Raw genomic sequence first — 43,336 nt, forward strand, 5'->3', positions numbered from 1 at the left:
GGGGACGACATGGAGCCCCCCCCCGCGCCGCTCAACGCACTCCTGCAATGGATCTTCGCCCTGGAGCGCTTCTGGCTGCCCCATGCCGGCTTTCCCGCCGGCGTGTCGCTCCTGGCCATCGCCCGGCGTCCGGATCCGTCCAGCGCGCTCCCTGCCACGCCGCGTCGGCCCTGATTTTGCTCCGCCCCGCATGCCTCGCGGCACGGGGCGTGATGCAGGATTGGATCAGCCCCGGGGATGGTGCGCCCGGTACTGGGCCTTGAGGAACTCGCGATCCACATGGGTGTAGATCTGCGTCGTGGCGATGTCGGCGTGGCCCAGCATCTCCTGCACGGCGCGCAGACTGGCTCCGCCCTCGAGCAGATGGGTGGCGAAACTGTGGCGCAGGCTGTGGGGATGGAAGTCCCCGCTCAGGCCGGTGGCCGCCAGGCGCTTCTGCAGGATCTTCCAGAAGCCCATGCGCGTCAGGGGTCCGCCCAGGTGGTTGAGGAAGACCCGCCAGGCGCCCTGCCGCCCCCGCTCGGCGCTGCGCGAGCGGGCGGCGAGGAAGGCGCGCGCCTCCCCCAGATAGTGGCGCAGGGCCAGCCAGCCCGGGTCGCCCAGGGGCACCACCCGCTCCTTGGCCCCCTTGCCGAAAATGCGGAGCAGGCCCTCCTCGGGCAGCATGTGCTGGTAGCCCAGGCCGCACAGCTCGCTGACCCGCAGGCCGGCGCCGTAGGCCACCTCGAGCAGGGCCTGGTCGCGCGCCGCCAGCCGCTCCTGCAAGCCGCCCGCCTTGACCGCGGGCGGCGTGAGCAGGCGCTCCATCTCGGGACGGGCGAGGGTGCGGGGCAGGCTGCGCACCAGGCGGGGCGTCTCCAACAGGCGGGCGGGGTCGCTGCCGCGCAGGTCCTCGGCCGTCAGCCAGGCGTGGAAACCGCGCAGCACGCTGACGGCGCGGGACTGGCTGCGCACGGAGAGGCCCAGTTCGGCGACCAGGGCCAGATAGCGCTCAAGACCGCGGATGTCCACGTCCAGGGGGCTTCGATCCTGCAATTCGAGCGCCTCGAAGTAGCGGAGCAGATCGTGCTCGTAGGCGGAGAGGGTGTTCTCGGACAGGCCGCGCTCGAAGCGGCAATGGTCCAGATAGCGACGCAGCAGGCGGCCGGTCTCCACCATCTCAATCCCCCTCGATGAGGGGAGGCCGGGCAGGTCGCAGGGCCTCGATCACCAGCTGCAGCTCCGTGCGCCCGTTCCAGCTGTTGACCTGGGGCGCAAAGGCGAGGTCCACCTCCTGGCCGACCTGGTAGGAGGCGGCCGCCGCCCCCTGGCTCCACCACACCGCCTCCAGCCGGCGCCCCTCGGCCTGCACCCAGCACTTGAGATGCTTGCCGCCGCCGATCTCGAAGAAGCGCTCGACGCGGGCCTGGAAGATGCCCAGGCGCGGCCGCGGGTTGCCGGCCCCGCAAGGTTCCAGCGCCTGCAGGCGGACCGGCAGGGTGAGGTCCAGCTCAGCCGCCGCCACGGCGCTGTCGATGACGAGGGAGGGCGCCGGGATCCCGCTCCACGCCTCGGCCACGTCCTGGCCCAGCCCTTCAATGAAGGCGGGGAGCTGCTCCTCGCGGATGCTGAGGCCGGCCGCCTCGGCATGGCCCCCATAGCTTTCCAGCAGGTGGGCGTGGCGGGCGATCGCCTCCGTGATGTGGAGACCGGGCACGCTGCGGGCGCTGCCCTTGACCAGACCCGTGCCCAGCACGCGGCTCATGACGAGGACGGGCCGTTCCGTGCTTTGACACAGGCGGCCGGCGATGAGGCCGATCACCCCCAGGTGCCAATCCCGCCCCACGAAGATGAGGATGGCGGGCAGCTCGGCGCTTTCCCGCAGCACCTGTTCAGCCTGGCGCACCGCCTCGTCCTGGACGCGGCGGCGCTCCTGGTTGAGGGTGTCCAGCCGCTCGGCCAGGGTGCGCGCCTCTCCCGCCTCCGTCGCCTCCAACAGGCGCCAGGCGAGGTCGGCCTCGGCCAGGCGGCCGGCGCAGTTGATGCGCGGGCCCAGCTGCCAGCCCAGGGTGCGGGCGTCGACGCCCTCCCGCGTGGCGCCGGGCAGGGCGAGCAGGGCGGCCAGGCCCGGGCGCCCGCCCTGGCGGATCCGCGCCAGTCCCTCCCGCACCAGCAGGCGGTTCTCGCCCTTGAGGGTGGCCAGATCGGCCACGGTGCCCAGGGCCACCAGATCCAGGCCCTCCTCCAGGCCGGGCCAGTCCAGGGCGGCCAGCAGCTTCCAGGCCACGCCCACGGCCGCCAGGCTCTTGAAGGGATAGGGGCAGTCGGCGCGGCGCGGATTGAGCACGGCGACGGCGGGCGGCAGCTCCGCGGGACAGTGGTGGTGGTCGACCACGATGACGTCCAGGCCGGAGCGGGCGGCCAGGGCCAGGGCCTCGTGGGCCGAGGAGCCGTTGTCCGCGGTGATGAGCAGCTTGGCGCCGGCGGCGATGATCTCCTCCACCTGGGAGCCCTGCAGGCCGTAGCCCTCTCCCACCCGGTGGGGCAGGCGCACGGCGACGCGGGCGCCCAGGTCGGCCAGGCCCTGGCGCAGCAGGGTGGCCGCGGTGACGCCGTCGGCGTCATAGTCGCCGAACACGAGGATGCGCTCGCGCTGGTCGATGGCCCGGCGCAGGCGGCCCACCGCGTCGGCCATGCCGGCCATGAGGAAGGGGTCGTGTCGCTGCTCGAGGGCTGGATCAAGCCCGCGGCTGCGGGCGATCCGCCCGGCCACGTCCCCCTCCGACCAGGGTCCGCTGCGCACGACCCAGGGCCGCGTCATGGGGCCTTTGTCCGGTCCAGCCGGGCGAAGAGCCAGTACAGGGCGACCAGGGTCTTGCCGTCTTCGATCTCCCCCCGCTCCACCATGCCGCGCAGCTCGGGCAGGGCCAGCTCGCGCACCTCCAGGAACTCGCCCTGATCCAGCCGCCGCTGGCCGCTCGTCAGCTCCTCCGTGTAAAGGACATGGATGACCTCGTTGGAGTAGCCAATGCAGGGCAAGAGGGTGAGGGCAGCCTCCAGTTGGCCTGCCCGCCAGCCGGTCTCCTCCTCCAGCTCGCGGCGGCCGCAGGCCTCCACCGCTTCGCCGGGATCGAGCTTGCCCGCCGGCAGCTCCCACAGGATGCGCCCCACCGGGTGGCGGTACTGCCGCACCAGCACGACGCGGTCCTCCTCCCGCCGGTGCGCGATCACGGCCACGGCGCCCGGGTGGCGGATCCACTCCCGCAAGCCCTGGCGGCCGTCGGGCAGGAGCACCGTGTCCTCATGGACCTGGAGCAGCTTGCCGTCCAGCAGCCGTCGGCTGGCCAGGACGGTTTCGCGCAACCGGTCCTCGGCCGTCATCGGGGACCCGTTCCGCACAGGCCGCGCTCGGCCAGCCAGACGCGCAGGGCGGGCGGATCCAGGGGATAGGCCTTGTGGAAGGCGCCTTCCCATTTGAGATAGGGGATGCCGCGCTTGCCGGTGGCGGCCACCAGCTCGGCGGCGGCGGCGGGGTCGGCGTCGATGTCGACCTCCTCCCAGCCGACGGCCTCGGCGGCCAGGAAGCGTTTGAGGACCCGGCAGTCCCCGCACCAGGAGGTGCTGTACATTTGCAGGCGGGACAACATGCTCTCCTCGTCTAGTCCAGCGGGAAGGTAGCGAAGCGGACTCCGTCGGAGGCGTCCGCGAAAGCCTGGAATGACCCGCGAGCCACGGCCGTCCAAGCGCCGTGACACCCGAGGCCGGCATCATCGAGCGGAGCCGTCCGCCGTCGTGACATTCAACACGGGTTCCAGCCATGAGCCAATCCCAGCCGGCCGTCCCGCCCCGCCCCGCCGAGGAATGGCTGGCCATGGCCCGCGCCGGCGACGAAGAGGCCTTCCGCCGGCTGGTGGAAGCCCACGAGGGGAGGGTGGCGGCCGTGGTGCTGGGCATGCTGGGCGAGGACGAGGCCGAGGACGTGGCCCAGGAGGTTTTCATCCGCTGCCACCGGTCCCTGGACCAGTTCCGGGGCGAGGCCCAGCTTTCCACCTGGCTGACCCGCATCGCCATCAACTTGTGTCTGGACCGCCTGCGGGCCCGCAAACGCTGGCACCTGCGTTTTCTCCACCTGGACACCGAGGAGGGGCGGGCAAGGGAACCGGCGCTGGACGGCGAGGCGGCGCTGGATGCCCGCGAACGCGGGCGGCTGGTGCGGCGGGCCGTGCACCGCCTGAAGCCGGAGTGGCGGGCCGTGGTGGTCCTGCGCTGGTTGCAGGGCCTGTCCACGGAGGAGACGGCCCAGCAGCTGGGCATTCCCTACGGCACGGTCCTCTCCAGGCTGTCCCGCGCCATGGAGGCCCTGCGGCGGGAGCTGGGGCCCTTGCTGGACCGGGGAGAGGGACGAAGACCTGCGCAGGAGGAGCGACCATGACAAGCAAGCACGACGAGACGGGCGGACTGGAGCGCCTGGTGGCGGAGAGCGCGATCCATTCCTTTCGCCCGGGCTTCGCCGGTCGCGTCTTGGCCCGCCTGGAGGCCGAGCGGCGGACCGCCGCCGAGGTGAACCCCTTCTGGCAGTGGACCTGGCGCCTCTTTCCCGCCGCCGGCACCGCCCTCTTCCTGTTGGCGGCCGGCCTCGCCGCCTGGAACCTGGCGGCCCAGCCCGAGGGCGTCTGGCTGGACCGCCTGCTCAACCTGCCCGCCGAAACACTGGAGAACGGCCTGGTGGCTCAACTGGAGGACTGGTCATGAACCCGCGCACGCGCAGCCTGGCCGCCCTGGCCTTGACCCTGATCATCGGCCTGATCCTGGGTCTGCTCCTGGGTGGACGGCTGGCCGCCCGCCGCTTCGACCGCCTGGCGGCCATGGCCTACCCGCCCCACCTGATGACCCTGCTGCATGAATCGCTTGAGCTGGACGCGGGCCAGCAGAACTTCGTCGATTCATTGCTTGAGGCGCAGGCCGGACTGATGAGTGAGCGCATGCGGGAGCATCGCCGCTACCTGCGCGGACAGGTGGACAGCCTGCTGTCGGCCCTGCGTCCCCATTTGTCGGAGGAGCAGTGGGCGCGCTTGCAGGATCAGCTGGCCAAGCCGCCCCGGCGCGGGCGTCCCGGCTGGGGAAGGCCGGGTGGCGGCCCGCCCGACGGGCTTGGTCCGGATGGACCAGGACGACGACGCCACTGGAGACAACAGGCCGGACGCGACATCCCGCCCGACAGCCTGGACGTCCCGCCGCCCCCACCGCCCGGGGATCGGCCATGAGACAATGCGCCACAGGGGGCGCCATCCTGCGCCGGACAGGCCTGCTTCTCGCCTGCGCGTGGTGGGCGGCCGGCTGCCGCACGACACTGGAGGCATCCCGCCTCGCCGCGGCGCCGCGCGTTTTCTGCCCCTGGCCGGCGCCGCCTCCCCGCGCTTGGCGGCGGGCGGGTCCATGGATGATTGGTTCCTGGAGTTGGAGCGGCCGACCAGGCAGTGGGCCGGGCTACAGGATGAGCGCGGCCGTCGGGGCGTCAGCGAGGTGGCAGCTCCAGGGGTCGGGGACCGGCTGCCCGCCCGGGTGGTTGGGGCGACGGCCCAGGTCCAAGTGGTGAATCTGGTGGCCCGCGAGGCCGTGACGCGCGCGGCACGTCCCCGAGCGGTTCCGCCGCTTCCGGCAGCGCGGAGCTGGATGGCCTGCCCCTGCGCCTGACCGTGCGTCCGCGACCCTGACGGAATCGGTCTGCCCGGAGCGCCGTCAGACGGGCACAAAACACAAGGAGAAGGACATGCTGCACACGACGACCTCCGGCCTGCTGCGCTTGTCGCTGTTGGCCGCCCTGCTGGCCGCGACTCAGGCGCCGGCCACCACCTGGCAGGAGCTGGATTCCCATCAGAAGAGTGAGCTGCGACTCATGCAGGCGCGCCACCTGGATGAGGGAACGGACGCGGTGCAAGCCCGGGCCGAGCGCGACGAATTGCTGCGCTCCTGGGGCCTGGCCGCGCCGGCGGCGGGCCAAGGCCTGGGACGGGGCCAGGGAGCCCGCGGCTTTTGCCAGGATCTGTCGCAGGAGCAGCGTCAGCAGCTCTGGCAGTTGCGCCAGCGCCTGGAGAGCGAGGGGGCCGGACCCGCCGCCATGCGTGCCGAGCACGACAAGCTGCTGCGTTCCTGGGGCCTGGAGCCGCCGGCGGCCGGCCGGGGCCGGGGTCCGGGTGCCTGTGGTGTGGGGATGGACCTGACGAAGGAGCAGCGCCAGCAGCTCTGGCAACTGCGCCAGCGGCTGGAGAGCGAGGGGGCCGAACCCGCCGCCATTCGCACCGAGCACGACCAGCTGTTGCGCTCCTGGGGCCTTGAGCCGCCCGTCGCCGGGCCAAGTCGGGGCCGGGGTCCGGGTGCCTGTGGTGTGGGGATGGATCTGACGAAGGAGCAGCGCCAGCAGCTCTGGCAACTGCGCCAGCGGCTGGAGAGCGAAGGCGCCGAGCCGGAGGCCATCCGCGCCGAGCACGACAAGCTGCTTCGTTCCTGGGGCGTCACGCCGCCCGCCCGTGGCGGGCGCGGCCCCTGCGGCAAGGGCCTGGGCGGCGGCGGCACGCCTTCCCTGGAGACGGGCGAGGGAGCCGCCAGCCCCACGGCCGCCGGCACGGTGGGACACCTGCTGCGCGGCAACCATCCCAATCCATTCAACCCTGAGACCGTCATCCGCTTCGCCCTGTCCGAGGCCGGCCCCGTCAAGCTGCAGATCCACGACGTGGAGGGGCGCCTGGTGCGCACCCTGGTGGACGGACCGCAGGCCGCCGGCGAGCATCAGGCGGTGTGGAAAGGCGACGGGGAGGATGGCCGCCCGGTGGCGAGCGGCACCTACTTCCACCGCCTGGAGACGGGTGGCCGCTTGGAGACGGGACGCATGACCCTCCTCCGGTGATTCCGCCACCGCATGGATTCTGCCTGTCCAAGGGGCCGGCGGCAGGGGCCGCTCGGCCCCGCCTCATGAGATCCTGACCCTCCCTTCATCCGATCCCAATCATGGGCCGTCACTTTCGTCGCCGAAAGGAGGCTCCGTGAGCAACTGGCGCGACACGCTCATCATCCTGGACCTGGGCGGCTGCCGGCAGGCGGCCCGCTGGCACGGTCGCCGCCGCCTGGTGCGCATCCTCCGGCGCATCAGTTTCACGGCGGATGGCTGGCTCTATCCCATCCTGCCTCTCGCCTTGCTCTCGCAGGGTTCCCGGCCGGCCTTGCGCCTGCTGGTCGAGCTGGCCCTCGGCTTCGCCCTGCTTGTGCCCTCCTTCAAGGCGGCCAAGCACGGCGTGAAACGGCTGCGGCCGGGCGACGGGCCCTGGGGACTGCAGCAGCTGGTCGTGCCGGGAGACGCCTTCAGTTTCCCCTCCGGCCACACCTCCTCCGCCTTCCTGGCCGCCACCCTGCTCTCCGCCCTGGTGCCCGCCCTGGCCCTGCCCCTCTTCACCTGGGCCATGCTCGTGGCCCTTAGCCGCGTGGTGCTCGGTGTACACTACCCATCGGACGTGCTGGCCGGCGCCGCCCTGGGGCTGGGCTGCGCCGTGGCGGCGCGCCTGTTCGCCACCACCATCCTGCCCGCGTGAGGATCCTCTACGGCATCCAGGGCACGGGCAACGGCCATCTCAGCCGCTCCCGCGAGATCATTCGCGAGCTGGTGGCCTGCGGCCATGATCTGGCTGTGATCGTCTCCGGACGTGCGGGCGGATCGCTTCCGGATCTGGGCCTGAGGTCGCCACCCAGGATGTGCCGTGGCCTCACCTTCTCCACCAAAGCCGGCCGGATCCGCCTGCTGGCCTCCGCCGCCGGCCTGCGCCCCCTTCAGTTGGCGCGGGATCTGCGCTCCCTGGACGATGTGCTGCCGCAGCCGGACCTGGTCATCTCGGATTTCGAGCCGGTCAGCGCCTGGTGGGCCAGGCGGCGCGGCGTGCGCAGCCTGGGCATCGGCCACCAGTACGCCTTTGTCCACCCCGTGCCCCTGCCCCCCGGCCATTGGGGGGGACGCCAGGTCCTGCGACATTTCGCCCCGGTCGACGTGCCCCTGGGTCTGCACTGGGATCCCTTCGGCCACCCCCTGCTGCCCCCCGTGGTGCCGGAGATGGCTCCGGCGGGAGCGCCGGAGCCGGATCTGATCCTCGTCTACCTGCCCTTCGAGTCCCGACAGGCCATCGCCGCCTGCCTGGCCCCGCTGCGGGAGTGGCGCTTTCTCATCTACGGCCACCCGGCCGGCCTCCCGGATCAGAGCGGTCCCGACCACCTGGCCTGGCGCCCCTTCTCCCGGGAGGATTTCCTGGCCGATCTGCGCCGCTGCGCGGGGGTGATCTGCAGCGCCGGCTTCGAACTGCCCAGCGAGGTCATCCACCTGGGCCGCCGCCTCCTCGTCAAGCCCCTGGCCGGCCAGCTGGAACAGCTGGCCAACGCCATGGCCATCGAACAACTGGGTCTGGGCGAAGTCATGCGAAGCCTGGACAGTCGACAGGTCGACGAATGGATGGCGCGTCCCGCGCCGCCGGCACGACGCTGGCCCCATGTGGCGCGGCACATCGCCCGCTGGGTGACGGAGAGCGACCGGTGCCAGCCGGCCGAACTGGCCCGCGAGTGCTGGCGCGAGACCGGCTGAGCCACGCCCTTTGCCATATTGCGGCCCAATCAGGAGGCCGCCATGATCGATTCCCTCGTCTACATGCCGCTGTTCTGGAAGACCGTGGCCTTCTCCGTGCTGACGGGCGGCTTGATGGGCCTGGAGCGGCAGCTGCGCGGCAAGCCGGCCGGCATCCGCACCAGCGTGCTCATCTGCCTGGGCACGACCGTCTTCGTCTTCCTCTCCCACCAGCTGGGCGGCCCTGGCACCGATCCAACGCGCGTCCTGGGCCAGGTGGTGACAGGTATCGGCTTCCTGGGGGGCGGTGTCATGCTCATCCGCGAAGGCATCGTCTACGGCGTCACCACCGCCGCCGTCATCTGGATGCTGGCCGCGGTGGGTTCCATGATCGGCCTGGGCTACTTCGGCGCCGCCTTCGCCTTGGCCTTGGTGCAGGTGGCGGTGCTGGTGGGGGTGGAGATCTTCGAGGCCCGCGTTCCCTGGTTCCGCCGGGGCGTGCACGCCGTTTACCACAAGATCACCATCCAGGAGCACGAGGATGCCGAGCAGGTGCGCGAGCGCCTGCGCGAGGAAGCCTTGCGCCGTTCCAAGGATGAGTCCTCCGGCCGTCGACGCAACGATTGATCCATCCCCCGGCTTGCCACCCCGCCCGCCTCTCGCGATCTTCTTTGGCAAGACAAACTTTTGAGGGCCCCTTCATGCGCCTGGTTCGGGGAGTCCTGCTCGCCGCTGCCCTCCTGGCAGTGGCCTGGCCGGTCGGACCGGCGGGATCCGCCCGCGCCGCCGCCGGCCCGGTGGCTCTTGGCCTGCACGCCGCCACGACCGGCGTCGCCCCGGGCGGCACGACGACCTTGCTCGTGCACTTCCGCCTGGAGCGTGGCTGGCACCTCTATTGGATCAATCCGGGGGATTCCGGCCTGCCCCCCGACCTGCGCTGGAGCCTGCCCGCGGGTTGGCGGGCGGGGCCACCCACCTGGCCGGTGCCGCAGTTGAAGGAATCGGAGGCGGGACGCAGCCTGGCCCACGAGGAGGAGCTGCTGCTGGCCGTGCCGCTGACGGCGCCGGCCGACGCCCGGCCGGGCGAAGAGGTCGAAATCCGGCTGTCAGCCGACTGGCTGGCCTGCCGCGAGGCCTGTGTGCCTGGGGAGGGCAGAGCCACCCTACGCCTGGCCGTGGGGGAGCGGCCGAAAGCCGACCGCCGCGGCGCCCGCTTGTGGAAGCGCCTCCAGCGCAGCCTGCCCCTTCCCGCGCCGTCGGGCGAGTGGTGGGCCGTGCTGGACTCGGACTCCCTTTGTTTGACCGGACCTGCCGCCGGCCTGCCCGCCCGCGTCCGCCTGCTGCCTGAGGTGCCGGGATGGCTGGACGAGACGGGCGGCGCCTGGAGCATCGGCTCGATCAATGCCCAGTGGCGCCAAGCCCGGGCCGACTTCGGCGAAGCGCCGCCGGACACCCTGCGCGCCCTGCTGGTGGACCTGGAGCGCCCGCGCCGCGCCTGGCGCCTCGTCCTGCCGCTGGAGCAATCCCCGGCTTCCGTCGACAAGCAAGACCCATAGAAAGGAACACGATCATGCGCACCTGTCAACCACGCTCCTGGGGCCCCCGGCACCTGCTGGCCTCCCTGCTGCTGCTGGGCAGCCTCGCAACCATCTCCGCTGGAGCTGCCGAGACGGCGCCACTGGCCGCCATCCCCGCCGCGCCCGAGGCGCCGGCCTCGCCCATCGCGCCGGAGGCGCCCGCCTCCCCCACCTTGGGCGTGGCGGCCCCGAACTTCAGCCTGGTCGACCTGGACGGCAAGCGGCACAGCCTCACGGATTTCCGCGGCCGGACGCTGGTGCTGGAATGGATCAACCTGGACTGTCCCTTTGTCAAGAACCACTACGACAGCACGGGCAACCTGCCCGCCCTGCAGCGCAAGGCGCGCGAGGAGGGGACGGCCTGGTTGACCATCTGCAGCTCGGCGCCGGGCAAGCAGGGCCATTTCGACGAGAAGATCCTGCGTCAGCGCCTGGCAGCCAATGGCTGGGCGGCCGACGCCTACCTGGTCGACGCCGATGGCGCCGTGGGCAGGCGCTACGCCGCCAAGACGACGCCCCACCTCTTCGTCATCGACGCGGCGGGCCGATTGCTCTACGACGGGGCCATCGACAGCGAGCCGGGCACCCGCCCGGAGTCCATCGCCAAGGCGCGCAACCACGTGGCGCCCATCCTCCAGGCCCTGCAGGCCGAGGAGGAGGTGGAGCCGCGACGCACCAAGCCCTATGGCTGCAGCGTCAAGTACTGAGCCGCGGCCGATCGCCCGGTCAACCGACGCATCGTTCCCAGGGACGCGGAAGCCCCCCGGCCGCGGCCGGGGGGGCTTCGTGCGCAGTTCTTGCGGTGAGGCGGGCTAGGAGGCCGGACCCGCCAGTCGCTTGTAGAGCTCCCAGCGCTCCGCCACCTCGCCCTGGCCCTGCTTGAGCAGCATTTTGGCGCGCTCGGGCATGGCCTTGGCCAGCATCTTGTAGCGGGTCTCGGTGTAGGTGTAGTCCTGCAGGGGGATGCTGGGTTCCTTGCTGTCCAGCTGCAGGGGGTTCTCCCCGGCCAGGGTGCGGCGCGGGTCGAAGCGGTAGAGCAGCCAATGGCCGGACTTGACCGCCAGGTCCTGCTGCTCCAGGCCCCGCTCCATGGCGATGCCGTGGGCGATGCAGTGGCTGTAGGCGATGATGAGCGAGGGGCCGGGATAGGCCTCCGCCTCCAGGATCGCCTTGAGCGTGTGCTGGTCCTTGGAGCCCATCGCCACCTGGGCCACGTAGACGTTGCCGTAGCTCATGACCATGAGTCCCAGGTCCTTCTTCCTTGCCGGCTTGCCCGCCGCGGCGAACTTGGCCACGGATCCGGTGGGCGTGGACTTGGAGGCCTGGCCGCCCGTGTTGCTGTAGACCTCGGTGTCCAGCACCATCACGTTGACGTTGGCGCCCGAGGCCAGCACGTGGTCCAGACCGCCGTAACCGATGTCGTAGGCCCAGCCGTCGCCGCCCATGATCCACACGCTGCGCTTGACGAGGCTGCCCGCCACCTGGGCCAGATGACGGCTCTCCCAGTCCTTCCGTCCCTCCAGCTTCTTGTGCAGGGCGGCGACACGCTCGCGCTGGGCGGCGATGCCCGCCTCATCCTCCTGGACGGCCTCGAGCAGGTCCGTCACCAGCTGGGCGCCGATCACCTCGCGCAGGCGCACGAGCAGCTCGCGGGCGAATTCGGCCTGCTTGTCGACGGCCAGGCGGAAGCCGAAGCCGAACTCGGCGTTGTCCTCGAAGAGGCTGTTGGACCAGGCCGGCCCGCGCCCGGCGCGATCCACACTCCAGGGCGTGGTGGGCAGGTTGCCGCCATAGATGGAGGAGCAGCCCGTGGCGTTGGCCACCAGCATGCGGTCGCCGAAGAGCTGGCTGACCAGCTTGACATAGGGCGTCTCGCCGCAGCCCGAGCAAGCGCCGCTGAACTCGAAGAGGGGCTGCAGGAGCTGGCTGCCCTTGATCGAGTCCACCTTGACCTGGCTGCGGTCCACCTCGGGCAGGTGGAAGAAGAAGTCCCAGTTGGCCGCCTCCTGCTTGCGCACGGGCGGCTGGGCGATCATGTTGAGGGCCTTGCGGCTGGTGTCGGACTTGTTCTTGGCCGGGCAGTAGACGACGCACAGCTCGCAGCCCGTGCAGTCCTCGGGGGCCACCTGGATGGTGTAGGCCGTGCCCTCCGGCCAGTCCTTGCCCTTGACCGGCGTGTGCTTGAAAGTGGCCGGCGCGCCCTCGAGCAGGGCCGGCTCGTAGACCTTGATGCGAATGGCGGCGTGGGGGCAGGCCAGGGCGCATTTGCCGCACTGGATGCAGCAGGAGGGGTCCCACTCCGGAATCTCGAGGGCGATGTTGCGCTTCTCGTAGCGGGCGCTGGAAAGGGGCCAGGTGCCGTCCACCGGCATCTCGCTCACGCGGACCTCGTCGCCCAGGCCGGCCACGATCTTGGCGATGGTCTCCTGGACGAAGGCGGGGGCGTCCACCGTGACGGGCGGCGTCATGGTGATCGTGCTCGTCACTTCGGCGGGCACGGTCACCTCGTGGAGGTCGGCCAGGGAGCCGTCGATCGCATCATAGTTTTTCTGCACCACGGCGTCGCCCTTGGCGCCGTAGGTCTTCTTCACCGTCTCCTTGATGCGCATGATCGCCTCCTCGCGCGGCAGCACGCCGCTGATGGCGAAGAAGCAGGTCTGCATCACGGTGTTGATGCGCTGGCCCATCCCGGTGGCGGCGGCGACCTTGTAGGCGTCCGTCACGAAGAAGCGGATCTTCTTCTCCACCAAATGGTTCTGGATGTGGCGGGGCAGATGCTGCCACACCTCGTCGGGCCCGAAGGAGCTGTTGAGCAGGAAGGTGGCGCCGGGCATGGCCGACTTCAGCACGTCGTACTTCTCCAGGAAAAAGAACTGGTGGCAGCCGATGAACTGGGCGCGGTCCACCAGATAGCTGCCGCGGATGGGATTCTTGCCGAAGCGCAGGTGGCTGATCGTCATGGAGCCCGATTTCTTGGAGTCGTAGACAAAGTAGCCCTGGGCGTGGTTGTCCGTCTCCTCGCCGATGATCTTGATCGTGTTCTTGTTGGCGCCCACCGTGCCGTCGGCGCCCAGGCCGTAGAACATGGCGCGGAAGACGCCCTCGTCCTCGGCGCTCCACTCCTTGTCCCACTCCAGGCTGGTGTGGCAGACGTCGTCGTGGATGCCCACCGTGAAATGGTTCTTGGGCTTGGCCAGGGCGGCGTTGTCGAACACGGCCTTGACCATGGCCGGCGTGAACTCCTTGCTCGAAAGACCGTAACGACCACCGACGATGCGCGGCATGGCGGCGAAGGGGGCGAAGCCCTCGCTCAGGCCTTCCTGCAGGGCGGTGATGACATCCTGGTAGAGGGGCTCGCCGGCGCCGCCCGGCTCCTTGGTGCGGTCCAGCACGGCGATGCGCTGCACCGTGGTCGGCAGGGCCTTGACGAAGAGTTCCACGGCGAAGGGCCGGTACATGCGGACGTAGACGAGGCCCGTCTTGCGCCCCTCGCGGTTCAGCTTGTCCACCGCCTCCTGGACGGCGCCCACGCCGCTGCCCATGATGACCAGCACATCCTCCGCCGTGGGGTCGCCATAGTACTCGAAGGCATGGTAGCGGCGGCCGGTGAGCTGGGCGAAGTGGATGAAGACCTCCTCCATGTGGTTCGGGAAGGCGAGATAGAAGGGGTTGACCGTCTCGCGCCCTTGGAAGTAGACGTCCGGATTCTGCGCCGTGCCGCGCAGCACGGGGCTGTCCGGGTTGAGGGCGCGGGCGCGGTGGGCGAAGATCCACTCGTCCTCGATCATGGACCGCATCGTCTCGTCCTCGATCAGCTCGATCTTGGCCACCTCATGGCTGGTGCGGAAACCGTCGAAGAAGTGAAGGACCGGGATGCGGCTCTTGAGGGTGACGGCCTGGCTGCAGAGCGCCATGTCCATCACCTCCTGCACGCTGCCGGCGGCAAGCATGGCCCAGCCCGTCTGCCGCACGGCCATCACGTCGCTGTGGTCGCCGAAAATGGACAGGGCCTGCGCCGCGATGCTGCGCGCGCTGACATGGAAGACCGTGCTGGTCAGCTCCCCGGCGATCTTGTACATGTTGGGGATCATGAGGAGCAGGCCCTGGGAGGCGGTGAAGGTCGTCGTCAGGGCGCCCGTCTGCAGCGCGCCGTGGCAGGCGCCGCTGGCCCCGCCCTCGCTTTGCAGCTCCACCACCTTGGGCACCGTGCCCCAGATGTTGGGCCGGTTCTCGCTGGACCACTGGTCCGCCCACTCGCCCATGTTGGAAGAGGGGGTGATGGGGTAGATGGCACAGATCTCGTTGGTTCTGTGCGCCACGTATGCGGCGGCTTCGTTGCCGTCGATGGTGACCATGAGCTTGGCCATGGAGGCTCCTTCCGATTAACAACATCTCCCTGTCCGGCAACAAGTTTGCCAGGCACCCTTGGAAAGATGTCCATACAAAGTGAACCAATGTAGCAAGCCGGGCGGGGATTCGTCACAGGATTAACAGGAGGACTCGGTCCGAGCAGGGAGAAAACAGTCCGCGGATCGAGCCGCGCGGGCGCCAGCCAAGGGACGATGAAGGCGGACCTGGCCGGGATGCGTGATCGACGGCGACCGCGGCTCGGGACAACCCGGCCGCATCCCCGCCCGGCCCTTCAGCGACCATGGAACGGGCCTTGGCCAACCAGGGACAGGCATCGGGATGGCGGATGGAGTCCAGACCGAGATCCACGTCCAGCGCGGGCCAGCGCACGTGGTCCGGCGCGGGGCGGGTTGGCTCTGTCAGCTCTTGGATGGTGGCGGAGCGAAACCAGGGAAAGGAGTCAAAGGCGGACAGGTGTTCCTCGCCGTCCACCAGCAGCCAGAGTCCCCAGGCGCACACAGGGGTGACTTCAACCGCCGAAATGGCGGATCCCGGCATCCTTGATCTCCCCTGCATGGGCCTCCACAACCACCCGGGCGGCTTGCAGGACGTGGGTGGACAATCCGGCGTGCGCCGCCAATTCAAGCGAAGGACACCCCGTGCACTCCTTGGCATGGCCTCATCAGGCCGACGCCAGCCGCCGGACGACCAAGCCCCGCCTGTACTGCCGAACCCACCATAGATCGTACTGGGCCTGCTGCTGCAGCCAGCTCTCCGCCGTGGTGCCAAAGGCCAGGGAGAGGCGGATCGCCATTTCAGGACTGATCCCGGCGCGGCCGTTGAGGATGGCCGAAAGGGTCTTGCGGCTCACGCCCAGGGCCTCGGCCGTCGTCGTGACGGAAAGGTCCAGTGGCTCCAGGCACAACTCCCTCAGAATCTCCCCCGGGTGGGGCGGTTGGTGCATGCCCTTGACAGCCATCAGTGATAGTCCTCCAGATCGACATCCGTGGGCACACCATCCTCGAAGCGGAAGGTCAAGCGCCAGTTTCCGCTGACGCGAACAGCCCAGGTGGTGTGGCGATCCCCCTTGAGGGTATGCAAGCCCAGCCCCGGCAAGGCCATGTCCCGCACCTCCTGCGCCACGTTCAATCGGCCCATGATCAAGCGCAACCGACCCGCGTGCCGCACCTGGATGCCCCGCGTCGAGCCTGTGTGGAAGAAGATTTCCAGTCCTTTGTGCTTGAACCGCGCAATGGCCACGTGAAGTGTAACGTTCCTGGTTACAACGAACAAGTGGAGAGCATCCGGCGGGAAGCAGGCACAGGACCCCGATCCGGGCAAGGGCAGGACGGCGGCGGCGCGCGATTTCCGCCTTGGCTGCCGGCGGATTGGACAAGCTCGGGGGCCCCCACCCGGTAAAAGCCGCGGGTGTCTGGGATCCAGTTGCGCCGGCCGATGGCCGCGCCTCAACCCGCCAGGGAACCCACCTTCTCTTCCACCTCGCGCAGCAGTTCGCCGGAGGCCACCAGCGCGGCCATGGCGTTGTGGTCCACGTGGAGGGGGCGGTCGATGTCCAGGTGCGTCACATGGCGGCGGATGACCTCCCGCGCCTTGTCCACGCCGGCGCCGGGCTGGTGCTCGCGGAAGTCCAGCGCCTGGGCGGCGGCCATCAACTCGATGCCCACCACGGCGCGCGCGTTCTCGAGGATCTGCAGGTTCTTCAGGGCCGTGTTCATGCCCATGCTGACGAAGTCCTCCTGGTCGGCGGCGGCGGGGATGGACATGGTGCTGGCCGGCTGGCTGAGGATGCGCTGCTCGACGATGAGCATGTCCGCCGTGTACTGGCTCAGCATCATGCCACTGAACATGCCGGCCCCCTTGGTGAGAAAGGCGGGCAGGCCCACGCTGAGGGCCGGGTTGAGCAGGCGGTTGAGGCGGCGCTCGCTGAGCACGCTCACCATCGTCACCGCCGTGCCGGCGCTGTCCATGGGCAGGCTGACGGGGCTGCCCTGGAAATTGGCGCCGGTCAGGGTGAGGTTCTCGGCGGGGAGGAAGATGGGGTTGTCGCCCACGCCGGCCAGCTCGATCTCCACCTGCTGGCGCGCCCAGCGCAGGGCGTCGTGAGCGGCGCCGATGACCTGGGGCGTGGAGCGCATGCTGTAGGCGTCCTGCACCTTGGTCTTGACTCTGCCCGTGATGAGATCGCTGCCCGCCAGGCAGGCGCGGATGGCGCGGGCGCTGCGCACGGCGCCGGGAAAGCCGCGCAGCTCGTGCAGGCGCGTGTCGTAGGGCTTGAGGTTGGCGAGGAGGGCCTCCAGGCTCATGGCCGCGGCGATCTCGGCTTGGCGCAGGAGGCGGTCGAAATCGACCAGGGTGAGGGCGCTCATGGCGGTGAGCAGGTTGCTGCCGTTGATCGCCGCCAGGCCGTCCCTCGCCTGCAGGCCGGGGACGGGAATGCCCGCCTTCTCCAGCGCCCGGGCGCCGGGCAGGCGCTCGTCCTGGTAGAAGGCCTCGCCCTCCCCCATCAGCAGCAGCGCGATCTGGCTCATGGGGGCGAGGTCGCCGCAAGCGCCCACGCTGCCCTTGTTGCAGACGACGGGGGTGACGCCCCGGTTGAGCATCTGGATGAGGGTGTCGGTGATCTCCGGCCGGCAGCCGCTGTTGCCGTGGGCGTGGACGTTGACGCGGGCCAGCATGGCGCCGCGCACCTGCTCCACGGGCACGGGCGTGCCGATGCCGGCGCTGTGGTTGTAGATGAGGTAGCGCTGGAAATCGCGCACTTGGTCGTCGGAAAGCACCACCTCGGAGAACTCGCCGATGCCCGTGTTGACCCCGTACATGATCTCGCGGGCGACGATCTTCCTCTCCAGCATGGCACGGCAGGCGATGATGCGCTCGCGGGCAGCCGGGCTCAGCTCCACCGGCTCGCCGCCGCGGGCGACGCGCTCCAGATCCTCGATGCTCAGGCGGCCTCCGTCGATCAAAAGTGGCATGGATCTCTCCGAGTGGTTGGGTGCAGCCGCCCGTGGGGCGGAGGCGCGGGACACCCGTTCTTAAGGGGTCCACCGCGCGGCAGGGGCAAGGTAGGGTTTTGGAGTGCGGCGGCTTGCCGCCGCTCTGGCAAGCGGGAGCAAGCTCCCGCACTCCAAGGCAGCGTAGTGGTGGGGTGCAGCCGCCCGTGGGGCGGAGGCGCGGGACACCCGATCCTAAGGGGTCCACCGCCCGGCCTTGTTTTGGGGGAAGGAGCTGGCGCTTGCTACGTTGGGCGCGACTCTTCGTGCGCACCACCATGTTCCCCGGGAGATCGCCATGTCCCCTGCCGCGCGCTTGCGCTTTCATCCAGCCTGGATCGTGTTGCTGGCCCAGTTGGTCGCGGGACCCGCCCCGGCCAAGGACGACGCCACCCCCATCCTGACGCTCAATCCGGGCGATACGGTGCGTCACGCCGGCCCCGAGCTGGCCGTCGGCACGAGGCTCCCCTGGATGGTGGCGGCTCCGCCGCCCGGCCTGGCCCTCTCCGCCCAGCCCGGAGTCCTGGAGATCACCGCCCGCCAGGCCCTGCCCTGGCGCGTGGTGGAGACGACGGGGGGCGACCTGCTGGTCCGCACGCGGGACGGCCAACCCGTCGAGGTGGGCTACCAAGGGAAGCCGGGACTGGCCGTGTCCGTGGCCGGCAACTTCAACGACTGGAACGCGGGGAGCCATCCCCTGACCGAGACGGCGCCGGGCCGCTACCGGACGACCCTTGCCGTGCCGCCCGGCGAGCTGATCTACCTCATCAAGGTGGGCGACCTCTACCGGCGCGACCCGGCCAACCCCGACAGTGTGCCCAACGGCTTCGGCAGCTGGAACAGCCGCCGGCTGGTGGAGGATGCCCAGGGGCCGCCCCCCCGCCTGCATCGGCTGGGCTGGGAGGCGATCCGCCAGGGCCGCGAGCTGCGCTTCCTGGTGGAAGGGGCGGATCCGGATTTCAGCTGGGCCGCCCTCCACGGCAACCGGGCGGTGCCGGCCGACTCCGTCAGCCGGCGCGGGGACACCCTGGTGGTGCGCATCGCGGACAAAGCCCGCTCCGGGCCGGACCGCCTGCGCCTGGGAGTCTCGCGCGGCACCAGCCGCTCGCTCCTGCAGACGGTCTTCTTCGAGCAGGAGGACATCTGGCAGGACGCCGTCGTCTACTCCCTCATGCCGGACCGCTTCCGCAACGGCGATCCCGCCAACGACCGGCCGGTCTCCCACCCCGAGCTGCTGCCTCCCGCCAACTGGCAGGGGGGGGATCTGGCCGGCCTCCTCGCCACGCTGCGGGAGGGCTACTTCGAGCGCCTGGGCATCACCACGCTCTGGATCTTCCCCCTCAACCAAAGCACGGACAAAGCCTGGCGGGAGTATCCGGAGCCCCACCGCTGGTACACGGGCTACCACGGCTACTGGCCGGTCCATCCCACCGCCATCGAGCCGCGCTTCGGGACGGAGGAGCTCTTCCGCGACGTGACGGCGGAGGCCCGCCGGCGCGGCCTGCGCATCCTGCTCGACCTGGTGGCCAACCACGTGCACGAGGAGCATCCCTGGGTGCGCGAGCATCCCGACTGGTTCGGCACCCTCGAGCTGCCCGACGGGCGGCGCAACCTGCGCATCTGGGACGAGCACCGGCTCACCACCTGGTTCGAGCCCTACATGCCGGACATCGACTACTCGGCCAGCCCGGAGGCGGTGGCGGCCATGTGCGAGGCCGCCCTGGACTGGGTCAAGCGCTACGGCCTGGACGGCTTCCGCCACGACGCCGTCAAGCATGTCCCGCGCGAGTTCTGGCAGGAGCTGACGACGCGCCTCAAGGCGGACAGCAGCCTGGCCCACCCGCTCTTCCAGATCGGCGAGACCTTCGGCTCCGACGAGCTGATCCTCTCCTACGTCGGCCCCGACGTCCTGGACGCCCAGTTCAACTTCAACCTCTTCCATCCGGCGAGGGAGATCTTCCTCGATCCCGCGCGATCCTTCGCCGAACTGGCCCGCATCCTGGAGCGGAACCTGAGCAGCTACGGCCCCAACAGCCTGATGGGCAACCTGATGGACAGCCACGACAAGGCCCGCTACGCGGGCTACGCCGATGGCGACCTGCCCCTCTCCGGCGCCAACCTGCAGGAGCTGGGCTGGACCAACCCGCCCCGCATCGACCATCCCGAGACCTATGACAAGGTGCGGCTCTACTTGACCTGGCTGCTCACCCTGCCCGGCGTCCCCTTCCTCTACTATGGGGACGAGATCGCCATGACCGGGGCCGAGGATCCCGACAACCGGCGCATGATGCGCTTTGGCGACGAGCTGGATGAGCGGGAGCGCCGCCAGTGGGAGCGCACGGCGAAGCTGGTCCACCTGCGCCGGGAGCGCCCCGAGCTGCGGCGCGGCGACCTCCACGTCCTGCATGCCGACCAGGACCTGCTCGTCTACCTGCGCAGCGCCGAGGACGCCCGGGGCCGCCCCAGCCGCAGCCTGGTGGCCCTGAACAAGAGTGGCGAGCCCCGCCGGCAGGAGCTGGTCCTGCCCCTGGGCCTGGGGCCGCGCATGGTGTCGCTGGGACCCTGGGAAGGGCGCGTCATCCCCCTGCCCTAGCAATCTTTCGGACTTGGCCGCTTGGCGGTCTTCATCGGCCGGCCGCACCCGGCCATGTCCGCGGTGTTCAAATCCGGGCGGGCGGTCTGTCCAGGAATGGGCGGAGATGGTCCAATCCCCATTGTCGGACAACCACTTTCCCTTGGCACTCTCCTTGCGGGTTCCGGCCTCGGCAAAATCACACACCCTTCTTGGAGACCATCATGAACCTCTTGTGCCGTGCAGGTGCCGGGCTCTGTCTTATGGCCTGCCTCATCACATCCGCCGGGGCGACGTGGGACTTCCCCGGCGACATCCGTCCCGCCCACACCCCGGTGGGCCGCAACTATGGCTGGTTCACGGACGCGGGGGATGTCCTGCTCAACGGCGCCGGGGACAAGGCCTGGGTCTGGAAGGACGTGGAGCTGGACCACCCGGTCGTGGGCACCCTCTTCATTGGCGTGGACGACGGTCTTCTCCTCTGGGTGAACGGCCAACTGGCCCTGGATGCCCAGTGGGCGGCCCAGGCGGTCGGCTTCTGGAACTACGCGGTGGACCTCAGCCCCTACCTCCGGCACGGCCGCAACCGCCTGGCCATCGAAGTCTTCAACGTGTGCCATGGAGGGTCGGGCGACGGCGGACTGGACTTCCAACTGGAGGTGGATGGCGTGACCGTGCTGCCTGGTGGCTACTGGAATCCCCTGCATCCGGCCAATGAGCTGTGGTACACGGGCGGACCGTGCAGCTTCCTGCCGCCGGTGGATGCCCGGGGCCTGGACTATGCCCACGCCGACTACGGTTGGGTGGATCAGGTGGTGGAGGCGCGGGAGGCCGCCGCTGCCTTCTCCCTGGCTCCCGCCTGGCCCAATCCCTTCAATCCCGCCACCACCCTGGCCTTCACCCTGACGGAGACCACCGAGCTGCGCCTGGCCGTCTTCGACGTGGCCGGCCGCGAGGTGGCGCTGCTGGCCAGCGGCCTGAGGGAGCGGGGCGGGCACCGGGTCGGGTTCGACGCGGCGGGCCTGTCCGGCGGCCTCTACTTCGCCCGCCTGGAGGTCCAGGGCCAGACGACGACGCAGAAGCTGCTGCTGGTCAAATGAGGGTTCCCCGGTCTGGGGCATGACAGTTCAAGGAAGAGGCGGCCTCGCGGCCGCCTCTTCCTGTTCCAGGTTCAATCGCAAGAAGCGCTTCATTCGATCAACATCACCTTGAGAGTGGCGGCCTGGCCGCCCTGCTCCAGCCGCAGCAGGTAAAGGCCGCTCGCCCAGCCGCGGGGCTCCAGGCGCAGGGTGTGGACCCCCGCCGGCCGCGTCTCGTCCACCAGCAGGGCCACTCGCTGGCCGAGCAGGTTGAAGAGGGACAAGCGGACCGGAGCCGGCCGCGGCAGGGTGTAGTGGATGAGGCTGGCCCCGTTGAAGGGATTGGGCGCCGCCGCCAGACCCAGCGCCACCGGACGCAGCGCCGGCGCGGGCAGCGGGCTCTCGTCGCAGAGGCCCGTCAAGGCGCCCATCCAGCCGCAGGCACTCTGCCCGGGACGGCAGGGAGATGCCGCACGCAGGGTGAAGTCGCCCTCGTCAGGCGCGCAGAAGAGCGGATCCGCCTCCAGATTGCCGGCCTGCCCCCATTGCCCGGCGAAGGGCGGATCCCAGTTGCCGTGGGCGTTGCCCCACAGGTCACTGCAGGCCACGGTGAAGCGGTCGTCGGCATTGGACACGGCGCGACCGCCCCGGGCCCCGGCCACGATGGAGTGCTCCAGGATGGCGGCGGGGGCGCCGATGGCCGCTTCCAGCGAGAGCACGCCGCCCGTGTCCGCCGTGGAATCCACCGCCATCGTGCAGAAGGAAATCCGGGGACTGCTGCGGTCCAGGATGGCCGCCCCGTCCTCGCCGGCGCGGTTGCCGTGGAAGAGACACCCCTCATAGCGGCTCCCTTCGCTGGCGGCCCAGGGCGCGTTCCAAACGGCCCCGCCCGCCCCCGACGCCCGGTTGCCCCGGAAGAGGCAGTCCCGCACCAAGGCGAAGCCACTCAAGGCCAGGGCGCCGCCCAGGGCGGCCTCGTTGTCCTGGAAGACGCACAGCTCCACCGGCTGGCCGTCCAGGTTCCACCAGGCGCCGCCCGTCCCCGCCCGGTTCCCGACAAAGGAGCTGCTCCGGGCACGCAGGCCCACGCCGCCCAGGGCGCCGCCCTCGCCCGCCTCATTGCCGGCGAAGAAACAACTGTCCAGCAGTACGAGGGGCGTCGTGCCGCCGCGGGCCACGGCTCCGCCCGTCTGCTCGGCCGTGTTGTCCTGGAAGCGGCAGCGGCGGATCGTGACCACCGCGGCGTTGTTGTCCACGGGCGTGATGAGCAGGCCTCCGCCCGATGTGGACGATCCTTGGCGCAACTCCAAATCCTGCAGCAGCGCGGGCTGCGCGCCGGCGGCCAGTGTCAGCACGCGCCCCTGCCCTTGGGCGTCGATGACGGCGATGCCTCCCTCCCCCATGAGCGAGACGCCGGCCGGCAGGTTCAGGCCATGTTCCAGGTAGTGGTCGGGCAAGGCCAGCACCAGGGTTCCGCTGGTGGCCTGGTCGAAGGCCGCGCCCAGGGTGGGCTGGTCGGCGGGCACGCGGATGACCTGGGCCGCCACTTCCACCGGCGGCAGCCAGGCCTCCGCCCAGCCCGCGGCGTTGGCGACCTGGAGACCCGCCCGGAAGATGCCGGGGGTCTGGTAGCTGTGGGTCAGGGTCGGCTCCTGCCCATCCACCAGACCGTCCCCGTCGGCGTCCCAGCGCCAAGTGGCCACGCCGCCCAGGGTCCGCGCGTTCAGGGTGCGCACAAGAGGAAAGGGACCGGCCACCGTGACGGCCTCCAGCGCCAGGATGCTGGGCCGGCCCACGTCGCAGCCCAGGCCCAGGGCGCCCATGTGGTCCTGGCCCAGGCTGTCCAGCCAGCAGGGCGAGGTGGCGGCCAGGTGGAAGTCGCCGGCGCCGTAGTCGCAAAAGTGCGGGTCGGCGTCCAGGTTGCCGTCCTGTTCCAGCAAGGGGGCCAGCGGCCCGACCCAGTCGCCCAGGACGCCGGCGTGGATGGTGGTGCGGGCGACGGCCAGCTCGGTGGGCGGGTTGGCGCCAAGCAGAGGGACGCGCGAGGCCGCCACGATGCAGCGGTCCAGCTCCAATCGCTGCACACGGCGGACCAGGACGTTGGTGGAGGGTGGCGCCGGCCCGCAATCCACCAGGGTGCAGTTGTGCGCCCGGAGAATGCCCCGGTTGCTGCCTCCGGAGCCGGTGGCCAGGTTCCCGCATCGCACCAGAAGACAGGCCTCCAACAGCAGTTCCTCCTCGGCGCAGCTGTTCGTTGCCACCCGCTCGCAGTCCTGCAGGCGGCAGCGGGTCAGGCGGATGGTGCTGCAGTCATCCGTTTCCACATAGGAGAGGCTGTCCAGGTCGCAGTCCTCCAGGATGAGGGTGCTGCCACCCAGGGCAGCGCCCCGCGCCAGGCGGCAGCCGGCCAGCTCCAGTCGGCCCTCCCCACACCTCACCATGGGGCTGTATGTCTGGGTCTCCCGCCGCAACTCCAGCCCTTCCACCCGCGAGGGCAAGGCCTGGTAAGAGGATTGGACCAGTGGCATGTAGTTGTTGATGGAGCGCAGGCGGGCCCCCCGCGGGTGGGCGGCGCGCAGGGTGACGCCGCCGGGCATGTCCAGGCTCGCCGGCAGCCAATAATCTCCGTCGGCCAGCTCCACCACATCGCCGGGCAGGGCGGCGGCCAGGGCCGCGGCGGGGGTGGCGTGATCCTCGGGCACGCGCAGCAGGCGGCCGCCCACGCGCAGCGCCTCCGCCCGGCGCAGCTGGCGCGTGCCCTGGGGACCCGTGGCACTGAGGGTCACGGGCCAAGCCCCGAAGTCGGTAAAGACCGTCTCCACCTCCTGGCCCCAGGCCTCCGGCACGCCGTCGTCGTCCAGGTCCCAGGCCCAGGCATCGGCGTCCCCGCCCGCCCAGGCCCGCAGCCGCACCGACAAGGGCGCCACGCCATAGGTCGGGTCCGCGCTGAACCAGGCCAGGGGGGCGGGGGCCTCGTCCACGGGAGGGAGGGCTCCGGCCAGGACGCCGCAGGCATTGTGCTCGGGCCGGGCCGGCGAGCCCAGGGCCGGCCGGAAATCCTCCAGCATGGGATCGCGCAGGCGCGGATCCCCCCGCCAGTTGCCCGCCACGCTCTCAAATGGTTCCAGCAAGCCGCTCCAATCCAGGTCGAGATCGGTCTTCAAGCCAAGGTTGCCATAGAGGCCGGTGCAAGACACGGCCAGGACCGGAGGCGTCCCCCAGATGCCGCGGGCCACCTCACCCGTGCGGTTCCCCAGCAACAGGCTGCGGGCCAAGCTCAGGTAGGACTGCGCGGCCAGCAGCGAGCGAGCGCTCTCGTTGAAGCAGATGGTGCTTGCCTCCAGCTCCAGGCGCCGGGTGGCGGCGATGAGGCCGCTGGTGGTGGGACTCAGGCTGCGATTGCCCGCCAGCAGGACTCCGCCCAGGCGCAGGGTGTCTCCATACACCAGGCTCCCGGTGGCTTGGTTGCGCAGCAGACGGCCGCCCTCCAGGCGCAGGCGGCCGCTGATCAGGGCTTGGACCTGGTTGTCGGCCAGCTCGCAGTCCACCAGACGCCGCATGCCGTTGCCCAGGTTGAGCAGGGTGGAGGCGGTGGTGTTGCCCATGAAGCGGCACTGCTCGAAGAGGTGGACCCCGCTGCCGGCGATGGCGACCAGGGGGATGCTGTTCCCATCGAACTGGCAGTCCAGGGCCGTCAGGATGGCTCCGCCCGTCGTGTACACAGCGCTGGAGCCGTGGTGGTGGTCTGTCACCCGACACCCCAGCAGGATCAGCTCCCCGTCGTTGCGGATGGCGCTGCCCGTGCTGTTGGTGGATGAGGCGCCGCTGAAGACGCAATCCCTCAGCACGGCCCGGGTGGACGCACCCGCATAGAGGCCTCCGCCTGAGAAGGTTGATCCACACTGCTCGAAGCGGCAGCCCTGCACACGGACCCCCACGCAATTGTTCAACAACAGGCCGCCGCCCGCGCTGGTGCCCACACCGTTCCGCAGCACCAGGCCCTGGACCAGCGTGCCCGGTCCGCGGCCGCTGAGGGTGAGGATGCGCTGCCCGCCGCCGTTCAGCACGGTGTTCAGGGCCTCCGGCTCTTCGCCCATCAAAGTGATGTCGCGCAGGAGGGTCAGGCCGGAGACGGAGTAGACGCCGGGAGCCACCACCACGCTGTCGCCGTCCTGGGCCTGATTCAGCGCCGAGGACAGGGTGGGCACCTGCGAGGGCACGCGCAGGGTGGCGGCGGAGAGGGCGCCGGCCCAGGCCAGCCCCAGAAACAGCGCGGACGGGATGAGGCGCTTCATGGCGAGACTCCTGGTTGGGGTGGCATGCCACATCATGGCCGGCATGGAAGCCAAGCCTATTTCACCAGCAAGAGCTTGCAGGCGGCCTGGCCCTCCTCCGCCTCCAGCACCGCCAGGTAGAGGCCGCTGGCGCAGCGGGAGCCGTCGAAGCGGACCGCATGCCGTCCGGCGGCGTGGGGACCGCTGGCCGGCACCGCCACCTCGCGGCCGGCCAGATCGAAGATGGCCAGGCGCACCGTCTGGGGCCGGGTCAGGACGAAGGCAAGGACGGTGGCCGGATTGAAGGGATTGGGCCAGGCCTCCTCCAGGCGGAAGTCGCCGGCCTGCAAGGCGGGCAGGTGGGAGCGGTCGCAGGGATCGCTCCAGGCGCCCATGGCCCCGCAGGCGCTGGCGGGGGGCAGGCAGGGGCTGGCCGCCAGGAGGCGCAGGTCGCCGCCCGCGGCGTCGCAGTAGAGCGGATCGGCCTCCCGATTGCCGTTCTGGCCCAGCTGGTCGGCCCAGCCGGAGATCCAGTTGCCGGGCTCGTTCCCGAAGAGCGAGGAGCAGGTGATCTGGGGCGCCGGGGTGAGGAGATAGGGTCCGGCCTGCTCCGTCACCAGGCAGTGTTCCAGCCGGGGCGGGGCGCCCGTGAAAAAGAGGGCGGCCGCGCCGATGTCTGCGCTGTTGGCATGGAAGACGCAGTGGCGGAAGAGGAGCAGGCTGTCCACGCTGCCGGCGCCGGCGCCGCCGTAATGGGCCTGGTTGCCGCGCAGCACGCAGCGGGTGAAGACGGCGTTGGACTGCTGGTCGAAGAAGAAGGCCCCGCCCAGCCCGTCGGTGCCCGCTCCCAGCGCGCTGCCGCCGGTCAGGGTCAGGCCCTCCAGGCGCACGCCCCGGCGCAAGGCCGAGCCGCGCAGGCAGCGCCCGGCGCCCTGGGCGTCCAGCACCACGCAGGCGGGGTCCCCTGTCCGGCCGCGCAGGAGGATGCCGTCGGGCAGCTCCAGGCCGGCCACCGGCCAGATGCCGCAGGCCACATCCACCGTGTCCCCCGGCAAGGCGGCGGCCAGGGCCTGGGCCAGGGTGGCGTGGTCCTCGGGCACGCGGCGCAGGCGGGGCAGGCGGCTCTGGATGTAGTCCACCCGGGTCAGGGTGTCCCGGAAATCCCAGTTGAAGACGGTGAGGGTGACGGTCCAGCTCCCCTCCTCGGTGTAGACATGGATGGGATTGGGCGCCGAGCTGTCCCACACGCCATCGCCGTTGAAGTCCCATAACCGGCCGCCCACCTCGCCTGGGGACTGGTCGGTGAACTGGACCGTCAGCGGCGTCAGTCCGTCGCGCGGGGTGGCGCTGAAGGCGGCCTGCAGGTCCGTGCTGAGGCAGCCCAGCGCCATGTCGCCGATGGTGGCCTGGCAGGGATTGGCCGCGGGCAGGCAGGGCGAGGGGGCCGCCACGCGCAGGGTGTCGTGGCTGAGGCTGCAGATGAGGGGATCCAGGGCCAGGTTGCCCGCTTGCCCCTGCCAGGGCAGGAGCTGTCCCGTCCAGTCACCCAGGCCGTTGCCGTGGATGATGGTGCAGGCCACCTCGGCGGGCGGATGGGCGGCCATTACGGCGGGCATGAAGCTGTTGCCCGCCACCACGCATTCCCGCATGGACCAGGGCGAGCGGAAGCGCAGGGCCGCGGTGGATTGGGCGCAGCCCGCCACCACCACGTCCTGCAGGTGGACGGGATGGAGGGCATCCAAGTCCAGCACGGCTTGGCTGAGGGGCTGGGCGGAGGTGATGTGCAGGCTCTCCAGCACCAGGCTGTCCACCTCGGCCAGGATGGCCTGGCCGCCGCCCTGCCAGCGGCAGCGACGCAGGATCAGATTGGGGCCCCGGCTCCAGACACCCCGGTTGCAGTCCGTGAAGCGGCAATCCTCCACGTTAGCGGAGCTTCCCTCCGTCAGGAGCAAGGCGTCGCCCAGGCTGAGGGAGAACCGGCAGTTCCTCACCAGCACCTCCCCATCGGCGTCCAGGCTTTGCCAGCAGCGGATGAAATCGCAATCCACCAGCTCCACGCGGGGGGAACCCAAGGTGCGCAGCCCCAGGCGGGATTCGGTCGGGCCACGGAACTCGCAGCGTTCCACGCGCAGGGAGCAGTTCCTCAACTCCGGTCCGTTGCCGCCGTTGTGCCCCTGGAAAACCAGGTCGCGCAGCAGGATTTCCCGCGAACCAGCCGGGTGGTTGAACAGGTAGGAGGTCGGACTTGAGAGCGTCACGGCGGGGCGGGCGCCCACGGCATTGCGCAGGCCGATGAGCTGCACGCCATCGGGCAGCACTTGGCCGCTGGCATAATAGGTGCCCCCCTGGTACAAGCCCGGCTGGAAGAGGACCACCGTGCCCGGCCCCACCAAGTGCCAGACCGCCGAGAGCCAGGGCTGGGCCAGCGTGAGGCGCAGGGTGTCGGCCCAGACCGTGATGGGCGAATCCAGGCCGGCCACGGCCTGGTTGTGCCCGTCCTCCGCCCGCACCGTGGGCTGGTACTGGCCCTGCGTCAGGTAGAGATGCTCCGCTTGGGGCGCGGTGGTCACCAGGCTGTCCCCGTCCCCGAACTGCCAGGTGTAGAGCGTGGGCTGGCCCAGGGCCTGGGCCTCGAACTGGACGGCATGCGGAGCGAAACCGGCCAGGAGGGCCGCCGCCAGGGACACGCCGAAGCGGACGCGCAGGGGCTGCGCCGCCACCGTCTCATGGCTGAGGCCGCCGCGCGTCACGCGCAGCCGCGGCCGCCAGTCCCCCGCCCGCAGGTAGACATGCGCCGGATGCTGCTCCTGCGAGTCCCAGATCCCGTCATCTTCGAAGTCCCAGGCCCAGGCCTCGGGATCCCCCAGGCTCTCGTCCATGAACTGGACCGCCAGGGGCGCCGCCCCGCCCGCCGCATCCGTCCGGAAGCGGGCCGCCGGCTCGCCCAGGGCGCAGCCCTGGCCGAGCGCCCCCACCCGGCGCCCCTCCGGGTGGTTCCCGGGCAGACAGGGGGAATCCGCCGCCAGGCGGCCGTCTCCCCCCGCGCTGTCGCACAGCCGCGGCGGCTCCGACAGGTTGCCCAGGATCCCCTCGTAGATGGCCACGAAGCCCGTCCAGTCCCCCGCCGGGTTCCCCTCCAGCAGGCTGTGCCGCACCAGGGGCAGGCGGGCCGGGCTGGACAGCTCCAGCGGCGGGGCGTCCTCGTTGCGCGTGAAGAGGCAGGCCTCCACCTGGATCTGGCAGTCCGGCGCCGCCGCCAGGGCCGAACCCAGGGGGGCGCGGTTGTGGGCGAAGGTGCAGGTCCGCACCAGCGGGTTGGCGCCCGCCGCCACCGCCAGCGCCCCGCCCGCCTCGTCGGCCTGGTTGTGCGTGAACACGCAGTCCTCGATGAGGAGCGTGCCGCTGACGACCTGCACGGCCCCGCCCCGGGCCGCCCGGCCATGGCGGAAGTGCAGGCCCCGCACCGTGGCGGCGGCATAGGCCTGGGTGATGGAGAGCAGGCGCTGCTGGCCGTCGCCCGCCAGCACCACGCTCCCCGCCTCCTCCTGGGACGCCAGCACCACGTTGCCGGAAAGGACCAGCCCGCTCTCCCAATAAAGCCCCGGCGCCACCAGCACGCTGTCCCCCATGCCCGACTCCGTCAGGGCCTGGAGGATGGTGGGGACCTCCTGGGGCACGCGCCGCGTGAGGGCGGCCAGCCGGGCGGGCAGGACCAAGCCCAGGACGATGATCAGGCAAAGGAAAGCACGCTTCATGGGACACCTCACTGGACCAGCACCAGCTTGAGGACGGCGACGGCGCCATCCTGCTCCAGGCACAACAGGTAGAGGCCGCTCGCCCAGCCGCGGGGCTCCAGGCGCAGGGTGTGGACCCCCGCCGGCCGCGTCTCGTCCACCAGCAGGGCCACCTGTTGGCCGAGCAGGTTGAAGAGGGACAACCGGACCGGAGCCGGCCGTGGCAGGGTGTAGTGGATGAGGCTGGCCCCGTTGAAGGGATTGGGCGCCGCGGACAGGCCCAGCGCCGCGGGACGCGCCAGCGGCTCCCGCACGGGGCTCTCGCCGCACCAGCCGGCCAGGGCGCCCATCAAACCGCAGAGGGTCTGCTCGGGCCGGCAGGGGGAATCCACGCCCAGGGTGAAGTCCCCATGGCGGGGCGCGCAGAAGAGGGGGTCCGCCGCCAGGTTGCCGTCCTGTCCCTGCCAGGGGGCAAGGCCGGCCCAGTCGCCGTGGGCATTGCCCCAGAGGTCCGTGCAGGTGATGCGCAGACGCTCGTCCGGGCAGGCCAGGGCCCGGCCGCCCGGCGCCCCGGCCACGATGCAGCGCTCAACCGCGCCCCGCTCGCCGCCCGCCCAGGCGGGCAGCGAGACAATGGCGCCCAGGGCACTGGTGGAGTCCTCCGCCAGGGTGCAGGAGCGCAGCCGCGGCCCGGTGCCGTCGAAGAGGGCGGCGCCGTCCGTGCCGGCCTGGTTGCGGGCGAAGAGGCAACCTTCGTACCGGGCGCCCACCGTGCTGTACCAGGGGTCGTTCCAGACGGCGCCGCCCAGCGCCACCGCCTGGTTGCCCAGGAAGCGGCAGGCGCGCAGGGTGGCCGGGCCGTCCAGGGCGAGGGCGCCGCCGCGGACGGCCCGGTTGTCCGTGAAGGCGCAGGCCGTGGCCCAGAGGCTGTCCAGGACATGGATGGCCCCACCCGTCTCCGTCGCCTGGTTGCCGGAGAAGCCGCAGTTCTCCAGAACAAATCCCGCCCCGTGCAAGGCGCCACCCCGCGTGGCGCGGTTGTCCGAGAAGTCGCAGTCCTTCAAGTCCAGCAAGATGGGCGGCCAGGGGGCGGCGATGGCCCCACCCTCCCGGTCCGCCACGTTGTCGCGGAAGTGGCAGCGGCGGATATGCAGGCCGCTCGATGCGCCGCCGAAGGTTGGCAGGAAGGCCAAGGCGCCGCTCCGGTCGGCTCTACCACCTTCGAAGATCAAGTCGAACAATGCGCGGAACGAAACCGTCGGCGCGACCTGCAGGATCGGACCCTGACCCGTCCCGACCAAGCTCGTCTCTCCCGGCATCCCCGCCAGACTGACCCCCGGCGGCAATACCAACCCCGCTGACGGAAAGCGACCCGGCCCCAGCTGGACCAAGTCTCCCGGTTGGGATATCGCCAGCGCCCCGGACAATTCCTCAGGGACAAGGACCTGCCTGATCACGCCTCCCACGGCGACCGGAGGTCCCCAGCCTTCCAGCATGTCCTCGCCCCACCTGCCCGTCAGATGCCCGCGATAAATCCCGGGCCGCTCGAAGTTCCACTCCAGAACCGTTCCGCTGCCGTCGATCTGCCCATCGCCGTCCACATCCCAGACCAGATCCTCAAACTCGCCGTAGACCTCGGCGACGAAGCGCACGCGCGCCGGCAGCGCCGCGGACAAGATCCAGGATTGAATCTCATGGATGCCGGGCGAGCAGCCGATGGGCAGCACGCCCATGTGATCCCCGCTGGGGGCATCGAGCAGGCAGGGCGTGTCCCACTGCAGGTGGAAGTCCAATTCGGGATCGCAGAAGAGGGGATTGGCCGAGATGTTGCCGTACTGGCCCAAGAAGGGAGCCAACACCCCCGTCCAATCGCCGGCTTGGCCGCCCCACATGTCGCTGCACGTCACCTCCACCTGGTCCGGAACCATGTTGCCGGTCCCCAGCAGGGGGCCGCGCAGGCCGGACACGATGCAGCGGTCCAGCGCGAGCCGGTTCAGACTGGTGCCGACCAGGGTCGTGCTCGGGTGGCCACAATCCACCAGGGTGCATTGGTTCAGGGTGATGGTGCCCATGTCATAGGGAATCCAACCGCGGCTGCCAAAGCGCTGGAGCCTTTGCATGACGCAGCGGGAGAACAGGAGGTCGGGATGATCCTGGTTCACAAGGGTGTAACAATCCCGGATATGACATGAGGCGAAGAACGCCGAACCATTCCCGTGAATGGTTGAGATGCTGTCGAAGACGCAGTCCACGGCGGCGATGCCATTGCCGTTCGTGCCACTGTTGCTTCCCACCAGGCGGCAGGCGCGCAGTTCGAGCATGGCATTCCCGGTGCTGGCGACCAGGTTGCGCAGCTCCAGGTTCTCCAGGTAGGCGGGCATTCCACTGTTGTTCAGCACCTGGGCCGAACCAGCCTGGATCAGCCGCACGTGGCCGGGTTGGGCCGCGCGCAGGGTGACGCCCTGGTCCAGCATAAGGGTTTGCGCGATGGGATAGGTCCCGGCCGCCACTTCGACCGTGTCGCCCACCAGATTGACGGCCAAGGCGGCCTGGATTGTCGGGTAGACCTGGGGCACGCGCAGCACCGTGGCCGGCAGCAGGCGGACCAGGAGCAGGACAAGCGGCAGGAGCAGGCGCATGGGCGTCTCCCGGCGACAGCGGGGGCTGCGGGACGAAGGGCAGGACCCAGGCGGGTCCTGCACCCATGCTCTGCAACTCTTATGCCGGATTATTCAGCTTTGAGATGTGAGGTAGAGGACCGTGAAAGGAAGGCTTCGTCTGGACTTCGCAACAGAGGTGGGGCTTTCCAGACGGGTGGATGGCCTCAGGCTGGCTTGGGTGCCCTGAGCTTGACGGGCTTGCAGAGGGCGTCCTTGTCCGCCGCGGCGCGCCCACAGTCCCGGCAGACGTGGGTGGGCCGGGCCACCAGGGCCATCAGCTCCTCCCTGTGCTCCTCCAGATCCTTGCGGGACCACTCACAGAGCTTCTTCAAGGCCTCCCCGCCCGCTGGACATGACACGGAGGGAGCGGCCCCGGGCCGCCCCCTCCGGTATTCCCGCACTCGACCGGATGGTCCGGGTCGCGTGCTATTTCACCAAAAGCAGTTTCTGCGTGGCCACCTCGCCCGCCCCCTCCAGCACGGCCAGATAGAGGCCGCTGGCCAGATGGGAGGCGTCGAAGCTGACGGCATGCTCGCCGGCGGCGTGCAGGCCCTCGGTCAGGAGCGCCACCTCCTGGCCGGCCAGGTTCACCACGCTCAGCCGCAGCGTGCCGGCCTGCCGGTTCACGAAGGAGAGGGTGGTCGTCGGGTTGAAGGGGTTGGGCCAGGCTTCGCGCAGCTCCAGGGCGGCCGGCCGCAGCTGCCGCTCCACGTCGAGGGAGGTCCAGTAGTCGCCCAGGGCGCCGAAGGTGTTGATGATGGTGTAGGTGGGCTCGGCGTCGCTGATGGTGTGCACCCAGTCCGCCTGGAAGCCGGCCTCGTTGTCATGGCCGTTGGCCCCGTACTTGTAGGTGATCCGCGCCGAGCTGTACTGGTTGAAGAGAATGTCCCCCTCGAACCAGTCGCCCGTGGTGGGGACCAACTGGTAGGCGGGGGGCACCAGATCCCAGGGCCAGCTGTTCCAGGGTCCGCACACCGCCGTGAAAGTGACTTCCGCGTAGGAGTTCAGCCCCTGGTTGCTCTCGCCGGGGTGCTCCTCGAACCAGACGCGCACGGGCCACAGATTGACGGCGAAGTGCACGGTCACGTCCTGGCTGATGATGTCGTTCCAGGTGACGTTGTCGAACCAGGCCTCGTCCAGCACGATGTCCCCGTAGCCGTCCATGTCGTTGTCCGGAAGGCCCGTGGTGATGGGCACGAGGCGGTTGGCGACGCCCTCCCAGCGCGGCGTCAGCTCGTTCTGGTCCTCCAGGATGACGAACTTGTACTCCAGGTTGCCGGGCGCCTCCACATTGTCGAACTGGATGTTGAGGAAGTAGTGGCCGGGATTGCCGCCCTCCTCGTTCATGATGACGGCGCCGCCCCAGTTGCCCAGGTTATCATGGCCGCCGCGCAGCACGATCCAGTCCGTGGCCGGGTTGAAGGTGCCGTTGGCCGTCATCACCTGCATGTTGACGCGGAAGAGCACCTCCACGTTGACCAGCTCGCCCATGCTGTCCTGGTTGTTGAACCAGACGGGGTCCAGGGTCTGGCCGCCCGCCTCCAGGGTGAAGGTGCGGTTGTCCCCCGATTCCCAAACGTCCCCTCCGGGCCGCACGATGACGTACTTGAACCCCACCGGCTGGCCGATGAAGACGTCGTTCACGTCGAAGCTGCCGGCGAAGAGCATGTCCCCCGTGTTGGTGAGGGTGGGATTGGTCCCGCTCCAGTCGTTGAAATCACCCCGCACCACCACCTGGTCCGTGTCCGGGTTGAAGTTGCCCAGCTGCTGCTGGATGCCCATGCGGACCTGGAAGGTGACCGGGTTCACCGCCAGGGCGGTTCCGGCGACCAGCATCAGGCCCAGGAGGCCGCTGATGATTCTCATGGTCCTCTCCTCGACTTAAAGGTTGATTGTTTACCAGGTGAAGGCCAGGCTGTACCGCACCACGGAATCCAGCCGGCCGTAGTCCTCCCAGGCGGCGTCCACCTGGAGGTGGCTTCCCCCGCCCAAAGGATAAGTGATGCCGGCTCCCAGGGCAAGCCCTCCTTCCGCATCCTTGAGGAAGAGGTCCCGCCAGCCGCCGCGCAGGTGGAAGGTGCGGCGGAAGGAATATTCGGTGCCCAGGGAGATGGATTCGCTCGCCCGGTCCACCCCGTGCACGGCGTCGGCCGCCAGCAGGAGGGCGTGGTCGGGACGCTCGACGAGGGGCAGCTCGGCCCCGATGCGGAAGGTGATGGGCAGGGGCCAATCGTAGACATCCAAGTTGACGGGCACGGCCGGGTTGTCCCCGTTCTGGGTGTTGTTCATGTCGTGGCCCAGGAGCAGGTCGGTGCCGGACATCTCCATGTCCAGCCCGGCGTGCTGGATGGTCATGCCCAGCAGCATGTCCCGGAAGCCCGTCCGGTAGATGGTGCCCACGTCGAAGGCGACGCTGCTGGCGTTCATGTGCCAGATCTTCTGCTGGATCACCTTGGCCGTGGCGCCGAAGGAGAAGCGGTCGGTGATGCGCATGGCCAGGGTCAGGCCCATGGCCAGGTCGCTCGCCTCGTAAAACTCGCCCGTGCCGTCCTGCTGGAGCAGGGTGGTCACCTCCTCGTCGCCGTAGTCCAGGTAGGTGACGGACAGGCCCAGGGCCATGGATTCGCCCAGGGGCGTGACCACCGCCAGGTAGCTCAGGTCCGTCTCCACCAGCCAGTCCGTCTTGACGAACATGGCCTCGGACCGCTCCAGGCGGGCGGCGCCGGCCGGATTCCAGTAAAGGCAGGAGGCGTCGGCGACGGAGGCCGTGCCCGCCCCGCCCATGCCCTGGGCCCGGCCGCCCAGCCCGATGCCGAGAAAGGGGGCGGCGGTGGTGGCCACCCGGTTGATGGCCAGGGCCGGGGCGGCCGCCAACACCAGGGCCGGCAGCGCGTAAAGGAAGAGTCGGTTGCGCACGGCGGCCTCCTACTTGATCAGGGCGAACTTGCCCGTCTTCTCGCCGGCTGGGCTGTCCACGTGGTACATGTACATGCCATAGGCCACGTCCAGGCCGGCGCTGCTCTTCAGGTTCCAATCCAGGCTGCCGTCCCACACCGGCGAGTCGTGGACGAGGGTCTGCACCAGCTCGCCGCGCACCGTGTAGATGCGCACAGTGGACTGGGGCGGCAGGTGGATGAACTGGATCTTGCGGTCGCCGCGGTTGCCCTTGATCGGGCGCGGCTCCCACTCCGCCGTGGCCAGGTAGGGGTTGGGCACGACCTTGACGCGGCTCAGCTCGCGGCGGGCCGAGGAGCCGTCGAAGCGGGGGGCCGCCACCTCCACGGCGTAGCGGTCCTGGGCGGTGAAGGGCTTGCGCGTCACCGCCACGTAGCGGTCGCCGGCCGCCGGCAACTGGTAGTTGCCCACCTGGTTGATGGGGATGCCGAAGGGGATGCCGAAGGCCCAGGTGACGATGAGGCCCGTGGGCGAGGCCTCGTCGGGCTGGGCCAGCAGGATGAAGTCGCGGTACTCGAAGGGATCGCTCCCGTTGCGGCCAAAGGGCGGCGGCCCCTGGTTGAGGTTGGGGTTGTAGACCCAGAAGGACACTTCCACCGGCTGGTCCGGATCGGTGATGTCCCAGATGCGGTAGTTCGTCGTCAGGCTGGGCACGATGCGTCCCAGGATGGTGCCCATGGACTGGTCGGGGAACTGGGCGCGGGCCAGGCTGACGGCGCCGCCCTCCGCCACGAAGTCCATGCGGTAGTCCCGCCCCTGGGCGCGCCCCTGGAACTCGCGGAGGAAACCCTGGCTGTTGTCCAGCATGTTGACGCCCTTGAGGGTCCAGGGCAGCTGGTTGGCCGGCGCGTTCCGCCAGCCCGACAGGGCGGGATTGGGGCCGAGCAGCCAATCATTGAAAAAGCTGAGGCGGATGCCCTCGGCCACCGGCTGGTAGGCCTGCACCAGATTGACGTAGCCGGTCAGGTTGGGCACCAGCTGCTTGTGCACCAGGTTGTGCTTGTAGAGGAAGAGCGTCTCCACCAGCTGGTTGGCCGGCAGGGTGGCGAGGAAGTCCGGCGTGTAGATGACGCGGCCCTCGTCGAAGTTGAAATCAAAGGCGCCCTGCGGGTTGAGCAGCTCGTCCGTGTCCAGACGCCGGCGGACGTGCAGGGTGTCGCCCGTGTCCAGGCGGCGGGCGACGAAGAAGGCAGGGTCGATCCCGGCGTGGGTCAGCATCTGCTGGGGCGTGTCGGCGTTGATGGGGAAGCTCTCGAGGAAAGGCTCCATCCCGTCCCGGGTCATCGTCCAGGAGAAGGCGGGGACGCGCACCTCACCGAGCAGGACGCGGGTGGAGTCATAGCCCACGCTGTCGATGATGGCGATGAAGCCGCCGATGGCCGCGTTCCAGACAAAGCTGGTGTCGGGAACCCACGAGGTGTACTCCCAGCCCAGCAGATCCCGGATGCGGGCCGTGGTGTCGGGCAGGATGCTGATGGAGTAGCGGGCGCCGTCCACCAGGCTCCGCTCATCCACGATGGCCGGCACCACCCGGCCGGTGGCGCGGCCCGCCACGTGCTCGGCCTGCTCCATCACCAGCCCCGGCGTGTAGCCGGAGGCCGGGGCGGTGGGGATGACGTAGGTCGTGTTGACATCCGTCGTGATGCGCCCGGCGGCGTCGATGCTGGCCTGCTTGGAGGTCTCGGCGGGCAGGAAGCCGGCCACCGGATCCCCCCGGTCGTAGGCGCTCACTGCATAGAAGTAGGCCTGGCCGTTGACCACCGTCGTGTCCGTCCAGGAATGGACCAGGCCCGAATTGCTGCCCAGGTAGTACTGCGTGCCGTTCAGGGCGATGGGAAAGAAGCCGGCCACGTCGTTGACCAGGTCGAACTGGGCGATGGGCGAGAAGGACGAGGCGCTGCCCCGCCCGTCGGTGATGGAATAGGCGTCCAGGAAGCCCGGATCGGTGGCGCGGTAGATGCGGTAGCCCTCGAAGTCGCGCAGGTGGCTGATGCGGTCCACGCTGTGCTCGGCGCGGTCGTCCCAGTAGAGGGTGACGCGGCCGTCGCCCGGCACGGCCCGCATGTGGGGCTTGGCCGGCGGCTGGATGAAGTTGTAGTTCTCGTTGTAGATGGTCTTGACCGTGGCCAGGTTGGTGTAGAGGTCCTCCGGCGACTCGCCGAAGACGACGGCCAGGCTGATGCGCTGGGTCTCCCCGCGGCGCAGGGGGAAGTAGCCTGATCCGTAGAGGAAGTCGTGGTCGGCCGGCGTGCCCGCCGTGCTGTCGAACTCGCCGGGGATCATCCGCCGCCAGATGTCCTCGTCGTTGCGGCTGGAGAACTCGGGGAAGGTGAATTCGTTGAAGGAGGTGAGGCCCACCTGGTCGCTCTCGGTGATGTCCGTGGCGTCGAAATGGGGCTCGCCGGGTGTGGGCAGGCCGTCCCCCTCCCCCAGGTCGCCCGTGCCGGCCACGCCGTCGGCGCCCACGTCGTCGAACTCGGGATCCCAGTCCCCGTCATTGTCGATGCCGTCGTCGCGGCGCTCGTCGATGAGGGGGTCGAAGGCCTGGAGCACCGCCTCCGGCACGGGCACCAACTCGCCGCTGCCGGGCGGGGGCGGGGTCAGCCCCAGCGCCCGCCAGTCCACATAGCAGTTGCCCTCGTAGGCCCAGTTCTCGTCGATCACGCCGTTGAAGTTGTCGTCGATCAGGTTGGTGGGATTCTCCGCCACGATCTTGCCAGCGTAGATGGGGATCTGGATGTTGCGCCAGGTGAGGACGAGGGTGTCACCCGGCTGGGGCACGCGCACCAGACTGCGGGGATAAGCGGGGTCGTTGTAGTCGATGACCACCACCACCTCGTCGGCGAGGAGGACGGAGGGCGTGTTCAGCCACTCATGGAGCAGGGTTTGGGTCAGGCGCGGGGCGTCGGCCGGGGCGCGGCTGTCGCCGTCGTTGTCGATCCAGTCCACGCTGTTGCCCGGGCTCTCCAGGAAGGCGTAGCCCACGTAGCCCACGTTGCGCACGCCGGGGTGGACAGGCACCCACCCGGCGGCGCCGCGGTCGTCGAAGTCCCCCGTGTAGGTGAACTCGTTGTCGCGGTCGAAATAGTTGATGTCGTCGCCACTGTCGCCGTCCCCGCCCACCAGGGTGCCGCAGACCATGCCGAAGCCCACCTTGTCGTAGTCGATGTCGCTGGCGTTGGTGATGTCGTAGAGCCAGAAGATGACGTCCTCCGCCAGCGAGTGGGACCACTGGAAGCCGCGCACGGCCACCTTGAGACCCAGCCCGGCGTGCGTGCTGTCATTGGCGAAGGGCTGGATCAGCGGCACCCGGATCGAATCCGGGTTGTGGGGAAAGCGCTGGGTCCACAGGCCGGGGAAGTAGGTCTCCACCGTGTCCCGGTAGGCCCAGCGGGTGGACATGAACTCCCGGTCCCGGCTGTCGTCCATCCAGAAGTAGCTCTCCTGGTCGGCATTGAGCACGTCCCGCCCGAAATAGCCGTTCCAGCTGCCCGGCCAGCTCTTGTCCGGCCAGACGCTGGGCCAGGAGAGGCGCTGGTGGCTCATGGCGACCAGGGTCGTCTCCGGGTTGGCAAAGCCCGGCAGCGGCATGAAGGTCCAGTACTCGCTGGGGTTGGCGGGATTGACCTCGTCCCGCCCGCGGGCCGGGCTCTGGGTGACGGCCACGCTGCGCACGGGGCGGTTGAGCAGGCGGTTGTAGTACTCGATCCCCACGCAGATGGAGATGTCGCCAATGTACTCGTCCCCCGTGCCCTTGGGCCATTCGAAGGAGAACTCCGGCCCCACGCGGCCCACCAGGCCCGTGTTGTAGAAGGTGGTCTGCACCAGGTTGCCGGAATGGAGGTTCTTCTTCTTGGCCTCGGGGTCGGCCCACACCTCGTCGTACCAGGCGGAGGCCAGTGGGCGGACCAGGCCGGCGGCCATCAGGAGTGCGGTCAGAATGCGCATGTGCTTCCTCATTGGTCGACGCTCCGCTACATGGACAAGCGGAACCCGACAATCACCTCCCGCGGACGGGACCAATTGCCGGGATCCACCGCCAGCTCGGCCTGGGTGTCCTGCCAGTTGATGTCGTAGCCCGCCCGCCCCGTCCGCGCGAAGACGTTGTTCTCGTTCAGGCGGTCCAGCAGGTTCTTCACCTGGAAGTTGACTTGCAGGTCGGGCTTCTTCAGCACGTTCCAATAGCCCGACATGTCGAAGTTGACGTAGGGCGGCTTGCGGCCGCTGTTCTCCAGCAGCCCCACCACCAGGTCCTCGCTCTTGGGCGTGGGCGTGTAGGGCAGGCCGCTGCCGTAGCTGCCCAGCAGGCTGAGGCCCCAGGGGCCGCGCTCGAGGGAGACATGGCCGTTGAGGGTGTGGCGGCGGTCCCAGTTGAGCGGGATGAGGTACTTGTTGACCTCCTTGCCGCCCTCCACCGCGTTGCGCGCCGCGTCGGCGCTGCTGGCGTTGGCCTCGGCCACCTGGAAAGTGTAGTCCAGGCCGGCCTGGAAGCCGCCCTGGTAGCGTTTGTCCACGCTGATGACGATGCCCTTGATCGTGCCGAAGTCACGGTTGGTGTACATGTAGTACTTGTCCACCGTCACCGTCTCGATCTGCCGGTCGGTGGAGACGAGATCGCGGATGTCGCGGCTGTAGAAGCTGATGTCCATCGCCACGTCCTCGCCCAGCTGCTGCTGCATGCCGATCTCGTACTGGACGGTGCGCTCCACGTTGAGGTCCGGGTTGCCCACCACCGTGTTGAGGCCGGTGATCTCGAAGTCCGGGTTCTGGTAGAGCACGTCGAAGGCGGGGCGCTGGAAGAAATGGCCGTAGCTGAAGTGGAGGACGCCGCTCTCGCTCACCACGTAGGCGATGGCGAGACGGGGGCTGACCTGCCATTTGGGGTCCACCTCCCGGCGGGCGCTGTAGGTCGGGTTGCGCAGGTCGACGGGCATGTCGGTCTGGGGATCGAACACGTCCAGGCGCAGGCCGGCGTTCACCGTCACGTCGCTGAACTCGATTTTGTCCTGCAGGTAGGCCGAGGCCTCCCAGGGGCGTCGCACATAACGGTTGTCGTTGGCGCCCTGGGGCGCCACGATCTCGAAGCCGTCGAAGCTGACGCTGCGCTGGTCGAAGGCCAGCCGGTGGTTGCGCAGCTCGACGCCCGTCTTCCACAGGTGCCGCTTGCCCCACTGCCGGGTCAGGTTCCCCTTCAGGTCCCAGGTGTCCGTGCGCCGGGAGAAGTGCTCGTTCTCGGTTCCGCCCATCTGGGCAAAGCCGATGTACTGCCAGCGGCCGTCCGGATCCAGGTCGAAGGGGTTCACCTCGAAGAAGGGGTAATAGTAGAAGCCGCTCTCGGCGGGCAGCCATTCGTCGTTGACGTAGCGCGGGTCGAGGATGTCGTCGTAGAGGCGGTGGTTGTATAGGTTGAGGCTGTGGCTGACGCTGAGGTCGAGGAAGGTCTCGGCCGTCAGCACCTTGTCCCACTTGAGGCTGCTCAGCTGGCTGCGGCTGTAGCGGCGCAGACGGGCGTCCGGCGTGTAGCGCCAGCTGTGGCTGTACTCCTGGTAGTGGCGGTCGTTGGCCAGCCACATGCCGCGCAGGACGGAGCCGGGCCCCAGGTCGGCTCGCAACTTGAGCTGGGCGGCGCGGCGCACTTCCGTGTCCATGTCCACGTACTTGCGGCCGGCCCGGTCGCCGCTGGAGCGTTCATAGCGTTCGTGGCTGCGTGCGTTGGCCCACTGGAAGAGGTTGTAGACGGCGCTGCTGTCGGCGGCGTCGTCCATGGGCCAGGCGCCGGCCTGGATGAGCGACACCCAGGCGCTGTCCATCTGCTGGTCCACCAGGAAAAACCAGTCCTCGCCGAACATCTCCAGCATGTTGAAGCCCATCACCTGGTCGGCGTTGAAAAAGCGGTACTGGGTGCCGTTGGCCTCCCACGCGCCGATCTGCTCCTGTGGGCTGAAGAGACGCTGCCCCTGTCGCCAGCCGTTGTTGTCGGTGTAGCGCAGGCTTCCCGTCAGGCTCAGCCAGGGCAGCGGCGTGGGCGAGGAGAAGCCCAGCTCCATGTTGGAGAGCTGCAGGGGATTCACCTCGTCGATGTTGATGAACTGCCGCGTGTGGTTGCTTAGATAGTCACCCGCGTAGCCGCTGATGGTGAGGGAGGGTTTCTCGCCCGCGTCCCGCGTCACCGTGTTGACCACGCCGCTCATGGCCTGGCCGTATTCGGCGTTGAAAGTGCCGGACAGCACCTGCAACTCCTGCACCATGCTTACCTGGACATCCACGCCGCGGCTGCCGTCGTAGACGTCGACGACGGGGATGCCGTCCACCAGGTAGAGCACCTCGCCGGAGCGCCCGCCGCGGAAGTGGCCGTCCACTACGCCCGCCTGGAGGGACACCACCTGCGAAAGCTCCGTCACCGGCATGGTCCGCAACTGGTTGGCGTCCACGTAGGAGGCGCTGTAGGTCTGGTCCACCTGGACCAGGGCCCGCTCCGCCACGATGGTGACCACCTCCCCCTCCACCACGCTCTCCTGCAGGACGGCGTCCTGGCGGGTGGTGAGGTCCACGCTGACGGCCACGCCGTCCACGTGGAGGCCGCGGTAGCCCACGCAGCTGAACTGCAGGGTGTAGATGCCGGGCGGCATGTTGAGGATGGCGTACTCGCCGTCGAAGTCAGTGGCGGCGCCGCGGGTCTGCCCCTCCACCACCACGTTGACGCCGGGCAGGGGCAGGCCTTTGCCGTCCCTCACCACGCCCGTGATCTTGCCCGTCACGCCGGCCCAGGCCTGGGCCAGCAGCAGCAGGGCGGCGGCCAAACACAGTCCAGTTCTCATGGGTGGTCCTGATCCAATCGGTGTTGCTCGCCCTCATGGGCGAAGAAGTGCCATCCCGTGGCTTTCACTCCCAGACGCACGCGACGCCCCGGCGCCAGCCCGGCCGCCGGGACCAGGCGGGCCACGCAGGCCTGGCCGCCCAGGACGAAGTAGGCCAGCGTCTCGTGGCCCATGTGTTCCACCACATCCAACTCCACCTCGGCCAGCAGGGGCAGGGCGGGGTCGAGATCCAGGCTTTCGGGGCGGATCCCCAGCAGGGCGGGGCCGGCGGGCAAGTCGCGCCCCAGCGCCAGCGGCTGCATCGCGCCCTGGGGTGTGAAGCCCCCGTGTCCCACCTCGCCCGGCAGGAAGTTCATGGCCGGGCTGCCGATGAAGCCGGCCACGAAGCGGTTGGAGGGACGCTGGTAGAGGACCATGGGCGAATCCACCTGCTGGATGCGCCCCTGGTTCATGACGACGATGCGGTCCCCCAGAGTCATGGCCTCCACCTGGTCGTGGGTGACGTAGACCATGGTGGTGCCCAGCCGCGTGTGGAGGCGGGCGATCTCGGTGCGCATCTGCACCCGCAGCTTGGCGTCCAGGTTGGAGAGGGGCTCGTCGAAGAGGAAGGCCTTGGGCTGGCGCACGATGGCCCGTCCCAGGGCCACGCGCTGGCGCTGGCCGCCCGACAGCTCGCGGGGGCGTCGATCAAGCAGCGACTCAACCGAGAGGATGGCCGCCGCCTCGCCCACGCGCCGGTCGATCTCGCCCTCGGGCAGCTTCCGCATGCGCAGTCCGAAGGCCATGTTCTCCTTGACCGACATGTGCGGGTAGAGGGCGTAGTTCTGGAAGACCATGGCGATGTCGCGGTTGGCCGGTGCCTCCTGGGTGACATCCCGGCCGTCGATGAGGATGCTTCCGCTGGAGACCTCCTCCAGCCCGGCGATCATGCGCAGGGTGGTGGACTTGCCGCAGCCCGAGGGGCCCACCAGCACGAGGAATTCTCCGTCCCGGATCTCCAGGTCGAAGGTCTCCACCGCTTGGAAGCCATTGGGGTAGCGCTTGCCGATCTGTTGCAATTGGATGGTGGCCATGGACCTTCCCGCTTGGGGGATGTGAGCGACCGCAGGAATGTACCATTGCCGCCGAGAGGCGAAAACCACCGCCGCGTGATTGATCCACGACACATCCGGCGGTCAGTCGCGTCGCGCGACGAGGCCGAAATCAGGGCCTTGGGGCAAACCCCCATCCTGGCCTTCCCCCTTGCAGGGGGAAGGTGGTCTCCCGCGGTGAAGCCGAAGGCTGAACCAATGGCCTTGGGCAACCGGATCATGTCATCCGGCCCTCGTCCGACAAAGCATTGCGGCGCAAGCGCCGCCTCTTCCCACTTTCTTTTCGCGAAAAGAAAGTGGGGCAAAGAAAAGGCTGGCAGACCCTGCCGGCGGTGCGTGTGACACGCGCGGGGTCGCGCGTAACAACTCTCCCTGGTCACCATCTCTTCGGCCTCTGCGCGCGCATACTTCCCGCCTTCGCTTCGCTGCGGCGGTCAGTCGCGACGCGCGACGAGGCCGAAAAGAGGGCATTGACATGCCAGGTGCTGATTCGCCTGGAATGAGACATGGCTGCGTGAGGTGAAGGCCGAGGGCCAACCTGTGGTTGGCCCTCGGCCTGAACCAATCACCATGGGGACCGCATCAGGTGATAGGGCCCTCTGTGCGACGGCGGCCGTGAGGCCGCCTAGTTAGGGCCCTG

Annotated in this window: 30 protein-coding genes (1 of these 30 running past the window's edge); 12 read left to right on the forward strand and 18 right to left on the reverse strand. The window is 69.6% G+C overall.

The window, feature by feature from the left end; translation table 11 throughout:
* Window positions 1-174, forward strand: the final stretch of a protein-coding gene (locus Q8O14_13740) for a methyltransferase domain-containing protein (protein ID MDP2361788.1). 591 nt of this gene lie to the left of the window's left edge; the window shows 174 of its 765 coding nt (coding positions 592-765); its start codon lies beyond the left edge, outside the window; its stop codon occupies window positions 172-174.
* Window positions 175-225: 51 nt separating this feature from the next.
* Here Q8O14_13740 and Q8O14_13745 read toward each other — a convergent pair whose 3' ends face one another.
* The 4 genes from Q8O14_13745 to Q8O14_13760 are packed head-to-tail and all read right to left on the reverse strand — an operon-like array spanning window position 226 to window position 3,626.
* Complete coding sequence (locus Q8O14_13745) at window positions 226-1,158, reverse strand: tyrosine recombinase (protein ID MDP2361789.1); 933 nt, start codon at window positions 1,156-1,158, stop codon at window positions 226-228.
* Between the two features lies 1 nt (window position 1,159).
* On the reverse strand, window positions 1,160-2,800 hold the full coding sequence (gene recJ, locus Q8O14_13750; protein MDP2361790.1) for a single-stranded-DNA-specific exonuclease RecJ: 1,641 nt from the start codon (window positions 2,798-2,800) through the stop codon (window positions 1,160-1,162).
* On the reverse strand, window positions 2,797-3,360 hold the full coding sequence (locus tag Q8O14_13755) for an NUDIX hydrolase (protein ID MDP2361791.1): 564 nt from the start codon (window positions 3,358-3,360) through the stop codon (window positions 2,797-2,799). The genes recJ and Q8O14_13755 overlap by 4 nt, the downstream gene beginning before the upstream one ends.
* Window positions 3,357-3,626 carry a glutaredoxin domain-containing protein gene (locus Q8O14_13760; GenBank protein MDP2361792.1) on the reverse strand — a complete coding sequence of 90 codons (270 nt, stop codon included), beginning with the start codon at window positions 3,624-3,626 and terminating at the stop codon, window positions 3,357-3,359. The genes Q8O14_13755 and Q8O14_13760 overlap by 4 nt, the downstream gene beginning before the upstream one ends.
* 170 nt (window positions 3,627-3,796) lie before the next feature.
* On the opposite strand from Q8O14_13760, the gene Q8O14_13765 reads away from it, so the two are divergent.
* The 9 genes from Q8O14_13765 (at window position 3,797) to Q8O14_13805 (ending at window position 10,859) form a co-directional block, all read left to right on the forward strand.
* Window positions 3,797-4,411 (forward strand): sigma-70 family RNA polymerase sigma factor, encoded by a 615-nt coding sequence (locus tag Q8O14_13765; protein ID MDP2361793.1) that lies wholly within the window; start codon window positions 3,797-3,799, stop codon window positions 4,409-4,411.
* Complete coding sequence (locus tag Q8O14_13770; protein MDP2361794.1) at window positions 4,408-4,731, forward strand: hypothetical protein; 324 nt, start codon at window positions 4,408-4,410, stop codon at window positions 4,729-4,731. Before Q8O14_13765 ends, Q8O14_13770 begins: the two co-directional genes overlap by 4 nt.
* Window positions 4,728-5,243, forward strand: a complete 516-nt coding sequence (locus tag Q8O14_13775) for a hypothetical protein (GenBank protein ID MDP2361795.1) — start codon at window positions 4,728-4,730, stop codon at window positions 5,241-5,243. The genes Q8O14_13770 and Q8O14_13775 overlap by 4 nt, the downstream gene beginning before the upstream one ends.
* A 506-nt stretch (window positions 5,244-5,749) precedes the next feature.
* Window positions 5,750-6,883 carry a FlgD immunoglobulin-like domain containing protein gene (locus Q8O14_13780; GenBank protein MDP2361796.1) on the forward strand — a complete coding sequence of 378 codons (1,134 nt, stop codon included), beginning with the start codon at window positions 5,750-5,752 and terminating at the stop codon, window positions 6,881-6,883.
* Between the two features lie 136 nt (window positions 6,884-7,019).
* Window positions 7,020-7,562, forward strand: a complete 543-nt coding sequence (locus tag Q8O14_13785; protein ID MDP2361797.1) for a phosphatase PAP2 family protein — start codon at window positions 7,020-7,022, stop codon at window positions 7,560-7,562.
* A complete protein-coding gene (locus Q8O14_13790; GenBank protein MDP2361798.1) occupies window positions 7,559-8,596 on the forward strand; it encodes a glycosyltransferase family protein in 1,038 nt (345 codons plus the stop codon). The genes Q8O14_13785 and Q8O14_13790 overlap by 4 nt, the downstream gene beginning before the upstream one ends.
* Before the next feature lie 42 nt (window positions 8,597-8,638).
* Complete coding sequence (locus Q8O14_13795) at window positions 8,639-9,202, forward strand: MgtC/SapB family protein (GenBank protein ID MDP2361799.1); 564 nt, start codon at window positions 8,639-8,641, stop codon at window positions 9,200-9,202.
* A 74-nt stretch (window positions 9,203-9,276) separates the two neighbouring features.
* On the forward strand, window positions 9,277-10,131 hold the full coding sequence (locus Q8O14_13800; protein ID MDP2361800.1) for a protein-disulfide reductase DsbD family protein: 855 nt from the start codon (window positions 9,277-9,279) through the stop codon (window positions 10,129-10,131).
* A 14-nt stretch (window positions 10,132-10,145) separates the two neighbouring features.
* Window positions 10,146-10,859: a redoxin domain-containing protein gene (locus Q8O14_13805; protein ID MDP2361801.1), complete on the forward strand. Its 714-nt coding sequence runs from the start codon at window positions 10,146-10,148 to the stop codon at window positions 10,857-10,859.
* Window positions 10,860-10,964: 105 nt separating this feature from the next.
* Here Q8O14_13805 and nifJ read toward each other — a convergent pair whose 3' ends face one another.
* From nifJ to Q8O14_13830, 5 genes are all read right to left on the reverse strand, one after another.
* Window positions 10,965-14,519, reverse strand: coding sequence for a pyruvate:ferredoxin (flavodoxin) oxidoreductase (gene nifJ, locus Q8O14_13810; GenBank protein MDP2361802.1), 3,555 nt, complete (start codon window positions 14,517-14,519; stop codon window positions 10,965-10,967).
* A 112-nt stretch (window positions 14,520-14,631) separates the two neighbouring features.
* The gene (locus tag Q8O14_13815) at window positions 14,632-15,060 is read right to left on the reverse strand and encodes a DUF2442 domain-containing protein (protein MDP2361803.1); all 429 of its coding nucleotides are present in this window, start codon (window positions 15,058-15,060) and stop codon (window positions 14,632-14,634) included.
* A gap of 124 nt (window positions 15,061-15,184) precedes the next feature.
* A complete protein-coding gene (locus Q8O14_13820; GenBank protein ID MDP2361804.1) occupies window positions 15,185-15,481 on the reverse strand; it encodes a HigA family addiction module antitoxin in 297 nt (98 codons plus the stop codon).
* Window positions 15,481-15,762: a type II toxin-antitoxin system RelE/ParE family toxin gene (locus Q8O14_13825; GenBank protein ID MDP2361805.1), complete on the reverse strand. Its 282-nt coding sequence runs from the start codon at window positions 15,760-15,762 to the stop codon at window positions 15,481-15,483. The genes Q8O14_13820 and Q8O14_13825 overlap by 1 nt, the downstream gene beginning before the upstream one ends.
* Before the next feature lie 206 nt (window positions 15,763-15,968).
* Window positions 15,969-17,495, reverse strand: coding sequence for an aromatic amino acid ammonia-lyase (locus Q8O14_13830; GenBank protein MDP2361806.1), 1,527 nt, complete (start codon window positions 17,493-17,495; stop codon window positions 15,969-15,971).
* A 316-nt stretch (window positions 17,496-17,811) separates the two neighbouring features.
* On the opposite strand from Q8O14_13830, the gene Q8O14_13835 reads away from it, so the two are divergent.
* On the forward strand, window positions 17,812-20,106 hold the full coding sequence (locus tag Q8O14_13835; protein MDP2361807.1) for an alpha-amylase family glycosyl hydrolase: 2,295 nt from the start codon (window positions 17,812-17,814) through the stop codon (window positions 20,104-20,106).
* 203 nt (window positions 20,107-20,309) lie between these two features.
* Entirely contained in the window at window positions 20,310-21,185 is an 876-nt protein-coding gene (locus tag Q8O14_13840; GenBank protein MDP2361808.1) for a T9SS type A sorting domain-containing protein, read from the forward strand.
* Between the two features lie 89 nt (window positions 21,186-21,274).
* Here the strand turns inward: Q8O14_13840 and Q8O14_13845 are convergent, their stop codons facing one another.
* The 9 genes from Q8O14_13845 to ugpC all read right to left on the reverse strand — a co-directional run bounded on the left by Q8O14_13845 (window position 21,275) and on the right by ugpC (window position 42,678).
* Entirely contained in the window at window positions 21,275-25,459 is a 4,185-nt protein-coding gene (locus tag Q8O14_13845) for a right-handed parallel beta-helix repeat-containing protein (protein MDP2361809.1), read from the reverse strand.
* 56 nt (window positions 25,460-25,515) lie between these two features.
* Complete coding sequence (locus Q8O14_13850) at window positions 25,516-29,193, reverse strand: PKD domain-containing protein (protein ID MDP2361810.1); 3,678 nt, start codon at window positions 29,191-29,193, stop codon at window positions 25,516-25,518.
* A gap of 8 nt (window positions 29,194-29,201) precedes the next feature.
* Window positions 29,202-31,811, reverse strand: coding sequence for a T9SS type A sorting domain-containing protein (locus Q8O14_13855; GenBank protein ID MDP2361811.1), 2,610 nt, complete (start codon window positions 31,809-31,811; stop codon window positions 29,202-29,204).
* Window positions 31,812-31,996: 185 nt separating this feature from the next.
* A complete protein-coding gene (locus Q8O14_13860; protein MDP2361812.1) occupies window positions 31,997-32,164 on the reverse strand; it encodes a hypothetical protein in 168 nt (55 codons plus the stop codon).
* A gap of 94 nt (window positions 32,165-32,258) precedes the next feature.
* A complete protein-coding gene (locus Q8O14_13865) occupies window positions 32,259-33,698 on the reverse strand; it encodes a T9SS type A sorting domain-containing protein (GenBank protein MDP2361813.1) in 1,440 nt (479 codons plus the stop codon).
* 30 nt (window positions 33,699-33,728) lie between these two features.
* A complete protein-coding gene (locus Q8O14_13870; protein ID MDP2361814.1) occupies window positions 33,729-34,748 on the reverse strand; it encodes a PorV/PorQ family protein in 1,020 nt (339 codons plus the stop codon).
* Window positions 34,749-34,757: 9 nt separating this feature from the next.
* Entirely contained in the window at window positions 34,758-38,735 is a 3,978-nt protein-coding gene (locus tag Q8O14_13875; protein ID MDP2361815.1) for a hypothetical protein, read from the reverse strand.
* Between the two features lie 26 nt (window positions 38,736-38,761).
* Window positions 38,762-41,605, reverse strand: a complete 2,844-nt coding sequence (locus Q8O14_13880; protein MDP2361816.1) for a TonB-dependent receptor — start codon at window positions 41,603-41,605, stop codon at window positions 38,762-38,764.
* Window positions 41,602-42,678: a sn-glycerol-3-phosphate ABC transporter ATP-binding protein UgpC gene (gene ugpC, locus Q8O14_13885; GenBank protein MDP2361817.1), complete on the reverse strand. Its 1,077-nt coding sequence runs from the start codon at window positions 42,676-42,678 to the stop codon at window positions 41,602-41,604. Before ugpC ends, Q8O14_13880 begins: the two co-directional genes overlap by 4 nt.
* Window positions 42,679-43,336 lie beyond the last annotated feature (658 nt).

Source organism: bacterium (genome assembly GCA_030685015.1).
Taxonomy (GTDB): domain Bacteria; phylum CAIWAD01; class CAIWAD01; order CAIWAD01; family CAIWAD01; genus CAIWAD01.

Bases quoted from the DNA above. Each gene is read 5' to 3' on its own strand.
- Q8O14_13815 (MDP2361803.1), bottom strand. From the start codon at position 15,060: ATGCCGGGATCCGCCATTTCGGCGGTTGAAGTCACCCCTGTGTGCGCC.
- Q8O14_13875 (MDP2361815.1), bottom strand. From the start codon at position 38,735: ATGCGCATTCTGACCGCACTCCTGATGGCCGCCGGCCTGGTCCGCCCA.
- Q8O14_13855 (MDP2361811.1), bottom strand. From the start codon at position 31,811: ATGCGCCTGCTCCTGCCGCTTGTCCTGCTCCTGGTCCGCCTGCTGCCG.
- Q8O14_13780 (MDP2361796.1), top strand. From the start codon at position 5,750: ATGCTGCACACGACGACCTCCGGCCTGCTGCGCTTGTCGCTGTTGGCC.
- Q8O14_13765 (MDP2361793.1), top strand. From the start codon at position 3,797: ATGAGCCAATCCCAGCCGGCCGTCCCGCCCCGCCCCGCCGAGGAATGG.
- Q8O14_13820 (MDP2361804.1), bottom strand. From the start codon at position 15,481: ATGGCTGTCAAGGGCATGCACCAACCGCCCCACCCGGGGGAGATTCTG.
- nifJ (MDP2361802.1), bottom strand. From the start codon at position 14,519: ATGGCCAAGCTCATGGTCACCATCGACGGCAACGAAGCCGCCGCATAC.
- Q8O14_13880 (MDP2361816.1), bottom strand. From the start codon at position 41,605: ATGAGAACTGGACTGTGTTTGGCCGCCGCCCTGCTGCTGCTGGCCCAG.
- Q8O14_13795 (MDP2361799.1), top strand. From the start codon at position 8,639: ATGATCGATTCCCTCGTCTACATGCCGCTGTTCTGGAAGACCGTGGCC.
- Q8O14_13770 (MDP2361794.1), top strand. From the start codon at position 4,408: ATGACAAGCAAGCACGACGAGACGGGCGGACTGGAGCGCCTGGTGGCG.
- Q8O14_13775 (MDP2361795.1), top strand. From the start codon at position 4,728: ATGAACCCGCGCACGCGCAGCCTGGCCGCCCTGGCCTTGACCCTGATC.
- Q8O14_13845 (MDP2361809.1), bottom strand. From the start codon at position 25,459: ATGAAGCGCCTCATCCCGTCCGCGCTGTTTCTGGGGCTGGCCTGGGCC.
- Q8O14_13835 (MDP2361807.1), top strand. From the start codon at position 17,812: ATGTCCCCTGCCGCGCGCTTGCGCTTTCATCCAGCCTGGATCGTGTTG.
- Q8O14_13805 (MDP2361801.1), top strand. From the start codon at position 10,146: ATGCGCACCTGTCAACCACGCTCCTGGGGCCCCCGGCACCTGCTGGCC.
- Q8O14_13745 (MDP2361789.1), bottom strand. From the start codon at position 1,158: ATGGTGGAGACCGGCCGCCTGCTGCGTCGCTATCTGGACCATTGCCGC.
- Q8O14_13830 (MDP2361806.1), bottom strand. From the start codon at position 17,495: ATGCCACTTTTGATCGACGGAGGCCGCCTGAGCATCGAGGATCTGGAG.
- ugpC (MDP2361817.1), bottom strand. From the start codon at position 42,678: ATGGCCACCATCCAATTGCAACAGATCGGCAAGCGCTACCCCAATGGC.
- Q8O14_13755 (MDP2361791.1), bottom strand. From the start codon at position 3,360: ATGACGGCCGAGGACCGGTTGCGCGAAACCGTCCTGGCCAGCCGACGG.
- Q8O14_13850 (MDP2361810.1), bottom strand. From the start codon at position 29,193: ATGAAGCGTGCTTTCCTTTGCCTGATCATCGTCCTGGGCTTGGTCCTG.
- Q8O14_13840 (MDP2361808.1), top strand. From the start codon at position 20,310: ATGAACCTCTTGTGCCGTGCAGGTGCCGGGCTCTGTCTTATGGCCTGC.
- Q8O14_13865 (MDP2361813.1), bottom strand. From the start codon at position 33,698: ATGAGAATCATCAGCGGCCTCCTGGGCCTGATGCTGGTCGCCGGAACC.
- recJ (MDP2361790.1), bottom strand. From the start codon at position 2,800: ATGACGCGGCCCTGGGTCGTGCGCAGCGGACCCTGGTCGGAGGGGGAC.
- Q8O14_13760 (MDP2361792.1), bottom strand. From the start codon at position 3,626: ATGTTGTCCCGCCTGCAAATGTACAGCACCTCCTGGTGCGGGGACTGC.
- Q8O14_13800 (MDP2361800.1), top strand. From the start codon at position 9,277: ATGCGCCTGGTTCGGGGAGTCCTGCTCGCCGCTGCCCTCCTGGCAGTG.